At 61.0% G+C, this 52,112-nt stretch carries 52 protein-coding genes, 2 tRNA genes and 1 pseudogene (1 of these 55 cut by a window edge); 34 read left to right on the top strand and 21 right to left on the bottom strand.

The genetic code is table 11. The features are described 5' to 3' along the window. On the bottom strand, nt 1-901 hold a 901-nt coding region (locus MCUTH_RS08820; RefSeq protein ID WP_066958191.1), incomplete at its 3' end, for an IS5 family transposase. Between the two features lie 113 nt (nt 902-1,014). On the opposite strand from MCUTH_RS08820, the gene MCUTH_RS08815 reads away from it, so the two are divergent. The 7 genes from MCUTH_RS08815 to MCUTH_RS08785 all read left to right on the top strand — a co-directional run bounded on the left by MCUTH_RS08815 (nt 1,015) and on the right by MCUTH_RS08785 (nt 10,122). Then, a complete protein-coding gene (locus MCUTH_RS08815; protein ID WP_318010073.1) occupies nt 1,015-2,538 on the top strand; it encodes a methyl-accepting chemotaxis protein in 1,524 nt (507 codons plus the stop codon). Between the two features lie 8 nt (nt 2,539-2,546). Continuing rightward, nucleotides 2,547-4,808 carry a hybrid sensor histidine kinase/response regulator gene (locus MCUTH_RS08810; RefSeq protein WP_066958152.1) on the top strand — a complete coding sequence of 754 codons (2,262 nt, stop codon included), beginning with the start codon at nt 2,547-2,549 and terminating at the stop codon, nt 4,806-4,808. 12 nt (nt 4,809-4,820) lie between these two features. Continuing rightward, complete coding sequence (locus tag MCUTH_RS08805; RefSeq protein ID WP_066958150.1) at nt 4,821-6,125, top strand: ATP-binding response regulator; 1,305 nt, start codon at nt 4,821-4,823, stop codon at nt 6,123-6,125. Nucleotides 6,126-6,147: 22 nt separating this feature from the next. After that, nucleotides 6,148-7,983, top strand: coding sequence for a PAS domain S-box protein (locus MCUTH_RS08800; protein WP_066958145.1), 1,836 nt, complete (start codon nt 6,148-6,150; stop codon nt 7,981-7,983). Nucleotides 7,984-8,046: 63 nt separating this feature from the next. Continuing rightward, the gene (locus MCUTH_RS08795; protein ID WP_066958144.1) at nt 8,047-9,150 is read left to right on the top strand and encodes a DUF362 domain-containing protein; all 1,104 of its coding nucleotides are present in this window, start codon (nt 8,047-8,049) and stop codon (nt 9,148-9,150) included. A 1-nt stretch (nt 9,151) separates the two neighbouring features. Next, nucleotides 9,152-9,721, top strand: a complete 570-nt coding sequence (locus tag MCUTH_RS08790) for a flavodoxin family protein (RefSeq protein WP_066958142.1) — start codon at nt 9,152-9,154, stop codon at nt 9,719-9,721. A gap of 53 nt (nt 9,722-9,774) precedes the next feature. Then, the gene (locus tag MCUTH_RS08785) at nt 9,775-10,122 is read left to right on the top strand and encodes a 4a-hydroxytetrahydrobiopterin dehydratase (protein WP_066958141.1); all 348 of its coding nucleotides are present in this window, start codon (nt 9,775-9,777) and stop codon (nt 10,120-10,122) included. Here the strand turns inward: MCUTH_RS08785 and trxA are convergent. Beyond that, on the bottom strand, nt 10,119-10,535 hold the full coding sequence (gene trxA, locus MCUTH_RS08780) for a thioredoxin (RefSeq protein WP_066958139.1): 417 nt from the start codon (nt 10,533-10,535) through the stop codon (nt 10,119-10,121). The genes MCUTH_RS08785 and trxA overlap by 4 nt on opposite strands. 144 nt (nt 10,536-10,679) lie before the next feature. On the opposite strand from trxA, the gene MCUTH_RS08775 reads away from it, so the two are divergent. Then, a tRNA-Met gene (locus tag MCUTH_RS08775) sits at nt 10,680-10,754 on the top strand. A gap of 154 nt (nt 10,755-10,908) precedes the next feature. Here MCUTH_RS08775 and purF read toward each other — a convergent pair. From purF to MCUTH_RS08765, 3 genes are read right to left on the bottom strand one after another with little or no spacing between them, the layout of a single operon-like run. Then, nucleotides 10,909-12,348 carry an amidophosphoribosyltransferase gene (gene purF / locus MCUTH_RS08770; protein ID WP_066958137.1) on the bottom strand — a complete coding sequence of 480 codons (1,440 nt, stop codon included), beginning with the start codon at nt 12,346-12,348 and terminating at the stop codon, nt 10,909-10,911. Nucleotides 12,349-12,357: 9 nt separating this feature from the next. After that, nucleotides 12,358-12,540, bottom strand: coding sequence for a 50S ribosomal protein L37e (locus MCUTH_RS11420; RefSeq protein WP_083524834.1), 183 nt, complete (start codon nt 12,538-12,540; stop codon nt 12,358-12,360). 14 nt (nt 12,541-12,554) lie between these two features. After that, a complete protein-coding gene (locus MCUTH_RS08765) occupies nt 12,555-12,782 on the bottom strand; it encodes an LSM domain-containing protein (RefSeq protein WP_066958135.1) in 228 nt (75 codons plus the stop codon). A 110-nt stretch (nt 12,783-12,892) separates the two neighbouring features. Here MCUTH_RS08765 and MCUTH_RS08760 point away from each other — a divergent pair, with 110 nt between their 5' ends. The 4 genes from MCUTH_RS08760 (at nt 12,893) to MCUTH_RS08745 (ending at nt 14,661) form a co-directional block, all read left to right on the top strand. Then, on the top strand, nt 12,893-13,390 hold the full coding sequence (locus tag MCUTH_RS08760) for an RNA-binding protein (RefSeq protein WP_066958134.1): 498 nt from the start codon (nt 12,893-12,895) through the stop codon (nt 13,388-13,390). A 51-nt stretch (nt 13,391-13,441) separates the two neighbouring features. Then, nucleotides 13,442-13,819, top strand: a complete 378-nt coding sequence (locus tag MCUTH_RS08755; protein WP_066958132.1) for a cell division protein SepF — start codon at nt 13,442-13,444, stop codon at nt 13,817-13,819. After that, nucleotides 13,819-14,346, top strand: a complete 528-nt coding sequence (locus MCUTH_RS08750; RefSeq protein ID WP_066958130.1) for a ZPR1 zinc finger domain-containing protein — start codon at nt 13,819-13,821, stop codon at nt 14,344-14,346. The genes MCUTH_RS08755 and MCUTH_RS08750 overlap by 1 nt, the downstream gene beginning before the upstream one ends. Nucleotides 14,347-14,424: 78 nt before the next feature. Beyond that, nucleotides 14,425-14,661 carry a hypothetical protein gene (locus MCUTH_RS08745; protein WP_066958128.1) on the top strand — a complete coding sequence of 79 codons (237 nt, stop codon included), beginning with the start codon at nt 14,425-14,427 and terminating at the stop codon, nt 14,659-14,661. Nucleotides 14,662-14,687: 26 nt separating this feature from the next. Here MCUTH_RS08745 and purM read toward each other — a convergent pair whose 3' ends face one another. Together purM and MCUTH_RS08735 are read right to left on the bottom strand one after the other, a co-directional pair. Next, nucleotides 14,688-15,680, bottom strand: coding sequence for a phosphoribosylformylglycinamidine cyclo-ligase (gene purM, locus MCUTH_RS08740; RefSeq protein WP_066958127.1), 993 nt, complete (start codon nt 15,678-15,680; stop codon nt 14,688-14,690). Further along, nucleotides 15,673-17,061, bottom strand: a complete 1,389-nt coding sequence (locus tag MCUTH_RS08735; protein WP_066958125.1) for an aspartate kinase — start codon at nt 17,059-17,061, stop codon at nt 15,673-15,675. Before MCUTH_RS08735 ends, purM begins: the two co-directional genes overlap by 8 nt. 72 nt (nt 17,062-17,133) lie before the next feature. On the opposite strand from MCUTH_RS08735, the gene tfrA reads away from it, so the two are divergent. Next, nucleotides 17,134-18,765: a fumarate reductase (CoM/CoB) subunit TfrA gene (gene tfrA / locus MCUTH_RS08730; RefSeq protein WP_066958123.1), complete on the top strand. Its 1,632-nt coding sequence runs from the start codon at nt 17,134-17,136 to the stop codon at nt 18,763-18,765. Further along, nucleotides 18,762-20,225: a fumarate reductase (CoM/CoB) subunit TfrB gene (gene tfrB / locus MCUTH_RS08725; protein ID WP_066958122.1), complete on the top strand. Its 1,464-nt coding sequence runs from the start codon at nt 18,762-18,764 to the stop codon at nt 20,223-20,225. Before tfrA ends, tfrB begins: the two co-directional genes overlap by 4 nt. A gap of 126 nt (nt 20,226-20,351) precedes the next feature. On the opposite strand, the gene MCUTH_RS08720 is transcribed toward tfrB, so the two are convergent. Next, the gene (locus tag MCUTH_RS08720) at nt 20,352-20,954 is read right to left on the bottom strand and encodes a CDP-alcohol phosphatidyltransferase family protein (RefSeq protein ID WP_066958121.1); all 603 of its coding nucleotides are present in this window, start codon (nt 20,952-20,954) and stop codon (nt 20,352-20,354) included. Nucleotides 20,955-21,094: 140 nt separating this feature from the next. Here MCUTH_RS08720 and MCUTH_RS08715 point away from each other — a divergent pair, with 140 nt between their 5' ends. Next, nucleotides 21,095-22,477: an ATP-binding protein gene (locus MCUTH_RS08715; protein WP_191092828.1), complete on the top strand. Its 1,383-nt coding sequence runs from the start codon at nt 21,095-21,097 to the stop codon at nt 22,475-22,477. A 53-nt stretch (nt 22,478-22,530) separates the two neighbouring features. Here MCUTH_RS08715 and arsM read toward each other — a convergent pair whose 3' ends face one another. From arsM to MCUTH_RS08700, 3 genes are all read right to left on the bottom strand, one after another. Continuing rightward, nucleotides 22,531-23,376, bottom strand: a complete 846-nt coding sequence (gene arsM / locus MCUTH_RS08710; protein ID WP_066958118.1) for an arsenite methyltransferase — start codon at nt 23,374-23,376, stop codon at nt 22,531-22,533. Between the two features lie 143 nt (nt 23,377-23,519). Further along, nucleotides 23,520-24,704 (bottom strand): FAD-dependent oxidoreductase, encoded by a 1,185-nt coding sequence (locus tag MCUTH_RS08705; RefSeq protein ID WP_066958116.1) that lies wholly within the window; start codon nt 24,702-24,704, stop codon nt 23,520-23,522. Nucleotides 24,705-24,797: 93 nt separating this feature from the next. Further along, the gene (locus MCUTH_RS08700; protein WP_066958115.1) at nt 24,798-25,298 is read right to left on the bottom strand and encodes a rubrerythrin family protein; all 501 of its coding nucleotides are present in this window, start codon (nt 25,296-25,298) and stop codon (nt 24,798-24,800) included. A gap of 90 nt (nt 25,299-25,388) precedes the next feature. Here MCUTH_RS08700 and MCUTH_RS11985 point away from each other — a divergent pair. Continuing rightward, a pseudogene (locus MCUTH_RS11985) lies at nt 25,389-25,978 on the top strand (cation diffusion facilitator family transporter); the annotation flags it as partial. A gap of 21 nt (nt 25,979-25,999) precedes the next feature. After that, complete coding sequence (locus MCUTH_RS11980) at nt 26,000-26,293, top strand: cation diffusion facilitator family transporter (protein ID WP_394328760.1); 294 nt, start codon at nt 26,000-26,002, stop codon at nt 26,291-26,293. On the opposite strand, the gene MCUTH_RS08690 is transcribed toward MCUTH_RS11980, so the two are convergent. Continuing rightward, nucleotides 26,290-26,880, bottom strand: coding sequence for a flavodoxin family protein (locus tag MCUTH_RS08690; protein ID WP_066958113.1), 591 nt, complete (start codon nt 26,878-26,880; stop codon nt 26,290-26,292). The genes MCUTH_RS11980 and MCUTH_RS08690 overlap by 4 nt on opposite strands. Before the next feature lie 129 nt (nt 26,881-27,009). Between MCUTH_RS08690 and MCUTH_RS08685 the strand changes: the two genes are divergently transcribed. The 7 genes from MCUTH_RS08685 (at nt 27,010) to MCUTH_RS08655 (ending at nt 33,773) form a co-directional block, all read left to right on the top strand. Then, a complete protein-coding gene (locus tag MCUTH_RS08685; RefSeq protein WP_083524838.1) occupies nt 27,010-27,243 on the top strand; it encodes a zinc ribbon-containing protein in 234 nt (77 codons plus the stop codon). A 16-nt stretch (nt 27,244-27,259) separates the two neighbouring features. Beyond that, on the top strand, nt 27,260-27,385 hold the full coding sequence (locus MCUTH_RS08680; protein WP_066958109.1) for a desulfoferrodoxin FeS4 iron-binding domain-containing protein: 126 nt from the start codon (nt 27,260-27,262) through the stop codon (nt 27,383-27,385). A gap of 5 nt (nt 27,386-27,390) precedes the next feature. Further along, complete coding sequence (locus tag MCUTH_RS08675) at nt 27,391-27,747, top strand: carboxymuconolactone decarboxylase family protein (protein ID WP_066958107.1); 357 nt, start codon at nt 27,391-27,393, stop codon at nt 27,745-27,747. 5 nt (nt 27,748-27,752) lie between these two features. Then, complete coding sequence (locus tag MCUTH_RS08670; RefSeq protein ID WP_083524837.1) at nt 27,753-28,397, top strand: peroxiredoxin; 645 nt, start codon at nt 27,753-27,755, stop codon at nt 28,395-28,397. Between the two features lie 320 nt (nt 28,398-28,717). Then, entirely contained in the window at nt 28,718-29,332 is a 615-nt protein-coding gene (locus MCUTH_RS08665) for a flavodoxin family protein (protein ID WP_066958103.1), read from the top strand. Beyond that, complete coding sequence (locus MCUTH_RS08660) at nt 29,329-29,949, top strand: flavodoxin family protein (RefSeq protein ID WP_066958101.1); 621 nt, start codon at nt 29,329-29,331, stop codon at nt 29,947-29,949. Before MCUTH_RS08665 ends, MCUTH_RS08660 begins: the two co-directional genes overlap by 4 nt. A 143-nt stretch (nt 29,950-30,092) precedes the next feature. Then, the gene (locus MCUTH_RS08655; protein WP_224732788.1) at nt 30,093-33,773 is read left to right on the top strand and encodes a sensor histidine kinase; all 3,681 of its coding nucleotides are present in this window, start codon (nt 30,093-30,095) and stop codon (nt 33,771-33,773) included. Between the two features lie 20 nt (nt 33,774-33,793). On the opposite strand, the gene MCUTH_RS08650 is transcribed toward MCUTH_RS08655, so the two are convergent. Further along, a complete protein-coding gene (locus MCUTH_RS08650) occupies nt 33,794-34,381 on the bottom strand; it encodes a site-2 protease family protein (RefSeq protein ID WP_066958099.1) in 588 nt (195 codons plus the stop codon). A 92-nt stretch (nt 34,382-34,473) separates the two neighbouring features. Between MCUTH_RS08650 and MCUTH_RS08645 the strand changes: the two genes are divergently transcribed. Further along, nucleotides 34,474-34,758, top strand: a complete 285-nt coding sequence (locus MCUTH_RS08645; RefSeq protein ID WP_066958097.1) for a chorismate mutase — start codon at nt 34,474-34,476, stop codon at nt 34,756-34,758. A gap of 3 nt (nt 34,759-34,761) precedes the next feature. Here the strand turns inward: MCUTH_RS08645 and MCUTH_RS08640 are convergent, their stop codons facing one another. The 4 genes from MCUTH_RS08640 to MCUTH_RS08625 form a co-directional block, all read right to left on the bottom strand. Then, nucleotides 34,762-35,400 (bottom strand): hypothetical protein, encoded by a 639-nt coding sequence (locus MCUTH_RS08640; protein WP_066958095.1) that lies wholly within the window; start codon nt 35,398-35,400, stop codon nt 34,762-34,764. 86 nt (nt 35,401-35,486) lie between these two features. Beyond that, nucleotides 35,487-35,759, bottom strand: a complete 273-nt coding sequence (locus MCUTH_RS08635) for a DUF1294 domain-containing protein (RefSeq protein ID WP_066958093.1) — start codon at nt 35,757-35,759, stop codon at nt 35,487-35,489. A gap of 206 nt (nt 35,760-35,965) precedes the next feature. Beyond that, nucleotides 35,966-36,448 (bottom strand): DUF7282 domain-containing protein, encoded by a 483-nt coding sequence (locus tag MCUTH_RS08630; protein ID WP_066958091.1) that lies wholly within the window; start codon nt 36,446-36,448, stop codon nt 35,966-35,968. 119 nt (nt 36,449-36,567) lie between these two features. Next, nucleotides 36,568-36,747 (bottom strand): rubredoxin, encoded by a 180-nt coding sequence (locus tag MCUTH_RS08625; protein ID WP_066958089.1) that lies wholly within the window; start codon nt 36,745-36,747, stop codon nt 36,568-36,570. 55 nt (nt 36,748-36,802) lie between these two features. Here MCUTH_RS08625 and MCUTH_RS08620 point away from each other — a divergent pair, with 55 nt between their 5' ends. Beyond that, nucleotides 36,803-37,729, top strand: a complete 927-nt coding sequence (locus MCUTH_RS08620; protein WP_224732787.1) for a UbiA family prenyltransferase — start codon at nt 36,803-36,805, stop codon at nt 37,727-37,729. A gap of 17 nt (nt 37,730-37,746) precedes the next feature. Here the strand turns inward: MCUTH_RS08620 and MCUTH_RS08615 are convergent, their stop codons facing one another. The 3 genes from MCUTH_RS08615 to MCUTH_RS08605 form a co-directional block, all read right to left on the bottom strand. Continuing rightward, on the bottom strand, nt 37,747-38,043 hold the full coding sequence (locus MCUTH_RS08615; RefSeq protein ID WP_083524833.1) for a cupredoxin domain-containing protein: 297 nt from the start codon (nt 38,041-38,043) through the stop codon (nt 37,747-37,749). Between the two features lie 128 nt (nt 38,044-38,171). Then, nucleotides 38,172-40,061 (bottom strand): PQQ-dependent sugar dehydrogenase, encoded by a 1,890-nt coding sequence (locus MCUTH_RS08610; protein WP_224732786.1) that lies wholly within the window; start codon nt 40,059-40,061, stop codon nt 38,172-38,174. A 32-nt stretch (nt 40,062-40,093) separates the two neighbouring features. Then, nucleotides 40,094-42,100: a DUF2298 domain-containing protein gene (locus MCUTH_RS08605; protein WP_066958085.1), complete on the bottom strand. Its 2,007-nt coding sequence runs from the start codon at nt 42,098-42,100 to the stop codon at nt 40,094-40,096. Nucleotides 42,101-42,192: 92 nt separating this feature from the next. Between MCUTH_RS08605 and MCUTH_RS08600 the strand changes: the two genes are divergently transcribed. Next, the gene (locus tag MCUTH_RS08600; protein ID WP_066958083.1) at nt 42,193-43,041 is read left to right on the top strand and encodes a 4Fe-4S dicluster domain-containing protein; all 849 of its coding nucleotides are present in this window, start codon (nt 42,193-42,195) and stop codon (nt 43,039-43,041) included. Between the two features lie 15 nt (nt 43,042-43,056). On the opposite strand, the gene MCUTH_RS08595 is transcribed toward MCUTH_RS08600, so the two are convergent. Next, the gene (locus MCUTH_RS08595) at nt 43,057-43,299 is read right to left on the bottom strand and encodes a hypothetical protein (protein WP_224732785.1); all 243 of its coding nucleotides are present in this window, start codon (nt 43,297-43,299) and stop codon (nt 43,057-43,059) included. 156 nt (nt 43,300-43,455) lie between these two features. Between MCUTH_RS08595 and MCUTH_RS08590 the strand changes: the two genes are divergently transcribed. The 7 genes from MCUTH_RS08590 to MCUTH_RS08560 form a co-directional block, all read left to right on the top strand. Next, nucleotides 43,456-43,650: a CxxC-x17-CxxC domain-containing protein gene (locus tag MCUTH_RS08590; protein ID WP_054847721.1), complete on the top strand. Its 195-nt coding sequence runs from the start codon at nt 43,456-43,458 to the stop codon at nt 43,648-43,650. Nucleotides 43,651-43,982: 332 nt separating this feature from the next. Next, entirely contained in the window at nt 43,983-46,379 is a 2,397-nt protein-coding gene (locus MCUTH_RS08585; protein ID WP_066958081.1) for a Lon protease family protein, read from the top strand. A gap of 5 nt (nt 46,380-46,384) precedes the next feature. Then, nucleotides 46,385-47,557: a cysteine desulfurase NifS gene (nifS, locus tag MCUTH_RS08580; protein ID WP_066958079.1), complete on the top strand. Its 1,173-nt coding sequence runs from the start codon at nt 46,385-46,387 to the stop codon at nt 47,555-47,557. A gap of 1 nt (nt 47,558) precedes the next feature. Next, nucleotides 47,559-48,905, top strand: a complete 1,347-nt coding sequence (locus MCUTH_RS08575; RefSeq protein ID WP_066958078.1) for a phosphomannomutase/phosphoglucomutase — start codon at nt 47,559-47,561, stop codon at nt 48,903-48,905. Between the two features lie 149 nt (nt 48,906-49,054). Beyond that, nucleotides 49,055-49,129: transfer RNA gene (locus MCUTH_RS08570), tRNA-Ile, on the top strand. 329 nt (nt 49,130-49,458) lie between these two features. After that, nucleotides 49,459-51,108 (top strand): SulP family inorganic anion transporter, encoded by a 1,650-nt coding sequence (locus tag MCUTH_RS08565; RefSeq protein ID WP_066958077.1) that lies wholly within the window; start codon nt 49,459-49,461, stop codon nt 51,106-51,108. A gap of 48 nt (nt 51,109-51,156) precedes the next feature. Further along, nucleotides 51,157-52,112 carry the 5' portion of an AI-2E family transporter gene (locus tag MCUTH_RS08560; protein ID WP_066958075.1) on the top strand. 70 nt of this gene lie beyond the right edge of the window, so 956 of the gene's 1,026 nt are visible here — the first part of the coding sequence; its start codon is at nt 51,157-51,159; its stop codon lies beyond the right edge, outside the window.

Below are 52,112 nucleotides of genomic sequence, written 5' to 3'. Positions count from 1 at the left end.
CGGCTCTGTTGAATTCCTTCCAGACAACGACAATCACGACTGTTTGTACTGCCTTCGTTAGGTTATGGAGGATCACTTTGATCTTGATCTCTTTGACCTGGTACCAGTATTTTCGTGCCTTTAGTTCCTCGCCGAATCTTCTTTTGAGCACGGAGAAGGCTGTTTCGACCTTGTTTCGCTCCCGATATCGTTCATCGTCGAAGTTGGCGTACATTTCCTGGCGATAGGTCCCGGATCGGATCCTTCCCTGCCAGGTTCTGACCGGGATGACCGAATCAGCACCCAGTTCTTCCCGAATCTGGCGATGCAAGGTCTCCGCATCGTATCCTTTATCCATGACATAGCATGCAGTTTTTCTGACCCGTTGGCACTGTCTCAACAGTGGTACGGCATGATTGACATCGTGTACGGGGTGTTGGGAGATTTTGACACACAAGATCACCTGCTTGTGGGTGTCCACAGCAATCGAGGTTTTCAGGAAGTTCTTTCGCGTTTTACCCGTTCTCCAGGAGTAGTAGTGACTGGCATACGCGCTGGTGAACCCTGAAGCATCGATGGCCGTTAGGGGGATTATATCTCCTGTTGAATAAAAAAGTAAAAGGGTCTTCTTGAGCATTCTCGTGAAGATTACGGAGGGAATCCGGGTCATGAACTTGTGGATGGTCGAATAGTGGGGTACCCGCTCGAGCTGAAGCAGGTCTCTGATCGGTTCCAGCAGTTCAACGAGATCCACTGTGTCCCGATAATTGGTGCCCAGAACCTCACGCACGAGCAGGATTGTCATAAGTTGGTGCTGAGTATACGTTTTCCGGGAGTATTTACAGGAATAGAGCGGTAAATGTGAAGATCGTACGGTGGTGAGGATCGCTTTAGTAAGGTTGATATAGCCATTCGTCGACACTAACTCTGCTCCTTGTTGTTGGTTTCGTCATTAACACAAGGAGCAACGGTTTTATAGATCTTTCCCCTCAGATGGAGCCGACCCTCGACTAGAGGGTTTCAACAGAGCCGTACATTGTCTCACGCGCCTACCTCTCCGATTTCACCGGGCCGATCGATACCATCCGAAATACGATCATCGTTGTCGTCCTCGCATCCATCGCCATCGGTGTCGCGATATCCATCCTCTTTGGCCGGTCGATCTCTGAACCTCTGCAACAGGTCGTGCTGATGCTCAAAGAGCTCCGCAACGGGCATCTCTCCGCCCGGCTCAACATCAAGCGGCAGGACGAAATCGGGGTCATGGCCGCCACGATGGATGAGTTCGCAAGCGATCTCCAGACGAACGTCGTCGGGAACTTAAAAAAGATCGCCCTCGGGGAGTATGTCCCCGAATTTCCGGTCATCGACGAGGGCGATGAGATCCGTCCTGCGCTCGCGATGATGGTCCAGGCGCTCGACCATCTCCATAAGGAGACGATCAAACTTACGGATGCCGCCCGTGCAGGAGACCTCTCGATCCGCGGTGATGAAAGAGCATTCCGCGGCGGTTACCGGAGGATTATCGCCGGGTTCAATAAGACTCTCGAATCGATAACCGAGCCCGTGAACGAGGCGATGCGGCTTGCCAGGTACTACGCTTCGGGGGACTTTACAGCCCGGTTCGACGAGAAGATCCCGGTTGCCGGCGAGTTCGTCGCCTACCGCGACGCACTCAATACCATCGGGATCGAGCTCTCCCGGCTGATGAAGTTGATCAGTGAGGAGCTCTACGAAGGAATTTCGGTCCTATCGCTTGCATCGAACGAGATCCTGGCGGTCACGAATCAACTCTCCGCGGCCAGTTCACAGACGGCGGCAACGGTGAACGAGACCTCGGATGCCGTCGAGAACGTCAGAAAGAAGACCGAACTCGTGAACCTGAAGGCAAAAATGGTCTCCGAGAAGGCAATCCGGGCGCTCGACGTCTCAAAGGACGGTCAGAAATCGGTCCGGGAGATTCTGGACGGTATGAACCGGATCCAGCAGCAGATGGATATCATCCGGGCAAACGTAATCCGGCTCTCGGAGCAGAGCCAGGCGGTCGGCGAGATCATTGCAACGGTGACCGATATCTCCGAGCAGTCCAACCTGCTCGCGGTAAACGCCTCCATCGAAGCTGCAAAGGCCGGAGAGTTCGGGAGAGGGTTTGCGGTCGTCGCAAACGAGATCCATAACCTTGCCGAGCAGTCGAAGAAAGCGACCGCGAATATTCGGGTCATCCTCACCGACATCCAGCGTGGGATCTCCTCGACCGAGGTCTCGACCGAGCAGGGGACCCGATCTGTTGCGAATGCGGTCCGGCTGACGAGCAACGCCCAGGAGGCGATCGAGGTGCTCACCCAATCGATAGCCGACTCCTCAAAGGAGGTCATCGAGATCGCGGCGTCGATCCAGACACAGGCCTCAGAAGTTGACCAGATCTCCCGGGCAATGGAGAAGATCCGCGATGCCGCACAGAAGAACCTTGAGATCACGCATAAGGCAGAAAAGACCGCAGAAGACCTGCACGAACTCGGCGCCCGCTTAAAGAGGATCACCCAGCAGTATCAGGTTTAAAGACAATCATGGCCGGATCGGAAGACACGTTTCGTGCCCGCCTCCTCGAAACATTCCGCGAGGAGGCGGACGAATATCTGGATTCGATTACCGAGGGGCTTATCGAGCTCGAGAAGACCGGACCGACGTCCGAACTGATCGAATCGGTCTACCGCAAGACTCACAGCCTCAAAGGGGCGGCGCGTGCGGTCAACCTCCGCGAGATCGAGTCCATCTGCCAGAACCTCGAGACCGTCTTCGCCCGGATGAAACGGGGCGAGTATATACCCGGGGCAGACGACTTCGACCTCTTTTTCCGGACGCTCGCGGTGGTAAAAGCGCTTCTTTTGGGAGAGAGGCCGCTGGTTCCGCCGGGCGAGATCGTCAAAGCCCTCCGTGCCCTCCCCCTCGAAAAGGAGGGGGTCGGGGGGGCAGATCCAGCCGTCCAGGAGAGTCGCGTTCCCGGCGATGAACCGATCGCGGAGGGAAAGATCAGCGGCACGGTCAGGATTGCGGCCCAGAAACTCGACCGGCTCATCGCCGGAGCCGACGACCTCCTCACGACACGGCTCTTTATTACGCAGCGGATACGGGAACTCGAGGAGATGGTGTCCCGTTTCTCTCTCTGGCAGTGGAACCACACCCAAGCGTTCAACGACCTGCACCTGATCCGCAGGAAGGTCTTCGGTGAAGAGAAAGAGGCGATTCCTCCCGATCTCATCCAGCCGCTCCAGCGCGTGGTCGAGTTCCTGGAGTACAACCGTGAGTTTGTGACCTACCTCCAGTACGATCTCGCAACGCATCTGCGTGCGATGGAGATCGATCGGTCGGCGCTTGAGGCGAGCACCACCGAGATCTCCGACCAGATCCGGGATGCCGCGCTGCTCCCGGCCTCAAACATGCTTGCACCGTTCTCTGCGTTTGTGCGGGAGTTCTCCCGGACATCGGGCAAATTGGTCGATCTTGAGATCGAAGGAGGGGAGATAGAGGTGGACCGACGCATCCTCGACGCCCTCAGAGAGCCCATCATGCATCTCGTACGAAACAGCATCGACCACGGGATCGAAGACCCAAATATCCGGGCCGCGCAGAAGAAACCGATCAAGGGCACCGTCTGGATCCGGGTCTCTCCCCGCTCCGGAAGCAGGGTCGCGATCGAGGTGGCCGACGATGGTGCCGGCATCGACAGCGCCGCGATCCGGCGCACCGCCGTCGAGAACGGGGTGATAACCGAGAGCGAGAGTGCAGCCCTCATCGACAGCGAGGCGATCTGGCTCATCTTCAGATCGGGGATGACGACGAGCCGGATCGTCACCGACCTCTCCGGGAGGGGGCTAGGGCTTGCGATCGTGGAGGACACCGTATCCCGCCTCGGGGGAGAGGTGACGGTCTCCTCGGCGGTCGGGAAGGGGACCACGATCACCCTGACCGTCCCGGTGCGGATGGCCACCCTCCGTGGGCTGCTCGTCCGGTCGGAGAAGCAGATCTACGTCCTTCCCATGCAGCAGGTAAAGCAGGTCCTCAGGGTGCGCTCAAAAGACCTGATCCCGGGCGTAGGCCATCCGAGAGTCAAGATCGGCCTAGAGACGATCGAGGTCTTCCGGCTCACCGATCTCCTGGGGATCCCCTCATCCGATCCTCCGCACGGGAAAACGCTTCAAACGCCCATCGTCGTGATCGCCTACGGAGCAGGGCAGATCGCGTGCATGGTCGACGAGGTGATCCGGGTGCAGGAGATCGTCGTCCGGCCGCTCGGGAGCCAGCTTCGCTCCGTTCGGAGGGTTGAAGGAGCCGTTATCCTCGGTGACGGAACCGTGGCGCTCGTCCTCGACCCGCTTGAACTCATCCAGGACGCGACACAGGCAGAGCGTCCGGCGAGGCGGACGGCACTCCCGGGTGAAGAGAGGCGCCGGATCCTCGTCGTGGAAGACTCGGTCACATCCCGGCTCTTGCTGCAGACGATCCTCGAAGGGGCCGGATATCACGTAGAGACCGCCACAGACGGTATCGATGCACTCGCAAAGCTTAAGCAACATGAGTATGATATGCTCGTTTCAGACGTAGATATGCCCCGGATGGACGGGGTTACGCTCACCAAGAAGATCCGTACCGGGGACCTGCACCTTGCCGACCTCCCGGTGGTGCTGATCACCTCGCTCGACTCGCCTGAAGACCGGGAGCAGGGGCGGGCGGCAGGGGCGGATGCCTACCTGGTCAAGAGCAACTTTGAGAGAGATGATTTCGTCGAGACGATTCACCGCCTGATGCATCGTCGCCGACGGTGGAGATAACGGAGAGACGAGATGCAAGAGTTACAGAAGAGAGAGCCGATGAGCATCCTGGTCGTGGAAGACAGTCGGACGCAGGCCGAGTTACTCCGACACATGCTTGAGGAGGAGGGTTATGACGTCACCCTGGCGGCGGATGGTGAGGTGGCGCTCCGGAGGATGGAGGCGGGACGGCCCGATATCGTGCTCACCGATATCCTGATGCCGGGAATGGACGGGTATGAACTCTGCCGCAGGATCAAGCAGATTTATCCGGGGATACCGGTCATCCTGGTCACCAATCTCTTTGATCCGGCCGACGTCCTGCGTGGCCTCGCCGCCGGGGCGGACAGTTTCATCGTCAAACCGGTCGAGCCCGGACTACTCCGCTCCCAGATCGAGGCCGTCATACGGGCGGCGGCGATGCCCGACCATGACGACGAGTCACCGGGGCTTAAAGTCCCCTTCGCCGGGAGCACCTACACAATCACGGCAGGGAAACTCCGGATCTTGAATACGCTTCTTTCGACCTACTCCATCGCGGTGGCGAAGAACGCCGAACTCCAGGAGGCGCAGGAGCAACTGCACTCCATAAATGAACAACTCCAGGCGACCGTGGAGGATCTCTCCCGCAGCAACGAGAGTCTTGAAGCGGAGATCCTGGAACGGAAACGCGTTGAAGCGGCGCTCGCGGACGCAAACAAGAAACTCCAGCTCATGGCAAGCATCACCCGTCACGACCTCTTAAATCAGCTTGCAGCGCTGGACGGATACCTGGATCTCGCACTCATGCTGCGCGAGCGGGATCCGGCGAATGCGTGGAAGCACATCGAGAGCGCCGGCGGGATGGTGAACCGGATCAGCAACACACTCCGGTTCACCGCCGACTACCAGAAGGTGGGTGCTGCCTCCCCCGCCTGGCAGGAGATCAGGACGCTCGTGGAACAATCCATTCAGAACACCCTACGGATCTCGGTGAATCTTATAAACAACGTTCCTCCGGACCTTGAGGTCTACGCCGATCCGCTCATCGGGCGGGTCTTCTCAAACCTGATTGAGAACTCCATCCGCCACGGAGTGAGGGTCACGACCATCACCTTCAGTCTTGAGCGGGATGGGGATGGATACATCATCCTCTACGAGGACGACGGCGTCGGGGTCGCGGCAGACGAGAAGGAGAAGATATTTTCATACGCATACGGCATGAACACCGGCCTCGGTCTCTTTTTAGCACGGGAGATCCTCGCCATCACCGGGATAACAATCCGGGAGACCGGAACCCCCGGCGTGGGAGCGCGGTTCGAACTCCTCTGCCCGGGGGAAGTGATCTGTGCAGGGTGAGTATGCGCCTGCGGGACTCACTATGAAGATCGGAAAACCCTTCGCCAGGGCCCGAAACCGGATTGCAGCCATTACCATCCTTGCAGCGCTCACCCTCGGCGGAAACCTGCTCGGCCTGCTCCTCGGCGCCCCACCGGGTCTCCTCCCCTCCCTCCCGCTCAGCATCCCGATCATCCTCGCGAGTTACTGGTATCCCCGACGGGGAACGCTCTTTGCGCTGGGCCTTGCGGCCGTCTATGCGGTCACGGTCTTCCTCCTCTCCCCGCCCGATCCCCTGCTCCCGTTCACCATCCTCCCCCGTGCGGTCTTCCTCGTCCTGGTCGGCGGGGTGGTCGCGCTCCTCACAACCAGGCTCCGGGAGTCCGAACAGCAGATGCAGGATATCATCGAGTTTCTGCCGGATGCAACGTTCGCCATCGATCGTGAAGGAAAGGTCATCGCCTGGAACCGCGCGATCGAGGAGATGACCGGGGTAAAAAAGGAGGCCGTGCTCAACCGGGGCAACTACGAGCATGCCATACCATTCTACGGCAAACGACAGCCGCTCCTTGCGGATAAGATCCTCCAGGGCGAGGCCGGGGATCGAAAGATCCTCGTCTCAGAGACGACCATTCCCCACTTCCGGGACGGCAATGGAGCGCATATTCGTTTTACAGCGGCCCCACTCCTTGATGCAAACGGCAACGTCGCAGGAGCCATCGAGTCGATCCGGGACGTGAGCGATCAGGTCATGATGGAGACCGCGCTCAAGAACGCCAGTCATCAACTCAATACTCTTGCCGGGATCCTGCGCACCGACCTTGCAAACCGGCTTGCAGTCCTCTACGGCCACCTCTCGGTAGGTGTGATGAAGTTTGACGATCCCGCAGTCCTCTCCTTTATCGACGACCTGCACGATGCTGCAAACGGCATCCGGCGCCAGATCGAGATCTCGAGGGCATTCCGCGAGATCGGGCGACTGCCGCCGGCATGGATGCCCGTGCAGGAGACCGTCAGGAAAGCGGCCGTGGGCCTCTCGTTCGGGAGCGTCTCACTCGAAACATGGACCGAGCGGCTCGAAGTCTTCGCCGACCCGCATCTAGAGACGGTCTTTACCCACCTCCTTGAGAACGCTCTCGCACCGGGGATTGGGGCGAGTCGGATCGTCGTCACCTACCACCTGCGCCCGGACGGCTGCGCAATCGTCGTCGAAGACGACGGAACCGGCATTCCCTACCCGGAGAAGGAGAAACTCTTTGTCCAGCGGGAAGAGAGTTTCGGGCACGGGCTCTTCCTCGCCCACGAGATCCTCGCCATCACCGGGATAACAATCCGGGAGACCGGGATCCCCGGTGAGGGAGCGAAGTTCGAGATCCTCATCCCGCCTGGAGGCTACCGATTCTCCGAGACAAGCCAAACGGTGGAAGACCCGCAACCCGGATCTCACCTGGTGGTTCGGGAGCTCAGGAGTCCTGAGTTTGCGCTTGCAAACGATGTCTGGCGGGACTACCACGGCGTGACCGCAGACCCGACCCGGGACAGGATCTTTGCAACCTTTTGCGGGGAGCGGATCGTCTCTCTCGCCCGGTGCAGGAGGCATTCCGACGGCAGCATGGAGGTCGACGGCGTCTTCACGCCTGAGCCCTGCCGCGGCAGGGGGTATTCCCGCATGGCGGTGGCCGCTCTCGTCGTGGCCTGCCACAACGACGACCTCTACATGTACGCGGTCGAGAGCCTCGCCGGGTTTTATGCGGAGTTCGGGTTCGTCTCGATACCGGAACGCGACCTCCCCTCCCCCATCCGGGAGCGCTATACCTGGGCGGCGGGGAATATGGAAGGCGCAGAGATCCGGCCGATGCACCGGAGAGCCGGGTTGTAGATCTTAGGGCACAACCCTTATCCCCTGCGGCCAGAGAATACCAAAAAGAGGAGCCGATACCCTATGGCAGACGTCTATTTCGCAAACCTCAGGGCGAGAAGTCACCATGAGAGCAAAGTCGAGAAGATCCGCCGCCTCTTCGATGCAGCCGATTTCGATGCGGTGATCCGGCCCGACGATCTTACGGCCATCAAACTGCACGTCGGAGAGCGGGGGTGCGACACCTACATCCACCCGGTCTTTGCCCGGCAGGTGATTGATAAGGTGAAGGAGCGTGGGGCTCACCCGTTCATCACCGACACCGCCACCCTGTATGCGGGGAGCCGCGCAGATGCCGTCAGGCATACCGTCACCGCCATCGAGCACGGGTTTGCGTACGCAGTCGTCGGCGCCCCGGTCATCATCGCCGACGGTCTCCGGGGCCGCTACTGGCGTGAGGTCCCGATCGGCGGGAAGCATTTTGAGAGCGTCCGGATTGCGGGAAGCATCCTCGATGCCGACAGCATGCTCGTCCTCTCTCACGTCAAGGGCCACGACCTTGCCGGGTTCGGGGGGGCTATCAAGAACCTGGCGATGGGCTGCGCCCCACCGTCGGGGAAGGCGGAGCAGCATGCCGGTCGGCCGATTGTGGAGAGCGAGCGCTGCGGAGGGTGCGGGAAGTGCACCCGGGTCTGCCCGCAGGCGGCGATGACCCTCGCCGACGGGCGGGCGATCCTCAACCCGGAGCACTGTGTCGGGTGCGGCGACTGCATGCGGGCCTGTCCAACAGGCGCGATCGAGTTCGACTGGAGAACAGAGATCCGGCCGTTCCTCGAACGGCTCTGTGAGTATGCCCTCGGTGCCGTTCACGATAAACCCGGGAGGGTCGGCTACATCAACTTCCTCCTCGGCATCACTCCCGACTGCGACTGCGTCCCCTGGAGCGACGCTGTGATCGTCCCGGATATCGGGATCCTCGCCTCGACCGACCCGGTCGCGATCGACCACGCGAGCCTCGACCTCGTCAACAGCGAGCGCGGAATTCCCAAAACGGCGCTCGAGAAGAACCTCTCCCCCGGTGAGGACAAATTTAAGGGCGTCTGGGACTACACAGATAGTAACTACCAGATCGAGTACGCAGCCGCTATCGGGCTTGGAGATGCCGACTACCGGCTGATCGAGGTGTGAAATGGCGACAGGAAAAGTGATACTGCTCTGCGGGAGCCCGCGGCTAGAGGGAAACACCGCACAGGTGCTCGCCGAATGCGCAAAGGTCATCGAAGCCGAGGGGCTTGAGACTGAAACCGTACTGCTTGCAGAAAAGAAGATCCTCTCCTGCACGGCCTGCGGGCTCTGTTCCAACGGGGAGTGCGCTCTCGACGACGACTTAAACGAGATCATCGAGAAACTCCGGGGAGCGGAGGGATTCATCGTCGGAACCCCGGTCTACTTCGGGACCGCCCGGGGTGACGTTATGGCGGCGCTGCAGCGGATCGGGATGGTCTCAATGGCCTCCGACGGGTTCCTCTCCCGGATGGTGGGCGGCCCGATCGCCGTGGCGCGGCGCGGCGGACATACCGCAACGCTCCAGGAACTGCTGATGTTTTACCTGATCAACGATATGATCGTGCCGGGCTCGACCTACTGGAACATGGTCTTTGGCTGGGCCCCGGGTGAGGCCCTGACCGATGAGGAAGGGATGCGAACGGTCCGGCGGTTCGCCGAGAACGTGGCATATTTGATCAAAAAGTTGCACTGATAGGGCATCTCAAAAGAAGAACCTTTTTTAGTCTGCCCGGAAGAGGGATCACCATGGATCTTTCGTCTGAAATGATCAGCCCGGATGTCGCGAACACGGCACCACTGACCCGGCGGGAGATCGCAGAACTTCTGCCGGAGGTTCCGGACTGGAGATTTGAAGACGGTCGACTCTGCGCCCGGTTTGCCTGCAGGGAGTTTTCCGAAGCCCTGAGCTTGCTCTGCGAGATCGCCGCGTTTGCCGCGCGGGAGCGTCACCTCCCGGATATCGGGGTCCGCGAGAACCGGTATGTGGATGTGGCCTGGTACACCTACGCCATCGGCGGGCTCTCCAGAAACGATTTCATCATGGCCGCACGACTCTCCAAACGGTTCCGATCCCGGGAGGGCGGGGGCCTTTAGCCGATCTCAAAAGCCCGCGCAACCTTCGATCTGATGGTCTCTTTCGGAAGCGCACCGACCACCCGGTCGACAAGCGCGCCGTTTGCGAAGAAGAGGAGCGTCGGTATTGCCGATATACCAAAGCGCATGGCCACCCGGGAGTTCTGGTCGACATTGCACTTGCAAAAAGTCACCCTGCCGGCGAAGTCACGCGCAAGTTCCTCGATAATCGGGGCCACCATCCGACAGGGGCCGCACCATTCCGCCCAGACGTCGACAACAACGAACGGATGATCCCGTATAGTCTTTTGAAACGTATCGTCCGTGATCTCGATAACACCCGCCTGTTTGCCAAGGAGGCGAGCCTCCATCTCCCGGAGGCGCTCTTCCCGGAGACGCTGCAGTTCATCGTCCGTCGGTTCTCTCTCTACCATAGACTGCAGGTATGGTAAACGGCCCTATTAAAAATTGCGCGAGAATTCCCGGAATTCGCGGGGCGAAGACGTAAGGGCGATTGCCGGGCTCTCAGATAATTATATATCACCAAACGTACAATACTACATACCTCACAAGTAAGAAGCGAGGTGGGGTAGTCAGGAAATCCCGGCGGGCTCATAACCCGTAGATCGATGGTTCAAATCCATCCCTCGCTATGTCCGGTTCTTCTCTGTTTTGCATTTTGCAGCATTTCCTCCTGCACCGTTTGTATCACTCTAATCATAACCCAAAAGTCCCAAACACCAGACTAGGGAGTATTGCGACACACAAAAAAGAGAGCCTTCGCGGGTGAAAATTTAAGAGAGGGACTTACGCCGTCCTCTCTTTCTCCATCTTGAAGGATGAGAGGTCGGCCTGGTGGGTGCCGGCCACATAGTCCACGATGCAGTGGCAACTCCGCTCCCCGGGGATATCCACAGGGTAACATCCCGTCAGGCATCCGGTGCAGAGGTTCGTCTCGCTCCACCCGATCGCCTCCACCAGATCCTCCAGCGGGATATAGGCGAGCGTCGTCGCCCCGACGCTCTCCCGGACCGCTTCAACATCCCTGCTGCTTGCGATGAGCTCCGCCCGCGTGGGCATATCCACCCCGAGATAGCAGGGCGCGATGATCGGCGGGGAACCGACCCGGAGATGGATCTCCTCTGCCCCCGCTTCCCGGATCATGTTCACGATCCGGCGGGAGGTCGTCCCCCGGACGATGCTGTCGTCGACGAGGACCACGCGTTTGTCTTTGAGGTTACCCCTGACGGTATTGAGTTTGATCCGGACCGCCCGCTCCCGCTGCTGCTGGGTCGGCATGATGAACGTCCGGCCCATGTACCGGTTCTTCATCAGTCCCTCGACGAACGGGATGCAGGACCGTTCGGCGTAACCTGCAGCATACGCGATGCCGGAGTCCGGGACGGGACAGACGGTATCCGCCTCTACTGGTTTTGCGTCATAGAGTCTCTGCCCGATCCGGCGCCGAACATCGTAGACCAGTGTCCCGTCCATGACCGAGTCCGCACGTGCGAAGTAGATATACTCAAAGATACAGTGCGCCCTCCGGTTCGCAGTCGCGATCTGGGTGGAGGAGAGTCCGTCCTCATCGATGCAGACAAGCTCGCCCGGCCGGACGTCTCGAAGAAGGGTGCCGTCCAGCGCGTCGATCGCAACGCTCTCCGAGGCGACGATGTAGCCATGGTCGATCTTCCCGATACAGAGCGGTTTGATGCCGAGCGGGTCGCGGAACGCATAGACAGTACCGTTCACCAGCGCGACGACGGAGTACGAGCCGCGCAGGCGCCGCATGCAGAGCCGGACGGCATCCTCCATGCTCTTTGAGGTCCGGAGCGCATCGGCGATGATGCTTCCGATGATCTCGGTATCGGTCGTAGTGGAGAAGATCTGGCCCCTGCGCTCATACTCGGCCCGGAGCTCAGCAGTGTTCACCAGGTTGCCGTTATGGGCAATCGATAGTTCGAGCCCCAGATACCGGAAGTTGAACGGCTGAACGTTCTCCGGGATCTTTGATCCAGTCGTTGGATAGCGGACGTGTCCTATTCCAGCATTACCCTGCAGTTTCTGCAGGATCTGACTGTTGAAGACCTCGGCAACGAGCCCCTGGGCTTTGTGCGTGTACAGGGTCGTGCCTTCAAAAGTAGAGATCCCCGCGCTCTCCTGCCCCCGATGCTGGAGAGCGTACAGGGCATAATACAGCGGAAAGGAAACACCGCTAGCATCGACGATGCCAACGATACCACACATGATACAGCTCTAGTGCGTCGGTACCTTTGCCTTCTTCTCAGTCCAGCGGTAACTGCGGATCCTCCGGCTTCTTCCAAAGCCACAAGCCGAACAGACTTTGTGCTGTGCGTGGAATGAGATCTTGCCACAACGCCTGCAGGCGATGTGGGTGCGCTTCTGCCGCTTACCCATTGATGGTGTGCCTTTTGACATGCTCTCTCACCTACTTATTCAACTGAAGGAGTGATGTAAATTACGTTGTCACCGCGGACGATCAACGTGCCAAGTTTCTGCACTGCACCGTCCACCTCTTCTTCTGCCTTATCCAGTACCAGATTCATGTGAACGTCGTATCCCTGGAGGATTCCCCGGATCTCCCTTCCACCTTTAAGGCTGATGATGACGGGCTGACGATTCAGTACCTGATCTAAAATATCCAACGGTCTTGGCGTCATGTGATTACCCTTTGCCGTCCTTTCTGGAGTAATATATTTGAGCGAGGAAGCTACTTAAATATAACCGCGTTGCGGAGCAACGGAGTATACATCCCCGAGGTCTTAAATCCATGCCGAAGATCACGATAAAGAAGCGTCACGTCATCCGAAAGTCACAGATAACCGAGCTCCTAAACCTTCTGGCGGACGAGATCGGGCAGTCGGCCGACCTCTTCCGCTCCGACCGGATCGAGCGGGTGGAGACAGATGCCCCGATAGAACTCTACCTCGTCGATAAAAAACCACTCCTGATGGCCTCCGATGCCTGGGCCTTCCCCACCCTCCGGGGGCTCGTCGAGCACCCGATCCCGGAGCGGCGGGTAGTGGTCGACTCCGGCGCGGTCAGGTTTGTGGCAAACGGCGCGGATGCCATGCGCCCCGGGATCGTCTCGATCACGCCGGACGTCCGTGCCGGGCATCCGGTGCAGGTCGTCGAGGAGCGCTACGGTAAACCGCTCGCCGTGGGTATTGCGCTCTTCGATGCCACCGATATGGAACAGCAAGAGAAGGGCAAATCGGTCAAGAGCATCCACTATGTCGGGGACGATATCTGGAATCTAGAAATATAATCGGGAAAATAAAAAGATACTATTAAATAAAATTCATTCCTCATTTTTTCTATGGTTAAAAAGCTCCTTGACAGCATCCTCGGTAAAAATCCCGTCCGAAGCGAAGAAGATTACATGGAACTCGATCTTGCTTCCTATGAGGGACCAAATGACGAAGAGCCGGCATCCATGTATATCAAGATCGCCACCATCGCCGATCTCAAGGACACCCCCCGCGTGAAAGACGAAATCTATAATGGCAACATCGTCATCGTAGATGTCGGTCGACTGAAGATGGATAAGGTAACGTTCGAGCGGGTTTTAAAGGACCTTCGTGACGTGGCAAAGGATGTGAACGGCGACATTGTCGGTCTCGGAGAACAGAAGTATGTCATCGTCACCCCGATGTCCGTCAAGGTCTCCCGCGAGAAGATCGGTGGGGGCGTGTAGTGCGGGAATCCTACCCTGGAACCTGCCCGGCATGCGGGAGCGAGATCCAGATCGTCCATCACCGCCTTGATATCCCTCACTATCCCGATCTGTTGCTGGTCTCGATCACCTGCGGCGCCTGCGGCTACCGGCATGTCGACACCATCATCCTCGGGGAGGGCGACCCGGTCCAATGGACGGTGCGCATCGAAGAGCCTGAGGACCTCTCCATCCGGGTGGTGCGGAGCACAACAGGAACGATCGAGATCCCGGAGCTCGGTCTTGCAGTCGAACCCGGCACCGCCTGCGAAGGGTTCGTCACCAACATCGAGGGGGTTCTCGATCGCTTCCAACAGGCGGTAGGAGCCGTTCTGGCAAACCCCGAGAGTGAGGAGGAGCGCAAAGCCGCACTCCAGGTGCTTGAGAAGATCGGCGCCGCCCGGGAGGTTGCCTTCCCGTTCACGGTCATCATCAAGGATCCAGCCGGAAACAGCGCGCTCATCAGTGAAAAAGCCGAAAAGATGCTCCTCGATCAGAGCGAACCTTAAGAGATCTCTTTTTTTCTCATCATCAAAGTTAACCTAAAATAGAACTTCTCCCCATATGCGGCCCCGAGGTGAAGTAAATTGGCGCGAACCATATCGGTGCTGAAGTGGGAGAGCAAAGAGGAGGTCGAGAACGCCGTCCACGAGATCAAAGCGGAGATGGACCAGAAGGGCGGACTCGAGAAAGATATGGAGCGGGAGATGCAGCACTCGCTCCGGATAGCCGATCCGGATCTTGCAAACCACTTCCTGAAACTTGTCCGGGAACAGGTTCCAGAGGCGATGCATTACTTCGAGGAATACGGCGGCGGGGCGTGATTCTGAGGAGAAAGGTCGGGGAGATCCTACCGGATCTCCACACCCGCGAGCCGCACCCCCGGCTCGCGGGTAACCTCTCCGACCACCCGGGCTTCGGGGATGATCGACTGGATCACGGCGACGCTCTCGGCCGGGGCGATGAATGCGTAGCCCATGCCCATATTGAAGGTGCGGTACATCTCCACGTCGCCGATCTCGCCGTTCTCCTGCAGCCAGGTAAAGATCTCGGGGACCGGGAGGGGATCGGTGATGGAGAACCCATACTCCGTGAGCCTCGTGAAGTTCAAGAGGCCTCCGCCGGTGATGTGGCACATTCCGTGGATCGTGCAGGCCTCCGTCACCCGAAGGACTTCGGAATAGATCCTGGTCGGGGTCAGGAGTTCTTCGCCGAGGGTCTTTCCGTTTGAAAGGCGGGTATCATACGAGGCGCAGTCCTCAACGACCTTCCGCGCAAGCGTCAAACCGTTGCTGTGAATGCCGCTCGAGGGAACCCCGATGATCCGATCGCCGGGGACAATCTCTTCTCCGGTGATGATCTTCTCCTTCTTCTGGACGCCGAGACACGTTCCGGCAAGATCGAGGCCGTTCACGAGCCCTTTCAGTGTCGCCGTCTCGCCGCCGACAATATTCATGTTCGCAAGCCTCGCCCCTTCGTTTAAGCCCTTGCCGATCTGGGCCATCTTCTCAGGCGAGAGGGCGTCGGTCGCGATGTAGTCGACGAACGCCACGGGCTCGAGGTTCATGACGTAGAGGTCGTTGACGTTCATTGCAATGCAGTCGATCCCGACGGTACTCCAGTCGCGGAGGGTATCCGCAATAAGCATCTTTGTGCCGACGCCGTCGACGGCAAGCGCGAGGGCGTATGACCCACAATCGATCAGCCCGGCAAAGTGCCCTACCTTCCCGAGCATCGAGAACGTGCCGGATCTCCGGTAGGTGAGGGTATCAATCAGTGCCCGTACTGCCCGGGCCTCAAGGTCGATATCGACCCCTGCTTCACGATACGTATGTTCAGTCATCTAAGTTCTCCGAGAGGCGGAATTCATCGTGCAGCACCTTCAGGGCACGCTTCCCATCACTCGCCTTCACGACGAATGAGACGTTCACCTCGCTTGAGCCCTGCGAGATCATCATGACGTTAATCCCGGCCCCGCCGAGCGCGGAGAAGATCCGGCCCCCGGTTCCCGGGGAGCCGGCCATTCCCGCACCCACGACGGCAAGCGCGGCGACATCCCGATCGTAGGTCGCCTCACGCACGATACCCTGCTTCACGATCGGGGTGAGCGCACAGATGGCATTCTCCAGGTGAGCTTCATCGATGATGAGCGAGATGTTTGCTTCGCTTGAGCCCTGTGAGATCATCATGACGTTCACCTCACGCTCTGCAAGCGCAGAGAAGATTGTCTTTGCGACACCGGGACGACCGATCATCTGTGCGCCGTTGACGTTGACGAGGGCCACCTTCTCGATCAGGGCGAGGGCCTTGACCACCCGCTTCTCCTGGTGCTTATCGCGGAGGATGAGGGTTCCGGGGAGATCGGGGCGGAAGGAGTTCTTGACCCGTATCGGGATATCCTTCTGCATGGCGGGCTCGATCGAACGCGGGTGGAGGACCTTCGCACCGAAGAAGGAGAGCTCCATCGCCTCCAGGTAGGAGATGTCGTCGAGGACCCGGGCATCTTTGATGATCCGGGGATCGGAGGTCATCACCCCGTCGACATCCGTCCAGATCCAGATCTCATCGGCATCGATTCCCGCGCCGACGACGGCAGCCGAGTAGTCGGAGCCGCTCCGGCCGAGGGTGGTGACGACGCCCTGTTCGGTCACCCCCATAAAGCCCATGATCACCGGGATGGTATCTGCGAGCAGCGGAGCAACCCGGCTCCGGATGCTCGTCTCACTCACCGGGAGAGCACGGGCGTCCCCGTGGTTTGCGGTCGTGATGATCCCGGCCTCGGCACCATCGAGGACGACTGAAGAGAGGCCCCGCTGCCGAAGAGCAGCACTCACGATGGGGGCGGAGAGCCGCTCCCCGAAGGAGATGATGTAGTCACGGGACCGGGGAGTCAGTTCTTTTAGGGTGTGCACCGCGGTGAGGATGTTCTGCAGCCGGGTCAGCCGGTCGTCGATGATCGCCGTCACCTCATCGGTGTAGTCCGGGGCCACCTCGCTGAGGAGACGGAGGTGCCGGGTTCGCATCGCCGAGATAAGCGTCTCGATCGGGGGCTGTTCCTTGCTCGATACGACCTCGTCGGCCGCCGCGATGATCTGGTCGGTTACCCCTGAGCATGCCGAGACTACGACTGCGACCTCGTCGCCCGCCGCATGGTGCGATTCTACAATATCTGCGACCCGTCGGATACAGTCTGCTTCTCCGACGGAGGTACCGCCGAATTTCATTAAAAGCCTCATTCTGGCTCACTAGTCCCCTGCAATTACTTTATGGTATTATACAACGCACTGACTAATAAGATGCTTGTAGACGAGATTGTGGACGCGCACGTGCTGGTTATCGGAAGCGGCGGCGCCGGGATACGGGCTGCCATCGAGGCCTCCCGATACGGCAGCGTGGTCCTGGTCTCCAAGACCATCGTCGGCAAGGGCGGGTGCACGACGATGGCGGAAGGCGGGTTCAACGCCGTGATGCGAGACGGGGATTCCATCGAGATCCATCGCGAGGACACGCTGAAGGGCGGAGCGTACCTCAACGACCCCGCGCTCGTGGACGTACTGGTCCGCGAGGCGCCGGAGCGAATGAGAGACCTCATCCTATGGGGCGCCGTCTTTGACGTCACAGAAGACCGGATGGTCGCGCAGCGGCCGTTCGGCGGGCAGCGGTTCCCCCGGACCTGCTACGCTGGAGACCGGACCGGCCATGAGATCATCATGACCCTCCTCGACCGTCTGGACGCAACGGATGCGCAGCTCTACCAGGAGGTCTCGGTCGTCGACCTCGCAAAAGACGAGAACGGTGCGGTCGCAGGCGCAATCGCTCTCGACCGGGACGGAAACCCCATGCTCTTTAGGGCCGACGCCACGGTGCTTGCGACCGGCGGCGGGACGCAGGTCTACGATATCTCCACAAACTCCGCCGCCGGGACCGGGGACGGGTTCGCGATGGGCTACCGGGCGGGCGCGGAGTTGATCGATATGGAGATGGTCCAGTTCCATCCGACGGGTGCCGTCTACCCCTACGACGCCCGCGGGCGGCTGGTGACGGAGGCCGTCCGGGGCGAGGGAGGCATTCTCTTGAACGCCCGACGGGAGCGGTTCATGGAGCGCTACGATCCCGAGCGGATGGAACTCTCGACCCGGGACGTGGTCGCCCGGGCGATCGCAACCGAGATCCTCGAGGGCCGGGGAACGAGCAGGGGCGGGGTCTACCTGGACGTGACCCACCTCCCCGCGGAGCGGATCGAGGCGCGGCTCCCGGTGATGCTCGAGCAGTTCCTCACGTTCGGGGTGGATATCCGGCGAGAGCCGATGGAGGTCGCCCCCACAGCCCACCACATCATGGGGGGGCTCCGGATCACGCCGGAGTGCCGAACGACACTCCCGGGGCTCTTTGCCTGCGGAGAAGTTGCCGGCGGAGTCCACGGTGCAAACCGCCTCGGCGGGAACGCGCTTGCCGATACGCAGGTCTTTGGAAAGCGGGCAGGTGAGTTTGCCGGCAAGTCCCCCGCCCGGAGCGGCCGGGTGGACAGCGCCGGGATCGATGAGGTGCTACGGATGCTCGATGGTTATTTCGAGGGGACCGTGAATCCCGCCGACGTCAAAAAAGACTTAAAACTCACGATGTGGAACCAGGCAGGCATATTCCGGAACGCCGCCAATCTCAAAACAGCGCTCGGTCATATCCGGCGCCTCGCGGACCAGCGGCTCTGCGCCGCCTCGACCGCAAACCTTCTAGACTGCTGCACGGTCCGGAACATGTGCACCACCGCGTCCCTGATCGTCCGCTGTGCCCTCCTCCGCCCCGAGAACCGGGGGGCCCACGTCCGCCGGGATGCCGAGGTGGCGACCGAGCCGGCGAAGTCGCCCTTCGGCCATACGTATATCTCGCTTACCCGCGAGGGGATCGAGCGGCGGGAGGTGGCGGCATGAAGTCGATCACGCTCAGAGTCTATCGCTACGACCCTTCCGTGGATGCGGAGCCGCACCTCGAGGAGTATACGGTCCGGGTGAACGAGGGCGCCCGCGTGCTCCACGCCCTCCATGCAATCCGCAACGAGCACGACCCGACGCTCGCCTACCGCTACTGCTGCGGATCCGGGCAGTGCGGGAGCTGCGCCGTCAAAGTGGATGGAACGCCAGCCCTTGCCTGCATGACGGAGGCCCGAGACGGGATGACGGTCGAGCCGCTTGACCTCCCGGTCTTAAAAGACCTGATGGTGGACATGGAGCCGGTGATCGCGAAGATCGCCCGGATCTGCCCTGCGCCGGATGCGGAGCTCCCGGAACGGGAGGTGATCGCGGCGATCAAACCGCTCCGCGACTGCATCGAGTGTCTCTGCTGCGTCTCGGCCTGCCCGGCGCTCCAGGTGACGGAGTTCGCCGGTCCGACGGTGCTCCGGCAGGAGATGCGCCTCGCCCTCGATCCCCGCGACTCGGGTGACCGGATCACCGATGCCATCGAGAAGGGGCTCTTCTACTGCACGACCTGCAAGCGCTGCACGGAGGTCTGCCCCAAGGAGATCGATATCCCGGGCAAAGCCATCGAGAAACTTCGCGAGATCGCAAACCGCCGGGGGCTCTCCCTCCCCCGCCACCAGGAGGTGGCGCGGCTGATCCAGGAGACGGGACGGAGCGTCGAGCGGACAAAGCCGACCTTCCTTGAGCAGGTGCCGGAGGTTATCGAGCCCGACGGCCCGGTCCGCGGGGAGGTGGGGTTCTTCGTCGGGTGTATGTTCAACGGCCGGGTGCCGCAGACGGCGCTCGACGCTATGGAGGTCTTAAAGCGCAACGGCATCCGGGTGATCGTTCCTCACGACCAGGTCTGCTGCGGCTCGCCTCTGATCCGGACGGGGCAGACATCGTTTGTGGAGGACTTGAAGAAGAAGAACATCGAGGCCTTCGCCCGCCGGGGGGTCAAGACCGTGATGACGATCTGCGCCGGGTGCGGGGCGACGCTGAAGAACGATTACGAGACGCCGTTCGAGGTGAAAGACGTCACGGAGGTCCTCACCGAGTACGGGATCGAGCCCCCGGCAAAGCTCGATCTCCGGGCGACCTACCACGACCCCTGCCACCTCCTCCGCGGCCAGGGGATCCGGGAGCAGCCGCGGGCACTCTTGCGAGAGGCCGTCCGGGAGTTCGTCGAGATGCCCTCGCAGTGCTGCGGGGCCGGCGGCGGCGTCCGGTCGGGGGTTCCGGAGGAGGCAAAAGCTCTCGGGGCGAAGCGCGGCGAGGCGGTGAAGGCGACCGGTGCAGACGTGGTGGTAACGGTCTGCCCGTTCTGCGAGTTCCATATCGCGGACTGCACGGACGTGCCCGTCAAGAACCTGGTGACGATCCTGCTTGAGGGGTATAAGAAGAAGGACGCGGAGCAGGAGAGTTCTTCATAACCGCCAATTACTCTTTTTAAAACGTTCCATACAACCCCCGGCTGCCCCCGATGCACACAGGGGCGACAATATCTCTCCCAGGATGTGTACTCCGGAGATACCGGACCGCTGGTCGGTACAACAGAATCACCGCGCCCCAGGGGGCCGTGAGGAGAGGCGCGTAGCCCCCCGGACGTAGAGGAGCCTATGCACCGCGGTGGCGTTCGTTGCGACCGCAAGGACGACGAGCGCCGGGAGAATGAACCCCGTCACCAGCCCGATGATGATGACCGCGATCCGCTCCGGCCTGGCGAAGAGCCCGGCCCGGCACTCGACCCCGAGCCCTTCGGCCCGGGCCCGGGCGTAACTGACCATCAGCGAGCCTATCGCGGCGAAGAACGCGGTCTCGGCGCCCCAGGGCGTCCCGGCCCCCGCGTAATATATGACGAGCCCCCCATAGATCGCGGCCTCCGCGTACCGGTCCAGGAACGAGTCGAAGAACGCGCCGTAAGTCGAGGCTGCCCCGGTTGCCCGGGCGAGCGCCCCGTCGAGGGCATCGAAGATGCAGGATGCGGCGACGACGAGTCCGGCAAGGAAGAACCATCCTAAAGCGCAGAGGGCTCCTGCGGCCGCCATCCCGAGAAATCCAAGCAGCGTGAGGGTGTTCGGGGTCGCCCCCGTCCGGGCGATGAGGGTTGCAACTCGCGTGAGCGCCCCGCTCACCCGTCCCCGGAGGTGCTCCTCGATCATCGGCCCGTCACCCCGAAGGGTGCACCCGCGACCGTCCCCGACCGTACCATGGCAGGAGATCGTTCCTCCCGGGAGATAAGGGTGGCGCTCCCGGCGGCACCATAATGATTATATTTATAATAATTATATCCATAATCACTATGAGGTTCTACGGCAGGGAGCGCGAACTCCAGTTAATGGAGCACCTCTACGCCCGGACTCCCTCCTTTCTCGTCGTCACCGGCAGACGAAGGGTCGGCAAGACCGAGCTCGTCAAGGAGTTTTGCAAGGGAAAAACGGCCCTCTACTTCTACGTCGATGGAAACAAGAGTATCGAAGTTCTCATAGAGGAGTTTGGAAGGCTGACGGCAGAGACACTCAACCTTCCCGGCTACATCAAGATCGACTCACCTGAGACATTCCTTGAGTTCCTCTTCTCCTACAACCAGCCCCTGATCGTCGTCTTCGACGAATTCCAGCGGTTCCAAAAAGTCCACCCCTCGTTCATATCCCAGATGCAACGGTTCTGGGATCAAAAGGGGCGGGACTCGCACCTCTTCGTCATCGTCTCCGGCTCGTCGATCGGCATGATTCGGGAGATCTTCCTTGGAGGAGACGCACCCCTCTTTCGGCGCGCCGACAACATCCTGACGCTTCACCCGTTCAAACCCAAAGAATGCCTCGCCATCCTCGAGGAGATAGGGGTGCGGGATCCGGCAGAGCGGCTCGACCTCTACCTCCTCTTCGGCGGGACGATCTACTACTACACGTTCATCGAGAAGTACGAGTGCACCGACCTCGAGACCGCCCTCGACCGGCTTGTCCTCGACGACCTCGCTCCGCTCCGCCGGGAGATGAGCGATGTCATGATTGAAGAGTTCGGGCGGGAGCACGCGACCTACTACGAGATCCTCGCCGCCATCGCCCAAGGAAAGGAGACCCAGAAGGAGATCGCCGACGTTGTCCGCCTTCCCTCGACCTCGCTCCCCCCATACCTGCGTGACCTTGTCGACCTCCTCGGGGTCATCGATTACCGCCTTCCGGTCACCGAAAGAGGGAAGCGTTCGAAGATGGGCAGATACACCTTTGCGGACAACTTCTTGCGGTTTTACGCCCGTTACATATACCGGAATATGAGCCTTTACGAGAGCGGCCGTTTCGACCTCTTAAAAGACCGGATCCTCCGGGAGTGGAAGGAGTTCTCCGGCCAGGCCTTCGAGGAGATGATCCGAACCCTCCTCGCCCGTGACCTCGCGGAGCGATACGAGGAGATCGACTCCTGGTGGAACCGACGGGGGGACGAGATTGACCTCCTCGCCCTCAGCCCGGAAGGAAGCCTCGCCGTTGAGATCAAGAACCGCAACCTCTCCCTCGCCGAGGCGCGCGGCATCCTCGCCGCCCTGGAGGAGAAGTTGCCGCTTATAAAGGGCCTCACAATACCCGCGGCCACCGGTATCGCCGCCCGCACCGTCGAGGGGAAAGATGTGCTCAGGGTCGGAGGGTTCTACGTTATGGATCTCGACGACCTCGGGATCGGGAAGTAGGTTCAAAAAGGGGGGAGCGCAAACTCCCCGGACTGCAAAAATAGAAAGAGTGTCTAACACGTTCCGCCGCAGGTGCAGCCCCCCGGCTTTCGGGCGGCGACCTTTATGCTCAGAATGCTCTCACGAAGCGACGCTCTCTCGGACTCACTGAGGGCGGCACCCTCGAGGGCCCTGACAAGATCCGGTTCGCTCACGATATGCTCGAGCGGGAAGACCGCCTCCCCCTGGACCGTGACCTCCGTAAAGCCCGTAGCAGCGATACCGCCGAGGTACTCCTCCCTCACCAGGGCTCCCGCGACGCAGCTGTTGTAGAGGAGCGCCGATCCGGCGAGGGCTGCCGGAAGCGGCGCCGCAAGAACGATATCGGAGACCATGAGCCGCCCTCCCGGACGGAGGACTCGGAACGCCTCCCGGAAGACCTGCGGTTTGTCCGGGGAGAGGTTGATGACACAGTTTGATATGACCACGTCGACCGAGTTGTCCGCCACCGGGAGGTGCTCGATCTCCCCGAGCCGGAACTCCACGTTTGTGCGGCCGCACCTCTTCGCGTTCTCCCGTGCCCGATCAAGCATATCGGGCGTCATATCGACACCGATGACATGACCGGTCGGGCCGACCCGCTCCGCAGCAAGGAAACAGTCGAAACCCGCTCCCGAACCCAGATCGAGAACGACCTCACCCTCCCGGAGAGAGGCAAGGGCCACGGGGTTGCCGCACCCGAGCCCCAGGTTCGCACCTTCCGGTACCGCTTCGAGGTCGCTTTCCGAGTAGCCGAGGTCGAGGCTGACCGACTCAACAGTCTTCCCGGTGTTACAGCACCCGATACCGCACCCGCACCCTCCCTGCCGGGCGATCTCTCCATAGGTGCTCCGCACTTGTTTGTGTATATCTTCCTTCATCGCGATAACTCCTGAACAGTCTGATCTTTCCCTGCCTGCGATCTCCTCCGATCTCCCGGCTGAACCGCTCTGCTACACCGACGAGGAGTTCACCGGACGGATCCAGAGCGGCAACCCGTCACCGGCCGGGTGCAGCCCCGGGCTCACGGGCAGACGGCCGGCTCCTTGGTCGGTTTGCCCACGAGCTCCTCGAGGTACTCGTGCGCCTCAAGCGCCGCCTTCGCCCCGTCGCCGGCGGCGACGATGATCTGCTTGGCCTTGACGCAGGTCGCGTCTCCGGCTGCAAAGACCCCGGGAACGTTCGTGCGGCCGTTCTCATCGATGAGAATCTCGCCCCGCTCGTTCAACGCCACGAGATCCTTGAGGAACTCCGTATTCGGGGCAAACCCGATCGAGAGGAAGAGCCCCTCCACGTCAAGGTTCATCTCCTCCCCGGTCTCACGGTCGCGGACGGTGATCCCGGTCAGGGCCGCATCCCCGTGGAGCGCCGTCACCTCATGAGGGGAGAGGGTTCGTATCCCCGCCTCCTCTGCCCGGGAGAGGAAGATCTCATCGCACCGGAGAGCACCCCTGGCAATCAACGTCACGGAGCTTGCGAACTTCGTCATCTCGATCGCGGTCTGGAGCGCCGCATTCCCGCCGCCGACGACCGCCACCGGTTTATCGCGGTAGAGCGGGGCATCGCAGACGGCGCAGATCGAGATACCCTTCCCCATCAACCGGTCCTCACCGGGAAGCCCCAGCCGCCTCGGCTCCTTCCCGGGAGCGAGGATGAGCGTCCGGGAGCGATACTCAGTTCCTCCGGCCGTCCGGACGAGGAACGCCCCGTCCTCTTTTTTGACGCTCGTGACGCTGTCAAGTTCGAGATGGACGTCGAAACCCCGGGCCTGCTCCTCGAACTTCCGGATAAGTTCCTTGCCCGAGATCGTCGAAAATCCCATGTAGTTCTCGACTGCCCAGTTCCAGGCCGCCTGGCCGCCGATATTCTCCGCTACAAGAACGGTCTTCATGCGTTTTCGGGCGCAGTAGACCGCCGCGGTCAGTCCGGCCGGACCGCCGCCCACGATGGTCACGTCGCAGACGGTTGCCGCCGCCGGCGTCCCGAAGACCTCCTGGAGTCTCCTTGCATCGAACCCGACGATAACCTCATCGCCAAAGACCGTGACCGGCACCCCCCGCTGCCCCGAGAGCGCGATCATCTCCCGGGCCGCCTCACGATCCTTCCCGACATCGACAATCTCGAATTCGACATCGTTCTTCCGGAGGAATGCCTGGACCATCCTGCAGTAGGGGCAGTTCTCCGTCGTGTAGACCTTCACGCCTGCCATGGATGGGAATATCGCAAGAGCCCTATTTAAGACTGGGGGTTTAGGACTGTTCCCGGCATCCTCGACCTCTGCCGCCGGATCAAAAAAGGGAGATTACTGAATCTCACGGAACATCCGAGCTGGGACACCGCAGATCGGACACTTCTCCGGTGCTGCCCCAAGTTCGATGTTGCCGCAGACCGGACAGAGATAGATCTTCTCGACATCGAGGTCCTTGCCTTCCCGGACGGCCTCGAGCGCCTGGAGATAGAGGTTTGCGTGCACCTCCTCCGCCTTCATCGCGTGGGTGAAGACGATTGCGGCCTCGTTCTTCCGCTCCGCTTTCGCCTCCTCGACGAACGGGGGGTACATCTGCATGAATTCGTAGTTCTCCCCCTCCATCGCGCCTTTCAGGTTCTCCTCGGTACTCCCGACAGCGTTCATGATGAAGAGAATGCGCTTGGCGTGTACGGCTTCCGCTTCGCTTGCCGCACGGAAGAGTTTCGCAACCGCAGGGAAGCCCTCAGCAGCGGCCTTCTCAGCAAAGACCGAGTACTTCCTGTTCGCTTGAGATTCTCCGGCGTATGCGTTCCGGGCGTTCTCATCAGTAGACATGGATGGAGTATTTCTGAAAGGGACTTATTAAAACCTTTCATCGCTCATCTCCGGAAACCCTATGCCACGGGAGCGCCACTACGGGGTAGCATGCTGGATGAGGCGACCGGCAGAAGGGCAGGATCCGGGGCATCAGAGGGTCAACTCCGGGTACAGAGGATCTTCATCGCCGTTCTCGCCTTAAACCTCTCCGTCGCACTTGCAAAAGCGGTCTTTGGCATCCTCGCCGGGTCGGTGAGCATGGTAGCGGATGCCGTTCATTCGGGGTTCGACTCCTTCTCGAACGTCGTCGGGATCGTCGCCCTCTACTTCGCCGAAAAGCCCCCGGACCCGGAGCACCCCTACGGCCACGGCAAGATCGAGACCCTCGGAACCCTGGCCATCGGGGCGATGCTCCTTCTCTCCGCCGCCGGGATCTTCTTTGAGGGGTATCAGAGGCTCGTCTCTCCCGCCGCTCCCGATATCACCGCGGTCACCATCGGGGTCATGCTCGGGACGCTCGTCGTCAACATCGCCGTCTCCACCTACGAGCGAAAAAAGGTGAGGAGTACCAGAGCCAGATCCTCATCGCCGACTCCCTCCATACCCGAAGCGACGTCTTCGTCTCGATCGCCGTGCTCGGGGGATTTCTTGCGGCGAGGCTCGGGTTTCCGCAGGCCGACCCGGTCATCGCGTTCGCCATCGGCCTCCTGATCGCGAGGATGGGGGTCAGAATCCTCTACGAGGCGGCACAGGTTCTCACCGACTCGATGAACCTCCCCTGCGACCCGACCCTCATCCGGGCGGTGGTGATGGATACTCCCGGGGTTGCCGGGTACCACGATTTCCGGTGCCGGGGAAAACCGGGCGAGATCTTCGCCGATATCCATATAGCCGTCGACCCGGCCCTCCCGGTTGCCCGGGCCCACGAGATCTCCGAAGAGGTCGAGCGGCGGCTCAAAGAGGCGGTGCCGGGGCTTGCCGAGGTGGTGGTCCACATCGAGCCCGACGATTAACCCACCAGCCGCCCGAGTTCGGAGCCCTTCCGGTACGCCGCCTCCATCACCTCCGGCCGCGTCGCGATATCCTGAATGGTGTCCATGTCGTTCTGGAGCACCTCGTCCCAGAGGGGACAATCGATGATCTCACCGAACGCCTGAATGGTCATCCTGGCTCCGTCAAAGACATTCGGGAGGTTCATCCCCGCGATCGATATAAAGAGCATCTTGCGCTTCTTTCGGTGCTCGGGAGAGATGAATGATTCTTTCCGGTGGTATTTGGCCATATAAAAGACCTGAAACCGATCCATGAACGACTTGAGCCTTCCGGGGATGCCCATCGTCATGATGGGGGTTGCGATGATCAGGCCGTCCATCTCGCGAAACTTTTGAAAGATCTCCGTCATCTCATCCTGGATCAGGCAGGTATCACCCACCTTGCACTGAAAGAACTCCATGCAGGGGAGGATGTCCATGTGAGCGACATCGATCTTCTCGACCTCGCATCCGGCCTCCTTTGCCCCCCGTATGGCCTCGTCGAGGAGGCGGGCTGTATTTCCGTCGAGAATGGGGCTCCCAAGTAGCGCGAGGACCTTCTTTGGCATGAGTGAGAAGTTATGCACAAACCTATTAATATCATGTGGCGCAATCCGGCTGTCGGAGTCCGAACCGATCCCGGCGAGAAGGATACTGCTAAATACCTTGAAACAGTAGTACCGTTTCGGTGAATGCCTGTGGCCGAACCAGAAACCAGAAAAACAGCAAAAGCCGGTGAGCGGCCGGGTCCTGGCCGTTACATCTGCGTCGACTGCGGCCGGGAACTCCGGATCGACAAAACCGACGAGGACCTTGTCAAGTGCCCGACCTGTGCCTGCGAGATGTACAACTGCTTCCCAATGACGCATATCAGGCCGGACATAAAGACACCGGAAGATGTCATGAATCCTCCCAAAAGGTCTAACGAATGATCCCGAGGTGAGCGTGATGGTGAACGTATCAGCAAAAGGTGAGGTTTACCGCTGCGAGATCTGTGGAAACGTCGTCCAGGTCCTTGAGGCCGGCGGCGGAGAACTGATCTGCTGCGGGGAGCCGATGGTGCTCGAGGAGTGAGAGAGATGGGAGAGGACTTAAAGAGGCTTGAAGAGAAGATCGGCAAAGTGCCCGAGATCTTTAAGGAACTCAAGGAGACGGATCCCGATCTCTATGGGAAGGTCATGGGGCTCGACCAGGTGGTCTGGGCCGACGGCGCCCTCTCAAGACAGACAAAGAAGATCATCGCGATTGCAATCGCGGCGGCCCTCCGGGACTGGCACGCCGTGCGTGCTCAGATGGCCGGCGCGAAGAGTCTCGGCGTCTCGAAGGAGGAGATCGAGGAGGGGCTTCGGGTCGCGTTCCTGCTCGCCGGGATGCCGGCATACATCCACGGTAAGACCGCGCTTGAAGAGTACCTGGGCGACCGCCAAAAGAAGTGATGGTTATGGAGCCTGAAGCACCGCTCCAGATGCCGGTTATCGGTGAGAAAGCACCGGAGTTCGACGCACTAACCACCCATGGGCGCCTGAAACTCTCGGATCTTCGGGGGAAGTGGGTCATCCTTTTCTCTCACCCCGCTGACTTCACGCCGGTCTGCACCACGGAGTTCATGGCGTTTGCCGCGATCGCCGAGGAACTCGCAAGCATGAACGTCCAGCTCGTGGGCCTCTCGATCGACAGCGTCCACTCGCACCTGGCCTGGATCCGAAATATCAAGGAGAAGATGGGCGTCGAGATCCCGTTCCCCGTCATCGCCGATCTCGACATGCAGGTCGCCCGGCGCTACGGGATGATCCATCCGGGTCAGAGCAACACCTCGACCATCAGGACGGTCTTCTTCATCGATGACAAGGGGATCATGCGTGCCATGCTCTACTACCCGATGTCCAACGGACGGTCCATGCCGGAGATCTTAAGGCTCACAAAGGCACTCCAGACCTCGGACAAGTATGGTGTCGCGACGCCGGCGAACTGGCAGCCCGGAGAGAAGGTCATCGTCCCGGCGCCGAAGACCCCCGAAGAGATCGAGAAGCGGATGAAAGAAGGCTACGAGTGCAAAGACTGGTACCTCTGCTTCAAAGAACTCTAAACCTCTTTTTTATGGCATCTGTAAGCCTCTGAGTGCGGAGAGGAGGCCGGACACTCTCGAACCTCAACACCGTCCCCGCAGCGGTCCTTCTCCTCGACCCTCGGCGGGTACATCGGTAACATCATCGACCGGAGTCTCCAGTCTCATCCGTTTGCGGGGTTGACAGGAGGGGACTTCGAATCCCCCGGACGACGGCGAACACGGCCGCGTTCCCGTGCACGCTCGTGATGATCTCGCCCTTGCTGTCGAAGGAGGACGCGCCGGAGTGAGAGGGAAGTCCCGGCACTTTTTTAGCCTCACCCTTCGACAATACACCATATATGACCATAGACGTCCTCGCATTTGCGACCTCGCCCCGTCGCCATGGCAACTCCGAGACCCTTCTCGACTGGGTGCTCGCGGCGATGGCGGAGGAGGGAGCCGCAGTCGAGAAGATCGTCGTCCCCGAGGTAGATATCAGACCCTGCCACGGGTGCAACCTCTGCGAGACGCTCAATCGGTGCGTTCAGCGTGACTACATGGTAAGTTACGTCCAGGACCGGATCATCGCTGCAGACTGCATCATCCTCGCCTCCCCCATCTACTGCATGGGGCTTGCCGCGCAGGCGAAGGCGCTGGTCGACCGGGCACAGGTCTTCCGCTCCCGCAAGTACGTCCTCCACCTCCCGGTCGTCCCGCCGGAGCGGAAGGGTAAACGGGTCGGAATCTTCCTTGCGACGGCCGGGCAAAACTGGGACTATGTCTTTGATGCAGCAATTCCGTCGGTGAAATGCTTCTTTCACGTCGTCGATATCAGGAATAAGGATATGCGATACCTGATGGTGAACGGGGTCGACGAGAAGGGCGCAATCGAGCGCCACCCCACCGCGAAGGCCGATGCGGAGAGACTGGCACGGGAGGTCGTCGCACACCTGCAGGAGGTCCTTTCAACATGAACAAACCAGTAAAAGTCCTCGGAATCTCCGGCAGCCCCCGGCGGCATGGGAACACCGAGACGCTCCTTGATACCGTCCTTGAGGGAGCCCGGGAAGCGGGAGCGGATGCGGAGAAGATCATCCTCCGGTTGCTCAACTATACCTCGTGCCGGGGATGCAACGCCTGCCACCGGACCGGGGTATGTGTCATCACCGACGATCTTACGGAGATCTTTGAAAAGATTGCAGCCGCCGATGTTCTCATCATAGCATCCCCGATCTACTCGATGGGGATCACGGCGGAGACGAAAGGATTGATCGACCGGGCCCAGTACCTCTGGGCGCGCAAGTTCATCAAGAAGAATCTTTACTACACGCCAGAGCATATCCGCCGGCATAAGGGGATCTTTGTATCGACCGCGGGACTCGGTTGGGAGAACGTCTTCGATGCGGCGTTTCCGGCGATCACCGCTTTCTTCAACACCACCGGGTTCGATTACTGGGACAACGTCATTGCAAACGATCTCGACCGCTACGGAGGGATTAAGGGGCACCCAACCGCACTCGCAGAGGCGCGGGAGAAGGGGCGGAGTGTGGTCGCTCTCGTCAAAAAGGAGGGTGAACAGGTCAATAACTGATTTTACCCTCTATCCAGAGCCAGATATTGGTGAAAAAAAATATTTCATAGCAGCCCAAAACCGGAATGCATTAATACAATATAATAAGATTTCTCTCTCGTAGCACTCTACAGACGCTTTTGAGGGCTGCAGAAGGATCGCGTGTGACCCCCATCGAGCCCCAGGAATACCGAATACTCGACGAGATCGACGACGGCATTCTCGTGGTCAACGAGGACTGCACCGTCGTCTGGGCGAACCCGGCCTTCCACCGGATGTTTGGAGGGGTGGATGGCAGACCCGGGGGGATACCAAACGCAATATCCAACCTTGCCGCGAGGCTCGCGGCGGCCACCCATGATAAGATTGCGGATTTTGAGTGCCGGCTCCGTGCACCGGACGGAAGCGAGCGGCGATACTTCTGCTCGGGCTGGAGGACCTCGTCGGAGAAGGGTTGGTTGCTCCGGTTCCGGGAGGAACCTGACCATAAGAGAGACTACGAGGCGATCGTCGAGTACACCGGGACTGCAACCATCCTCATCGAGGAAGACGGCACCATCTCGGTCGCAAACACGGAGTTCGAGCGGCTCTCCGGATACTCGCGCCAGGAGATCATCGGAGAGAAGCGGCTCTTCGATTTCATCGCATTAGACTGCGAGAAGGAGAGGATCCTCGGATATCACTCTCTCAGGCGGAGAGAGCCCGGTGCTGCACCGAAGAACTACTCCTTCACGTTCGTCGACCGTTCCGGCAATTTTCACGTCGTCGAGGCAACCATCGGCCTGATCCCGGGGACGGCCCGTTCGGTGATGTCGCTCCTTGACGTGACCGAGCGACGGCGTGCGGAGCAGGCATTGCGGGAGAGTGAAGAGCGGCTGAGCCTCGCACTCTCGGCGGCAGAAGACGGGCTGATAGACTGGGACGTCAGTTCCGGGGCGATCTACTACAGTTCCCGGAATTTTACGATGCTCGGCTACAGTCCGGATGCATTCGTGCCCACGATTCCCACGATTCTCGCGCTCGTTCACCCGAAGGACCGCGCCCGTGTAGAGATGGTGTTCACGGCTCTCGCCACGGGAGAGCGCGATCACGCCGAGATAGAGTTTCGGATGCGCTCCGCGTCCGGGAAGTGGGTCTATGTGCTCGGCCGGCTCCGGGTCGTCAGGCGCGATGCCGGCGGCAGGCCGATCCGGATCGCGGGGACGTACTCCGATATCACGAAGAGAAAGGAGGCGGAGAGGGAACTCCAGATTGGGAAGGTCTCGCTTGAGTCGTCGCTTGCCGCGATCGCCATCGCCGACCTCGACGGCAACATCACGCACGTCAACCGGGCACTACTGGAGATGAACGGGTTGACCGACCCGGAGGAGGTTCTCGGTCGGCATATCGCGGAGTTCTGGGTGGAACCGACCCAGGTTGAGAGGATTCTTGCGACATTAGCGGAGGGCGGGAAGTACACCGGGAAACTTGTCTGTAGAAAGACCAACGGGACGGAATTCATCGCCCATGTTACCGTGGTGCTCCTCAAGGACGATTCCGAAGATCCGATCTGCATCATGGTCACCACGGTCGATATCAGCGAGGAGATGCGCATGGCTCAGGCGCTCCGTGAAAGCAGGGAGCGTTACCGGGCGCTTACGGAACTGTCGCCGGACGTCATCTTCCTCATCGATACCAGGGGGGACGTCCTCTACGTGAACAGTGCCGGCGGCCGTCTGGTCGGCACCGACCCGGAGGGACTGCGGGGAAAGAACATCCAGGAACTGTTTCTGCCCGGTCTCGGGGAATGGTGGCGCACGACGATCCCGATTGCAATCGCGTCGCCCGGGGAGATCCTCACCGAGGAGGCCCTGGTACACGGGGCCGGTGGAGATGTCTGGCTTGAGGTGCGCCTCATCCCGATGGCGGGACCCGACGGTACCGTCCGGAATCTGATCGGGATCTGCCGCGACATCACCGACCAGAAGCGGGCGGAAGAGCAACTCCGGTTCCAGGCGCAGGTGCTCTCGCAGGTAGAGGACGCCGTGATCGCGGTCGATACGGATGAGAGGATCACCTACATGAACCGGGCGGCAGAGCGGCTCTTCGGCGTTCCTTCCGACGAGGCTCTCGGGCGGCCGATCCCGGAGCTCTTCGGCATTGAGTGGCTTCATACGGGCGAGGAAGAGATGGCGAAGAACGCCCTCCTGTCGTCCGGAACATGGCGCGGCGTTGCCGGTCACCAGAAGCGGGATGGCGAGACTATATCCATCGACGTGATCCTCAGCACATTAACCGACGACTCCGGGCGGGTTACCGGGACGCTCTACTCGCTCCGCGACGTCACCAGGCAGCAACAGGCCGAACTCGACCTCCGGATCCGGGATATGGCGATAGCATCCTCGCCGAGCGCTTTTGCCATCGCCGATCTTCGCGGTCGCCTGACCTACGTCAACCAGGCCTTCCTTTCCCTGTGGGGCTATGCTTCTGCCTCCGAGGTGCTGGGGAGATCGGTTACGGAGTTCTGGCACGACGAGGCGGAGGCCGCAGATGCTCTTCAAAGACTCCTCAAGACCGGCAGGTACACCGGTGAGCGGGTCGGCAGGAGGCGGGACGGGACAACCTTCCACATCATGTTCTCGGGGAGCTGCGTCACGGATAATGACGGAAACCCCATCTGCCTTGCCGAGACGCTCACCGATATCACCGACCTGAAAGAGGCCGAAGCAGAGATTCAAGCCCATAACCGGGCACTCTCGATCTTAAACCAGATCATCGGCGCATCGGCGTCCGCAACGGACAGCAACGAGGTAGTGGAGCGGGTGCTCACGGTGACCCTCGCCCTCCTCGACCTTGCAGGCGGGAGCATCTACTTAAAAGAACAGGGAGGCAAAAGAGCCCGCCTCGTCTACTCAAAGGGTCTCCCTGAAGGTTTCACCCCGCAGCCATGCATTCGGGATATCAATGCCCCGCCATACAGAGAGGTTCTGGTAGAAGGAAGAACCGTATTTCGTGATGATCTCCCGGAAGAGGGGGAGAGTACACCGCTTCGCTATGCCAGCGTCCCGATTGTGGCACACGGGAGGGTGATCGGTGCCCTGAACGTCATCCCGCAAGGAAACAATCGGTTCACCGAGACCGACAGGTCCCTCCTTGCTGCTGTAGGGAGGGAGGTTGGAGCCTCGATCGAGCGCGCACTGCTCATCCGACAACTCGAGATGGCCAAAGAGGAGGCAAACCTCTACCTCGACATCTTGAGCCACGATATCAGAAACGCCGAGAACATCTCGGGTCTCTACACAAACCTCCTCGCCGATATGCTTGATGGGGAGGAAAAAATCTATGCAGAAAAACTCCGCGCAAGCATCAGGAAGAGCGTCGAGATCTTAAGAAACGTCTCGACAATCCGCAGAATTCACCGCGAATCGGTCAAACTCGTGCCGATCGATCTGGACCGGGTTATCCGGGATGAGATCGCGATCTTCCCCGAGATCCAGTTCCATTACGGCGGTACAAGCCTCTCGGTCATGGCCGACCGGCTTCTCCCCGAGGTCTTCACGAATCTCATAGGAAACGCCATCAAGTTCGGCGGGCCCAAGGTCGAGGTGGCGATCCGGGTGGAGGATGAGGGCGAGGAGATCCTGATCGCCATCGAGGATACCGGACCGGGGGTTCCCGACGATATGAAAGAGGCCATATTCATGCGGTTTGGTCAGATCAAGAGCCAGAAGAGCGGCCAGGGGCTCGGGCTCTACATCACCCGGATGCTTATTGAGCGCTACGGCGGCCGGATCCGGGTCGACGATCGTGTGCCAGGCCGGCCGGAATGCGGAGCGGCATTCCGGTTCTGGCTGAAACGAGCTTAAAAATCAGAAGAGGGGGACCCTCAGAGGAGGGACCAGAAGAGGATGCCGAGGGAGGCGATGATGAGCACCGCAAAGATGACCGGGTTCCAGGCAAGGATCTTGCGGCCATCAAGAACGCTGATCGGGAGCATATTGAAGGTCGCGATCATGGCGTTCACCCGGAGCCCGACGAGACCCACGGTACCGAGAAGTCCGCCGCCGCCGAAGAGCATCAGCGCCGCGAAGGGTATGCAGAGGAGGAGATTCGTGACCGGGCCTGCCGCCGATATCCTTCCGTTCTCGTTTCGTGTCGCGTTCCCGTAGACATACGTCGCCCCCGGCGCCGCAAAGACGATCCCGACGAGCGCCGCCATCACCACGGCGACGAGGAGCATCTGGTTGTCCTTCTTGAACTCGGCCCAGTAGCCGTAACGCATGGCGGCGAACTTGTGCGCGAGTTCGTGGAGGACAAAGGCGACCCCTACCGTGACGAGAGACATCACGAAGAAGAAGAGGAGCCCGATCGGGCTCACTCCGCCCCGGATATAGATCAGGGTGAAGGCGACCGATATGGCAAGCCACGCGATCAGGAGGTCCCGACGCTCGCGTAGCGGTATTCGTTCCAGCATTCGGTACCAGGTTTATCCCAAGACGATAATATTTTTCTGCTCTCTCAAGTCAACCCGCAGGTTTATTCCCCGCCTGCGGCCAATCATGGAGTATGTCCCTTGATGCCGTCAGGAATGAGATTCGCGAGGTCGATGAGAAGATCATCGATCTGATTGCGGAACGGCAGAGACTTGCAGCAGAGATTGCCAGGATCAAGCAGGAGAACGGCCTTCCCATTCACGACGGACCACAGCGGAAGGTAGTCCTCGACCGGGTCTTCACCTACGCCGTCGAGAGCCGGATCGACCCGATCTCCGTCCGGCGGATCTTTGAGATCCTGATCGATATGAGCGAGGAGCGGCAGCGCGAGTGCAGCGGGGACGGCAACCTGCCGTGAGGATCAGGAAAGAAGCGGTACCGCCGCCCTCAACGCATCGGCGCCTCCTTCGATGTATATGAGGCCGAGAGTGGCCCGCGCAAGGGCCTCTTTCTCCTGCATCAGGGTCTCACCCGTCGGACGGTAATGGCTGGAAAGACCGATCCGGTTCTCATGCAGTCCCCACCGGTCGGCGAGAGAGGCAAACTTCATCGGGTGCTCACCGTGCATGACCTTCAACTGCAGGGTGACGTCGCCGATGATGGCGAGGGCTCGTGCGTCCTTGAGGGAGTGCGCAAGTATTGCAAGGTCTCGTGCCGGGACGTTGAGCGCGTCTTCCGGAATATCGCCCAGGATCCCGAGAAACAGCCGTTCTGTGGAGGGGCTCATAAGGACGCGGACGATCCCGTCGTGGTCCCGGAAGGTATGCCCGGTCTCGCGCTCGATCCGGGGGAGAACCACATCCATCACCCGGTCGATATCTGCAACCAGACGGGAGAGGTGCCGGCTCCATCCCCGGATCCGCCGGAGCCTTCGACTTTTCCGGGGCGATCGCCGGTGGGCGGGAAGGTACTCCGCCCGATACGTGCGGGCAAGATCATCCCGGAGCACTGTGAGGATCTCCCGGATCGGGCGGGATGGCGACCCGTACTCGTATGCCATACCATCTGATGATACAGAGAACTCTTTTAACTTTGCCTTTGAGTTAATCGCCGATTTTGAGGTCCGGCATCCCTTCCATATCCCGGTTACGTGAGCGTCAGGACAAACGCGACGGCAAGCACGATATGCAGGCAGAGAAAGAGCGGGACAAGCCGGAACTTCCCTTTCTGCGTCTTGTGCCGGAAAAGCCGCATCGCGAAAAGAGCGCCAAACGGCCCGAGCAGCGCCATGACAAGGAGCGTCTTCTCCGGAGTCCTCCAGGCCGAGCGTCTCGCCGATCGTTTGTCGCTGTAGTATGCAAGGAACGCGGCGGCGTTTATAGTAAGATAGATCGCGATCGCGGCCTCAAGGAGGATCATGCCGATAATCCCTCCAGTTTAGGGATATTTTTCAGGAAATTCGATTTATATCCCTCGAGCACCGGCCGGATCTCTCCGGCGGTCGCGGGGTGTTTTTTGTGCTCCATGACAGGGTAGATCTGCTTGATGATTCTATATAAATCGGGATAAGATGAAACGACAAAAGGATCTCTACGGCTGGTCTGGAAAAAGGAGTTTTAAGTTTATCAGGTCCTGCCGCCGGAAGAGAGTTCCGTCAGGTTGAGCAGGGTGGCATTCTCCGCCGTGACGTTGAAGGGCACGATCACGATCTCGCCCTCCGCCCTCTGCTCGACGTCGGGGACGGGGTATTCAAAGACGCCCGCCTCACCAGCGTCATGGTGCAGGACGGCAAAGAGGGCATCGGTGGCGACGAAGGTGTGGATGGTGACCGTGACATTCTCATTCATCCCGGGCTCGACCGGCGTATAGCCGATGACCCCGCCGGGATGCCCGAAGAGATTGTTGTGAATAACGAGCCATCCGGTCCCGTTGCTCACGACCTCGCGGATCGTGACGTTCCCTACGACCGCATCGCCCTCGATCATCTGATCCGTCACCTGGATCGAGGCGTTCTCGGTTGCATTCATCCCCACGGCTTCCTGGGCGGAGACTGCCCCAATGCAGCAGGCCGCGAGTACTGCCGCAAGAACTAGCCAGCGCTTCTGCATCTCTTCGACCTCCCCCTGTGAGGGGAGGCACGGATGACCCCGGGATTATATATAGTTTGGGCAACTCCAGGCTGGAGAGAAATGTGGGGAGCAGGGTCCTGCCCCGGCTGGACTTGAGTTCAGAGCCCGAGCCTCGCGAGCGGCGAGTCGAACGGGGAAAACTTGCTCTTCTCGGCAAGGCAGACCGGGCAGCGCCAGTCGTCAGAGAGGTTTTCAAACGCGGTTCCCGGCGGAATATCCGCATCACCGGTCGAGGGGTTATAGATATGCCCGCATATCGAGCAGCGGTATGTCTTCATGATTGTGGATTTTGCCGACAGCGAATTTAAATCTGATGCGTGACCTGGAACGTTTTTGAACGAGGATACGGAAGAGATGGCATACAGCATGAAAGAGACCCTCGCGGCGCTCGCCGACCTGACCCGGATTCACTTCTTCTTCGTCTGGCCGCTGCTCTTCTGTTCGGGGCTCATGCTTGCGTTTGAGAACTACGGCGGGTTCTCGTGGGAACTCATCGCCCGGGCCGCTCTCATCGGGCTCTCTGGGTTTCTCGCCGGGCTCGTTCTGAACGACTACGTTGATGAAGAGTACGACCGCCGGGAGGTCGAAGGGTCGCTCACCCGCTACTGGCGCCCGGTGAGAGGACGGCCGATAGCAGAAGGGCGGATCTCGGCCCGGGCGGCCTTTGCGGTCTTCATAGCCCTCGCGGCAAGCGCAACCGCGCTCGCCGTGACGCTGCCTGCACCGCACAGCCTCTACGTCCTCGCGATCATGGGGTACTCGTATCTGGTCGAGTACTTCTACCAGACCAAAAAGCGCAGCCAGACCCTGCCGATAGCCCAGGTAATCGGGCGGACGGACTTTGCCCTCTTCCCGGTCGCCGGCTACCTGGTGCACGGGAGCCCGGACGCGACCGCCCTCCTCTACTTCCTCTTCTTCTATCCCTGGACGCTCGCCCACCTTGCAGCAAACGATATCGCCGATATCAGAAACGACCGTGCACGGGGGATGGCGACGATACCGGTCCTCTACGGCATGAAGGGAGCAGTCGCCTGGACGCTCGGCTTCTCGGCCGTCCACGCCGCGATAGCGCTCGTCTTTGGTCTCGCACTCGGGCCGATCACCATCGCCGGGTTTTCTGCAGGGCTCATCCTTCTAGGGGCCGCAAACTACATCGTCCTCCGGGAAAAGAGCCCGGGCGCGGCGATTCGGGCGCTGCCGCTCATGCATGCATCACTGCTCGTCTACGCCATAGCGATCATCGCCGGCGCCGTTCTTTAAAAACAGGGGTTATCCCCCTACTCCACGATGAACTCCCCGTTCATCGAGGGATGGACGTCGCACCGGAAGAAGTAGGTTCCGGGCTTTGCGGGCGCTGTGAACGTATAGGTCGCCCGCGCCGGTCCGGTGATGATCTCCCCTATAGAGATCGCGGTGGCCGCGGAAGAGTCCGTGTAGACTGCAACGTTGTGCGGGATGCCTTCGTCCCGGTTATCGAAGTTTATCGTCACTTCTGCACCCGCGGGGACGGTGATCCTCTTTTTATTGAAGGCAAAGTTCTCGGCCGCGATATCGATTGTCGCCTGCGGGGTCATGCGCCCACCACCACGGCGGTCGTTTCCATGACTATGGTCGGTCGTGCCATGGGCCAGACGGTGCGATCGAGAACGATAAAGGTTGCTCCAGTGTATCAAGTTCGAAAAGAGGGAGGGTGTGTCTCCCCCTACTCCACGATGAACTCCCCGTTCATCGAGGGGTGCACATCGCACCGGAAGAAGTAGGTTCCGGGCTCCGACGGCGCCGTGAAGGTGTAAGTCACCTGGCCCGGGCCGGTGATGATCTCGCCGATGTAGATCGGTGTCATCGCCGAGGAGTCTGTGTAGATCGCGACGTTGTGAGGGGCACTATCCCGGTTATCGAAGTTCATCGTCACCTCTGCGCCCGCAGGGACCGTGATCGTCTCCGTATCGAACTCGATGTTCTCAGCCGCGATATCGACCGTCACACTCTCGCCACCCCCGGCGGCAGGGGGCGGGGGCGGTGCTGTAGTCGGTGTTGCGGTCGGGGTCGCCGTCACGTTCGCCGGGGCGAGCTTCCAGACCCTCCCGGTCATGTTGGATGCATCCGGTCCCCCATCGTCGGTCGTGAGCACGTAGATCTCCGAGGACTCGTCCACACCGAACCCGAGGAGGAAGGCCTCTACGGTCCCGGCAGGCGTCCCGTTCACGTTGAGCCTCTCTAGCCTCCACATTGCGATGTTCTCGGGCGTGAGGTTCTCGGCGGAGTCGGGAACGGCCGACGGGTCCCAGCCCTCAGGTGGGGTTGCGGCGAGGAGGGTTGCATTCCCGGTGGCGAAGTTGTTGCTCCAGTAGCCGAGGATGTAGCGTCCCGCAAGGTCCGGGAGCGTCGTGCCGTTGTAGATGCCGCCGCCGACGAAGACGACACCCAGGTCATGTCCGCCCTCGATGATGGGGCCGATCAGGGGATCGCCGGAGGAGCCGTTCGTCGGGCAGGTTGCCGGTGGGACCCTGGGGTTCTCCGGGTCGAAGCAGTGGGTTCCCTCCATGATGCGCCATCCGTAGTTTCCGCCCCTCGTGACGATATCAACCTCCTCAAAGAGTTCCTGACCGGCGTCGGCCACGTAGGCGTTGCCCTCGGCGTCAAACCGGAGGTAAGCGGGGTTCCTGAGACCGTAGGCGTAGATCTCGGGTGGGATGCTCGTGTTTGCGACGAACGGGTTGTCCGCCGGGATGCCGTAGAGGGTGCCGGCCGCCGTCGTCCAGGTAGCGTTCTCCGGCGGTGTTGCGTTCGTGGCGGTGACGTTGTCAACGTCGATCCGGAGCATCTTGCCGTAGATCTTTGTGAGATCCTGAGCGTTCCCGATCACTGGCGTGTGGCCGGTCCCGTTATCGTCTCCTGCCCCACCGTCGCCAAGCGGGACGTAGAGGTAGCCGTCACGGGGGCTAAAGCCGATGCTCCCGCCGTTGTGGTTGAACTGCGGTTTGTCGATCTCCATCAGGATCTTCTCCGAGGTCATGTCGACCCGGTCGGGGTTCTCGGGATCGACCTGGAACTCCACGAGACGGTTCGTGCAGTTCCAGCCCTCGGGCGCCCCCTCGCGGAGGGGTGCGCTGTAGAATGCAAAGACCCTCCCGTTCTCCCGGAATTCGGGGTGGAAGGCTATCGAGAGGAGACCGCGCTCATCAAACGACGGATCGAGGTCGACCAGACGATCTCGAACGTCCAGGAACGGCTCCTCGGCGCGTGTGCCGTTAGGATAGATGATCGAGACCGTCCCGATCTGGTCGACGACAAAGAGCCTGCCCGAATCATCGCCGGCGTGCGTGAGCATCACCGGGGCGACAAAACCCTCGGCAATCGGTTCGAGACTCACGTTGAGCGGTTCATCCTCAATAAGTCGGGTGACGGATGTATTGTTCTCAAACACCGCTGCATAGGGCGATCCTGCGTTCGTCAAGTTCCCGCCCGGGATCCCGGGAGCGGGTGTCTGCGTCATGTTGGTCTCATTATCCGGGCTCACCTGCGCCCCGGCAACGCCTGCCAGAGCGATGAGGACGAGCACGGATACCATGACTACGACTGCTCGTGTCATGGCCCCTCCCTATGGAGAGGTATCGATAAAGGTTATCCAACCCGCTCATAGATCCGAACCCCACCCTCATCATAGATCAGAGTGAGTCCCTGGTCTGGGAGTCGGACGTCGTAGCGCTCGCGCTCGGGCTCGCCGACGTAGAGGAGGGTCGCGTTGTACTTCTCCATGAGCGCGAGAGAACGCTCTGGGTCCTCGTAGATCGCCCGGATGTCCGCCGGGCGCTCTGTATACCAGGGGCCGTTCCCCCGCCAGGTCAGTTCGTGACTCCTCTGGCCGAGAATCGTCGGGATACCGGTAAGAGACGATATCCGGGAGTAATAGCCATAATCGCCGTTCTCCGCCTCGACAATCCGGTGGTCACCGTCGAGCGTCCGCAGGAAATCGATCGCCGCGGCCTCCGCGGGTCGCGTGGCATCAAGGTAGGCAAGCCCATCGAGCGTGTGGTAGCCCGCCGGAGGGTACTCGATCCCGAGGAGCCCCCGGCCGATCTCGATGTTGAGGGCAACCGGTGCGAGGATGAGGGCAGCGGAGGCGGCGAGTGCAAGCCACCGGGATACCGGGATCGGCCGCCGCCCGGAAAGCCAGCCGGCGGCAGCAAGAATGGTGCCGGTCCCGAGCAAAATCCAGGCATCGAAGTAGAACTTGAAGATTGTATTGAACCGGCTGTAGTCGCCCCCGAGCATCTCCTGAAGATAGACGACCTCGCAGAAGCCGAGGACCGCAAGGCCGGCGATGCAGAGGAGGTCGGCAAACGAGCGCTCCCGCCGGACGAGAAGATAGACGAGCGGCACGAGGATGACCGCGAGAGCCACGTAGCCGCTGATGAGGGCCGGTGCGGCGACGGCGAGCAGGAAGGGGGAGCGGCGTATATCCCGGGCGACGGCGACGTAGGTGAGAGCGAGAAACCCGCCCCAGACCGCGAGAAACGCGAGCGGGTCGGTGGGGGGAAACCCGGTGCCGATCCCGCCGATACCCGCAGGCTCGAGGTGGAAGTAGTAGGGGAGGTAGAGGGCAAGAGCGAACGCGGGGACGAAGAGGGCGGCCATGAGTGTGGAGCGGTCCCGCTCACGGAGAGCGAGCACGAGGAGAAAGATCGCGACTAGGGGTGCGTAGACGAGAGCATCCCAGGAGGAGAGGAGCGGCATCGAGCCGATGGAGAGGGCAAGGAGGAGGGCGAGCGCCCCCCGCCCCCGGAGATCGAGCCCACCCCACCGGCACCATGCAAACCCGAGGAGGAAGATGAGGAAGACCTCGTTGAAGAGAGCCATCTCGAAGGCGTGGACGTTCCCGAGGATGAGTGAGAAGACCGGAAACTCGACCCGGGCACCATGAATGATCCAGTTGGTCTCCTGGAAGGCCTGGTAGATATCGGCGCCCGCGGCGAGCGACCAGAGAACCGACGGCGGGACGATGAGGAGGACCGCGAGGGGGAGCCATCGGTAGCGATCGAGGAGGAGGCGGCCGAGGGCGTAGAGGACGACGAACGCCGTCCCGTAGACCGTGGCCGGGACGAGGTTGAAAGCCACCTCCGATGGAATGCCGGTGGCGATCGAAAGAGTGCCCATCAGCCAGTGGCCGAGGTAGTAGTAGACGGTGAGATCTCCTCCCGCAAACCAGGGATCGAGCGGCGGCACGACCGGTTCACGGATGATGCTCGCGATGAAGGCGTGGTTCATGTACTGTTCGCTGAAGTAGTTGATGGGCGGATTCGTGAACCGGACGGCAAGCGCGAAGAGAAACCCGACGAGGAAGACCGCGTCCCAGGTAAGATTGCCCCGGATCCCGGGGATCCAGTAGTCCCCCCGCCGGATGCCCCAGATCCCGAGGAGAATGAAGAGAAGGAGGGCGAGGACAACCGGGATGCGGAAGAAGCCGCAGTACCAGGTCGCAAGGGCAAAGAGGAGGAGGGAGGCCGGGTATGCCGCCGGATAGGCGTAGTCGCCAAGTGTTTGGCGGAGGCTGGGCCAGAGGGTCATCTGGAGAAGTTTGATGAGCCCGGCCCAGAGCAGGACGTTGCATACCTGGGTTAGAAGGTCCACGCCCCGTTATCGGGCGCGAGGGTATATGCGCTTTGTGTCCACTTTCCACAGGATGGTTTAACCAGAGATCTCGCGATACGTACAGTTAGAATATGGCCGACAGGAAGAAGTTTCAGGGGGTTATCAGACTCCGGGAAAAGGGGAAAGTCGCAGTCCGCGGAAAGATCCTCGCCGGCTTGATGACCGCGCCGCAGATGGCGGCACTGGCACGGATCGCGGAGGAGTTCGGTGACGGGACGATCGGGCTGACGACGCGGCTCAACGTGGAGTTCCCAAACATCGACCGACGGGACGCCCAAGCGGTTGCAGAAAGGCTCCGGGAGGCGGGGATAGAGCCGGGGAGCACCGGGGCTGCCCTCCGGTCGGTCGTCGCCTGCAAGGGTACGACCTGCAGGCACGGGTGCTGCGACACGCAGGGGCTCGCCCGGGCGATCGAGGAGCGCTACGGAGGATACGAACTCCCCTGGAAACTCAAGATCGCCGTCACCGGATGCCCAAACAACTGCGCGAGAGTTCAATTAAACGACATCGGGATCATGGGCCTGCGGTTCCCAGAGTACGGCGTCGGGGAGTGCAACGGTTGCGGCGCGTGCGAGAAGACCTGTCGCGAAGGAGCCGTCCGGGTCGTCGACGGCGAGGCCCACTACTCCGAAGAAGCCTGCGTTGGATGCGGCGATTGCATAACGATCTGCCCCATGGATGCTATTGGGGTCCAGAAAGAGGGGGTGCGCTTCTTCCTCGGCGGGAGGTCGGGAAGGGTCCTTCAGACCGGGATCGAGGCGGACGGGTTGATCGCCGAAGAAGAGGTGCTCGGGATTGTAGGAAAGGTTCTTGAAAGTTACCGGGAGAGAGCACTGCCAGGAGAGCGGCTTGGCGAGATGATGGAGCGCGCAGGAAGAGATGCGGTCTTTGCGGCCGCCGGATTGAAGCCGCGTGAGTAAACGTTCTTTCCCGATTCATTGCGACGGCGGCGCTTCCGCTCTCGGCACGCCGCCCCAGTCGCCGCACTCCGTGACGACCCGCCACGTCTCCCTGAGTCCATCCTCCTCCAGCCGGACGATCCTGGCGGTCCCGCCGAGGCTCTCCTCGACCTCGAAGAACTCCCGGGCTCTCTGCTCGTTGAAAGGGCCGTAGCGCTCGATACCGCCGCGGTCGCCAAGAACCTCAACGCGATACTTCAGTTGGGATCCGTTCATCATCAATCACCGGGGAGAGACTCGTTCGTAGATCCATAAACCTTGGGGCATCCTGCCGGGGAGAACTGGATCCAGAGCGGAAGGCATAGTTGTTTCCGGATCGATGGAGTACCTTATATAGCATACACCCGTATCCTTACAGGCAGTGTTACTATCTGCATGAGCAATCCAATGGATTATAATAGAGGAAACAGAAATTTCGGTGGTCCGAGAAACTTCGGCGGCCCCCGTGAAATGACAAAGACCATCTGTTCTGACTGCGGGAAGGAGTGCGAAGTACCCTTCAAGCCGACCGAAGGCAGGCCCGTCTACTGCCAGGACTGCCTCCCCAAGCACAGAAAACCCCGGTTCTAAACCGAGAAAACTCTTTTTTCCAAAAGTCCTGATTCCCCGGCGCTCAAACGCCGTTTCTGCAGGAGAACGTAGGGCTCGATCAGCATAGTCCCCCGGCCAGAAGGCTGAACGTTAGCGGTGCAGAAAAGGAGGCCGGATAGTCCCCGCCACACTCCGCGCCGTTCTCCTAGAAGAACGAAGCGGCCCGCAGGCCCATCCCGCCGGCAATGATCCGGTTGACTCCATGAGCGAGAGAGTGAAACCAACCATCGTGCCATCTCATGCCGGGTCGGGGAATCTTTTTTAAGACCGGCGACATCCTGCGGTATGGTTGCAGGAACTTGGTGAGATGAATGATTCAGCCTCTAGATATCGGAGAATACCGGAGCATCTACAGACCGGATAACCTTGAGTGCGCAAGTACCGGAGAGATGCGCCCGCTCGAAGAGATCATCGGTCAGGAGCGAGCACTCCGGGCGTTGCGGTTCGGTCTTGAGATCCGGGAGCGGGGGTTCAACGTCTACGCTGCAGGCGCCCAAGGGACCGGGCGGATGAGCGCTGTGCGGAGTTTCCTTGACCAGCTCGCGAAGGCCAAGTCGAGAGCAAACGACTGGGTCTACGTGCATAACTTTGAGAACCAGTACGAGCCCAACGCCATCTCCCTTCCGGCAGGGAGGGGGACAGAGTTTCGGGACGACATGAAACGATTCATCGAGGAGGTCCGGCAGGCGCTTCCCCGGGCATTCCAGAGCGAAGCGTATACCGAGCGGCGGGATAAGACTCTCCAGTCGCTCCAGGACAGGAGGACCGATCTCATTGCCAGGATCAATCAGCGCGCCCAGGAAGCCGGGTTTGTCATCCAGATGAGCCCCATCGGTCTTTTGACCATCCCGGTCATCGACGGCCGGCCGACACCCGAAGAGGAGGTGATCACGCTCCCCGAGGACGTGCGGGCAGAGATCCAGCGGCGGCGGGACGCCCTGAACACGGAACTCCGGAACACTTTGCGGCAGGTCCAGGACCTTGAGCGGCAGGGTATGGAGGCGGTCAAGGGATTAAACCACGACATCGCGCTCTACGCGATCGGGAACCTCGTTGCCGAATTAAAAGAGAAGTATGCCGACGTTCCTGAGATCCCCGAGTACATCGACGCCGTTCAGAACGACATACTCGAGAATCTCCAGACCTTCCTCGGCATGCCTGAGCAGCCCGGGATCCCGCCCCAGTTCCAGGCCTTCATCCGGGAGCTTCCGTTCCGGAAGTACGAGGTGAACGTCGTCGTCGACAACGCCGAGGCCAAAGGGGCGCCGGTGATCGTCGAGGAGAACCCGACCTTCCAGAACCTTCTTGGAAAGATCGAGAGGGAGGTGCAGTTTGGAATCTTCACAACCGACTTCACGATGATCCGGCCGGGATCGTTGCATAAAGCCAACGGCGGCTACCTCGTCCTCAATGTCGAAGACCTCCTTCGAGCCCCCTTCTCCTGGGACGGGCTCAAGACGGCCTTAAAGACCGGGAAGATCGTCATCGAGGAGCCGGGCGAGCGGATGGGGTTCATCACGGCAAAGACCATCAAGCCCGAGGCGATACCCCTTGATATCAAGGTGGCCCTGATCGGGACCCCGATGCTCTACCATCTCCTCTATCAACTGGACCCGGACTTCAAGGAGCTCTTCAAGGTCAAAGCCGACTTCGATACCGTGATGGACCGAAACGACGAGAACGCGAGAAAGTATGCCGACTTTATGTGCAACCTCGTCCGGGAGGAGAACCTCCGGCACCTCGATCGGGAGGCGATCGCGAGGGTGATCGAGCACGGCTCGCGTCTTGCCGCGGATAAAAAGAAACTCTCCACCCATTTCGCTGCGATCGCGGATCTCATCCGGGAGGCGAACTTCTATGCCGCAAGCGACGGGTCGGACCTGATCCAGAAGCAGCATATCATGAAGGCGATCGAGGAGAAGGTCTACCGCTCGAACCTGATCCAGAAGAAGATCGAGGAGGCCATCGAGCGCGAGATCTTCCTCATCGATACCGAGGGAGAGAAGGTCGGCCAGGTGAACGGTCTATCGGTGATCGGGCTAGGGGACTTTGCCTTCGGCCGGCCGTCGAAGGTGACCGCGAGCGTCGGGGTCGGCCGAGAGGGTATCGTGGATATCGAGCGGGAAGCGGCGCTTGGAGGGCCGATCCATACCAAAGGGGTCCTCATCATCAACGGTTACCTCAACAACAAATACGCACACGACAAACCCCTCTCTCTCTCGGCCCGGCTCGTCTTTGAGCAGAGTTACGAGGGGATTGAGGGCGACTCCGCCTCGAGCACCGAACTCTACGCCCTCCTCTCGGCGCTCTCGGGTCTCCCCATAAAGCAGTACCTCGCTGTCACGGGTTCCGTGAACCAGAAGGGAGAGGTCCAGGCAATCGGCGGCGTCAACGAGAAACTGGAGGGATTCTATGAGGTCTGCAAGGCAAAAGGGCTCAACGGAAACCAGGGAGTCCTGATCCCGGCAAGCAACGTCCAGAACCTGATGCTGAAAGAGGAGATCGTCGAGGCCGCAAAGGCCGGGAAGTTCCGTATCTACCCTGTCCGGACGATCGACGAGGGGATCGAGATCCTCACCGGGGTTCCGGCGGGTACCCGCCGGGAAGACGGGACGTATGAGGAAGGGACGGTGAACTACCTCGTGGACCGGCGGCTCCGGGAGATGGCGGAGACGATGCGCGGGTTCCAGCCGATGCCGGCGAAGTGACCAGGATGGAAGAGAAACGATCGGTCTACATGGACCATGCGGCGACGACCCCGACGCGTCCGGAGGTCGCCCGGGCGATGCTCCCCTATTTCTCGGAGCGGTTCGGGAATCCCTCCTCGCTCTACACCCTCGCCCGGGAGGCGAAAGAGGCGGTGGAGGAGGCACGGAGGAAGGTGGCTGCGGCGATCGGTGCAAGCCCCGAAGAGATCTTCTTCACCTCCGGGGGAACCGAGGCCGACAACTGGGCAATCAAGGGGGTGGCGGCGGCAAACAGGAAGAAGGGCGATCATATCATCACATCCTCGATCGAGCACCACGCCGTCATCCACACCTGCGAGAGCCTCGAGAAGCAGGGCTACCGGGTCACCTACCTCCCCGTGGACGAGTTCGGCCGGGTGGACCCGGCTACGGTCGAGGAGGCGATCACGGATCAGACCATCCTCATATCGATAATGACCGCAAACAACGAGATCGGGACGATCGAACCGGTCGCAGAGATCGCGAAAGTCGCTCACGACCATGATATTCCATTCCACACCGACGCCGTCCAGGCGATCGGGGCGATACCGGTGAGCGTGGACGATATGGGGGCCGATCTGCTTGCACTCTCGGCCCACAAGTTCGGCGGGCCGAAAGGGGTGGGAGCGCTCTACATCAGAAAGAGGACCCGGATCGGGACGTTTATCGACGGCGGGGCGCAGGAGCGGGGAAAACGGGCCGGGACGGAGAACGTTCCCGGGATTGTCGGGCTTGGGCGGGCGATTGAACTGGCCGTCGCCGAGATGCCGGAGAAGTCCCCCAGGCTCGCCGCGATGCGGGATAGGCTGATCCGCAAGATCCTGGAGACCATCCCGGATACCCGCTTAAACGGCCACCCTACCGAGCGGCTCCCGAACAACGTGAACGTCGCCTTCCGCTACGTCGAGGGCGAATCGATCCTCCTTATGCTCGATGCGCTCGGGATCGCCGCCTCGACGGGGAGCGCCTGCACCTCGGCATCGCTTGAGCCCTCGCATGTCCTTACGGCCTGCGGTCTTCCGCACGAGGAGGCGCACGGCTCGCTCCGGCTCACCCTCGGCTCCCGGAATACCGACGACGATATCGATTACGTTCTCTCGGTCCTCCCGGGGGTGATTGAGCGCCTGCGGGCGATCTCACCGCTTCGGGGGGAGACGTGAGATGGCAGAGATCTTTCGGGCCTACGATATCCGGGGGCGCTACCCGGACGAACTCGACGAGGTGACGGCAAAGAGGATCGGAAACGCCTTCATCCGTCTCCTTGCGGCGGAGCAGATCGTCGTCGGGCGGGATATGCGCCTCTCGTCCCCGGCGCTTGCCCGGGCGTTCATCGAGGGTGCGGTCGAGGCCGGAGCGGAGGTCACCGATATCGGGATGGTGAGCACCCCGCTCCTCAACTACGCCATCGCCGCGGGGAAGTTCGACGGCGGGGTGATGGTGACGGCCTCGCACCTCCCCGGGGAGATGAACGGATTCAAACTCGCCCGCGAAGACGCCGTCCCGCTCTCCGGCGACCGGGACCTGCCGCTCCTCGAGACCCTGACCGATGAGGAGCCGGTCGTCCGCGCCGCCGGATCGTGCCGCAGGACCGATATGCTCGACGACTACATCGGAAAGGTGGCCGGATTCGTCCGGAGCCCCGGGCCCCTCACGATCGTGGCGGACGCCGGGAACGGGATGGTTGGGCCGGAGGTGCCCCGGCTCTTTGAGCGGGTCCCGGCCTGGCGGCTCATCCCTCTCTACCTCGAGCCCGACGGGCGGTTCCCCCACCACCACGCAAACCCGCTCGACCCCAAGACCACTCAAGAACTTCAAGAACGGGTCGTCGCCGAGGGTGCGGACTTCGGAGTCGCGTTCGACGGCGACGGCGACCGGTGCGGATTCATCGACGAGCGGGGCGAACGCGTCCGGGAGGACCTGGTGACGGCGCTGATCGCCGACTACCTGCTTGGAGAGAACCCAGGGGCGACGATCCTCTACGATCTCCGGTCGAGCAGGGCGGTCGTCGAGGCGATCGAGATGGCCGGGGGCCGGGCCGTCCGCTCGAGGGTGGGCCACGCCTTCATCAAGGCCCTGATGCGGGAGGAGAAGGCCATATTCGCCGGCGAACTCTCGGGCCACTACTACTACCGGGATATGGGCTACGCCGACAACGGACTTCTAACGATGGTCCTCGTCGCAAACATCCTCGCAGCAAGCGGTCAGACCCTCTCCGAGCTCATCCGGCCGCTGGAGCGCTATCCCTCGACCGGGGAGATCAACCTTGCGGTGCGCGATCCTTCGGCGGTGCTCGCGGTGCTCGAGGCACGCTACCGGGACGCCGACCTCGATCACCTCGACGGCCTGACCATCGGCTACCCGACGTGGTGGTTCAACATCCGCCCCTCGCACACCGAGCCGGTGGTGCGGCTGAACCTTGAAGCGGAGACGAGGGATCTCATGGATGGGAAAGTGCAGGAGGTGCTCTCGGTCATCCGGACGGCCGACCCGGCGGCACGGGAGGTGTAAGAGAAAAGGAGCGCGAGACAGGCGGGGATTGGTGCGCATAATATATAACGTTCAAAGGAGATGTTTATGTGCACCGTGATCCGTGCGGATCCCGGGATCGGCAGTAACTTGCGCCAATCTCCAAGTCCGCGGGTCTTGGCGCTCGTTTGGGGCCCGTAGCTTAGTCCGGTTAGAGCGCTCGGCTCATAACCGAGCGGTCGTGGGTTCGAATCCCTCCGGGCCCACTCGAATTTTAAAGAAAAATGGCAGAGCGGGCGCCCTCATCTCCGCTCAGGGTGACCAGTCGGTGGAGTCGTCCTCATCCTCGGGACATCCCTTCTCGCGCTGGCGGCTGCACCCGACCCCGAATCTCATCAAGCATCCTCTATCCATCGACCTTCACCTACCCCTTAATAATGGTCTAGTATGGTCTAGCGGTACAACTTCGCCAACCCACGGCGACGTCATAACCAGTTAGACCACAAGCCATTTACCAGATATTCTGTCCGGGGACCTCCGGACGGTTACCCCGGCAGGGACAACCTATATCCCGCGGTTCGTTCCCTCCTCATGTATGCCGGGTGGCGAGACGAACTGGAAAAAGAGCCTCCCCGCCGACATCGTCGCCGGGACGACCACCGCCCTCGTCGGCATCCCCCAGGTGATGGGGTTTGCGCTCGTCGCCGGGATCAACCCGGTTTACGGCCTCTACACCGCGATCTTCTCGACGGCGTTCGGGGCGTTTCTCACCGGCTCCACCTACCTTCGGGTGATGCTCTCAAACGTCCTTGCGGTCTCGATCTACTCGGTCCTCGCCCCGGTCCCGGAGGCCGACGTCCCGGCCACCCTCTTTGTCCTGACGCTCCTCGTCGGGACCTTCCAGCTCGGGTTCGGGCTCATCAAGGCGGGCAGCCTGACCCGGTTCATATCAAACTCCGTCCTCACCGGGTTTGTTGCGGGGGCGGCCCTCCTCATCGTCCTCGCGCAGCTTGGAAACCTCACCGGCTACCAGCTCCCGCGGGAGGCGATCCAGATCCTTGCCGTACCCGATCTTCTCCTCCACGCGGACGAGCTCCAGCCCGAGGCGCTCGCCGTCGGGCTCCTCACCATCGCCCTCGCCCTCGGCTTCCGGCAACTGAAGCGCCTCCGCTCCGTCGCCCTCCTCCTCCCCGTCATCATCGCGACCCTCATCGCCCGGATCGCATTCCCGGAGGTTGCAATCGTGGGGAGCATCGCCTCGATCCCCGCCGGCCTCCCTGCCCCAGTCATCCCCGATCTTGCCCTCGCGCCCGGACTCCTGATCCCGGCGCTTGCGCTTGCCATCATCGGGCTCGTGATGGCCGTCGGGGTCACGGAGACGACCCCCGAGCCCGACGGGACCGTCGCCGACGTGAACCGGGACTTCCTTGGTCAGGGGGCGACGAACATCCTTGCCAGTTTCTTTCAATGCGCACCATCAAGCGGCTCCCTCTCCGCAACGGCCCTAAACGTCGCTGCGGGAGCCAAGACCCGGGCGGCAAACCTCATCTCGGGCGTCATCGTCGGGGTGATCATCCTCGTCGCCGGGCCGCTCGCGGAACTGATCCCCCTCCCGGCGCTTGCAGGCATCCTGATCCTCATCGGGATAGAACTCATCTACCAGCCCCGCGAGATCGCCTGCATCTGGAAGTACTCCCGCCCGGGACGCTGGGGGATGGTCGCCACCTTCACCTCCACCCAGATCCTCCCGCTCCAGTACAGCATCTACATCGGCGTCCTCCTCTCGCTCGTCATCTACCTCGTCACCTCCACCCGGGAGGCAAGCGTTGTCCACCTCGTGCCGGTCGACGAGTGGATCTTCCGGGTGGAACCGGTGCCCGACCGACTTCCCTCCGGCACGACCACCATCCTCTCGATCTCCGGCAGCGTCTACTTCGCCACCCTCCGGGCGATCGAGCGCTCGCTCCCGTCCCCCGAGGGGTCGGAGAGCGCCGTCGTCATCCTCGCCCTCCGGGGGAGGAGCGAGGCCGGGATCGGCCTCTTCCGGATGCTTGAGCGTTACGCCCGGAAGGTCAGGGCCCACAACGGTCGGTTCATCCTCGCCGAGGTCGAACCCCGGCTCCTTGCGGGCCTCGAAGAGAGCGGAGCAGCCGGGACCATCGGCCGGAAAAACATCTTCCTTGCAACCCCGGTCATCTGGGAGTCGCTCCAGGGGGCGATCCGGGCAGCGGAGGCCGGAGATTAAAAACTCGCCCGGAAAACTCTTTCTTTTGGGAAGACCCATATCGTCCTTGTGAAGATCATCGGCGAGAACCTCTCCCCCCCTGCCCGGATCGCGATCATAGGGGCCGCAGTCGTCATCGTGCTCGCGGGGGCGAGAGCGGCAACGCCGATCCTCGGCCCGCTCCTCGTTGCCGTCTTCTTTGCGATGATCACCGCACCCGTCATGGCGTGGCTGACCCGACGGGGAGTGCCGCAAATCCTTGCCGCCGTAATAGTCGTCGCAGGGCTCATCGGGATCTTTGCCGGGGTCATCGCCTTCCTCGGCGTGGCCCTCACCGGGTTCGTCCGCTCCCTGCCGCGCTACCAGGCGGCCCTTGAAGCCCAGGCTGCCGCCCTCGCCGGCTACGGCATCGATCTTGGCAACTTCACGGTATGGGATTACATCGACCAGGGGTTCGTCATTCAGCAGATTGCCGGGATTGCCCAGCAGATCGGGGGTCTCGCCGTCGACGCCTTCCTGGTCTTTGTCGGGATCGGGTTCCTGCTCATTGAAGCCCCCCGACTCTCGGCCACCCTCAAGCGGCATCTCGGGGCGGAGAGTGCCCTCTACCAGCACCTCTCGCAGTCGGGCAGGCTCCTCATCGACTACGTGGTGGTCAGGACGAAAGTGAACCTGATCACCGGAGCAGGGACCGGGATCTTCCTCGCCCTCCTCGGGATCGACTTCGCGATCCTCTGGGGATTCATCGCCTTCGTTCTGAGTTATGTCCCCTACATCGGTCTCGTCGTAGCCGCAATCCCTCCGACCCTCCTCGCCTTTATCGAGTTCGGGCCGGTTGGAGCTCTCGCCGTCATCATCGCCATCGCCCTCATCGACGCCGCCGCCGAGAATCTCGTCCTCCCCCGGATGGCCGGACAGGAACTCAACCTCTCGCCGTTCGTCGTCCTCTTCTCCGTCGTCTTCTGGGGGCTCATCCTCGGAACAGTCGGGGTCTTCCTCGCCATACCCCTGACGATCGCGGTGAA

It is taken from the genome of Methanoculleus thermophilus (assembly GCF_001571405.1).
Classification (GTDB): Archaea; Halobacteriota; Methanomicrobia; order Methanomicrobiales; family Methanoculleaceae; genus Methanoculleus; species Methanoculleus thermophilus.
The sequence above is the reverse complement of the archived record's forward strand: the minus strand, read 5'-3'. Positions and strand labels throughout refer to the sequence as shown.

Coding starts and splice junctions, on each gene's coding strand:
- MCUTH_RS08650 (WP_066958099.1), bottom strand. CDS start 34,381: ATGCTGGAACGAATACCGCTACGCGAGCGTCGGGACCTCCTGATCGCG.
- MCUTH_RS08675 (WP_066958107.1), top strand. CDS start 27,391: ATGGGAGAGGACTTAAAGAGGCTTGAAGAGAAGATCGGCAAAGTGCCC.
- MCUTH_RS08600 (WP_066958083.1), top strand. CDS start 42,193: ATGGCCGACAGGAAGAAGTTTCAGGGGGTTATCAGACTCCGGGAAAAG.
- MCUTH_RS08610 (WP_224732786.1), bottom strand. CDS start 40,061: ATGACACGAGCAGTCGTAGTCATGGTATCCGTGCTCGTCCTCATCGCT.
- MCUTH_RS08755 (WP_066958132.1), top strand. CDS start 13,442: ATGGTTAAAAAGCTCCTTGACAGCATCCTCGGTAAAAATCCCGTCCGA.
- MCUTH_RS08735 (WP_066958125.1), bottom strand. CDS start 17,061: ATGAAATTCGGCGGTACCTCCGTCGGAGAAGCAGACTGTATCCGACGG.
- MCUTH_RS08800 (WP_066958145.1), top strand. CDS start 6,148: ATGAAGATCGGAAAACCCTTCGCCAGGGCCCGAAACCGGATTGCAGCC.
- MCUTH_RS08665 (WP_066958103.1), top strand. CDS start 28,718: ATGACCATAGACGTCCTCGCATTTGCGACCTCGCCCCGTCGCCATGGC.
- MCUTH_RS11420 (WP_083524834.1), bottom strand. CDS start 12,540: ATGTCAAAAGGCACACCATCAATGGGTAAGCGGCAGAAGCGCACCCAC.
- trxA (WP_066958139.1), bottom strand. CDS start 10,535: ATGGTAGAGAGAGAACCGACGGACGATGAACTGCAGCGTCTCCGGGAA.
- MCUTH_RS08795 (WP_066958144.1), top strand. CDS start 8,047: ATGGCAGACGTCTATTTCGCAAACCTCAGGGCGAGAAGTCACCATGAG.
- arsM (WP_066958118.1), bottom strand. CDS start 23,376: ATGAAGGAAGATATACACAAACAAGTGCGGAGCACCTATGGAGAGATC.
- MCUTH_RS08805 (WP_066958150.1), top strand. CDS start 4,821: ATGCAAGAGTTACAGAAGAGAGAGCCGATGAGCATCCTGGTCGTGGAA.
- MCUTH_RS08625 (WP_066958089.1), bottom strand. CDS start 36,747: ATGAAGACATACCGCTGCTCGATATGCGGGCATATCTATAACCCCTCG.
- MCUTH_RS08810 (WP_066958152.1), top strand. CDS start 2,547: ATGGCCGGATCGGAAGACACGTTTCGTGCCCGCCTCCTCGAAACATTC.
- MCUTH_RS08640 (WP_066958095.1), bottom strand. CDS start 35,400: ATGGCATACGAGTACGGGTCGCCATCCCGCCCGATCCGGGAGATCCTC.
- tfrA (WP_066958123.1), top strand. CDS start 17,134: ATGCTTGTAGACGAGATTGTGGACGCGCACGTGCTGGTTATCGGAAGC.
- MCUTH_RS08645 (WP_066958097.1), top strand. CDS start 34,474: ATGTCCCTTGATGCCGTCAGGAATGAGATTCGCGAGGTCGATGAGAAG.
- MCUTH_RS08680 (WP_066958109.1), top strand. CDS start 27,260: ATGGTGAACGTATCAGCAAAAGGTGAGGTTTACCGCTGCGAGATCTGT.
- MCUTH_RS08760 (WP_066958134.1), top strand. CDS start 12,893: ATGCCGAAGATCACGATAAAGAAGCGTCACGTCATCCGAAAGTCACAG.
- MCUTH_RS08670 (WP_083524837.1), top strand. CDS start 27,753: ATGGAGCCTGAAGCACCGCTCCAGATGCCGGTTATCGGTGAGAAAGCA.
- tfrB (WP_066958122.1), top strand. CDS start 18,762: ATGAAGTCGATCACGCTCAGAGTCTATCGCTACGACCCTTCCGTGGAT.
- MCUTH_RS08585 (WP_066958081.1), top strand. CDS start 43,983: ATGATTCAGCCTCTAGATATCGGAGAATACCGGAGCATCTACAGACCG.
- MCUTH_RS08700 (WP_066958115.1), bottom strand. CDS start 25,298: ATGTCTACTGATGAGAACGCCCGGAACGCATACGCCGGAGAATCTCAA.
- MCUTH_RS08785 (WP_066958141.1), top strand. CDS start 9,775: ATGGATCTTTCGTCTGAAATGATCAGCCCGGATGTCGCGAACACGGCA.
- MCUTH_RS08595 (WP_224732785.1), bottom strand. CDS start 43,299: ATGATGAACGGATCCCAACTGAAGTATCGCGTTGAGGTTCTTGGCGAC.
- MCUTH_RS08690 (WP_066958113.1), bottom strand. CDS start 26,880: ATGCCAAAGAAGGTCCTCGCGCTACTTGGGAGCCCCATTCTCGACGGA.
- MCUTH_RS08615 (WP_083524833.1), bottom strand. CDS start 38,043: ATGACCCCGCAGGCGACAATCGATATCGCGGCCGAGAACTTTGCCTTC.
- MCUTH_RS08705 (WP_066958116.1), bottom strand. CDS start 24,704: ATGGCAGGCGTGAAGGTCTACACGACGGAGAACTGCCCCTACTGCAGG.
- nifS (WP_066958079.1), top strand. CDS start 46,385: ATGGAAGAGAAACGATCGGTCTACATGGACCATGCGGCGACGACCCCG.
- MCUTH_RS08575 (WP_066958078.1), top strand. CDS start 47,559: ATGGCAGAGATCTTTCGGGCCTACGATATCCGGGGGCGCTACCCGGAC.
- MCUTH_RS08720 (WP_066958121.1), bottom strand. CDS start 20,954: ATGATCGAGGAGCACCTCCGGGGACGGGTGAGCGGGGCGCTCACGCGA.
- purF (WP_066958137.1), bottom strand. CDS start 12,348: ATGTGTGGTATCGTTGGCATCGTCGATGCTAGCGGTGTTTCCTTTCCG.
- MCUTH_RS08635 (WP_066958093.1), bottom strand. CDS start 35,759: ATGATCCTCCTTGAGGCCGCGATCGCGATCTATCTTACTATAAACGCC.
- MCUTH_RS08790 (WP_066958142.1), top strand. CDS start 9,152: ATGGCGACAGGAAAAGTGATACTGCTCTGCGGGAGCCCGCGGCTAGAG.
- MCUTH_RS08590 (WP_054847721.1), top strand. CDS start 43,456: ATGAGCAATCCAATGGATTATAATAGAGGAAACAGAAATTTCGGTGGT.
- MCUTH_RS08630 (WP_066958091.1), bottom strand. CDS start 36,448: ATGCAGAAGCGCTGGCTAGTTCTTGCGGCAGTACTCGCGGCCTGCTGC.
- MCUTH_RS11980 (WP_394328760.1), top strand. CDS start 26,000: ATGGGGGTCAGAATCCTCTACGAGGCGGCACAGGTTCTCACCGACTCG.
- MCUTH_RS08660 (WP_066958101.1), top strand. CDS start 29,329: ATGAACAAACCAGTAAAAGTCCTCGGAATCTCCGGCAGCCCCCGGCGG.
- MCUTH_RS08765 (WP_066958135.1), bottom strand. CDS start 12,782: ATGACGCCAAGACCGTTGGATATTTTAGATCAGGTACTGAATCGTCAG.
- MCUTH_RS08715 (WP_191092828.1), top strand. CDS start 21,095: ATGAGGTTCTACGGCAGGGAGCGCGAACTCCAGTTAATGGAGCACCTC.
- purM (WP_066958127.1), bottom strand. CDS start 15,680: ATGACTGAACATACGTATCGTGAAGCAGGGGTCGATATCGACCTTGAG.
- MCUTH_RS08565 (WP_066958077.1), top strand. CDS start 49,459: ATGCCGGGTGGCGAGACGAACTGGAAAAAGAGCCTCCCCGCCGACATC.